We start from the raw sequence: 57,671 nt of genomic DNA on the forward strand, positions 1-57,671 counted from the left end.
CGATGCCGGCGGGCAGCAGGCCCAGCCGCACGGCAGGGGTGCGAACGTTCATCAATCTCTCCAAGGTACGTGTTAGTAGCGTGTTAAAACGCTCCAGCACGTTACGATTGCGTTGCGATGCTGTATTTGCGCGACCCAACCGTAGACTTTGCAGAGTGTGGCGGGAGCAAGCCGCCGTTTTCCCTGAACCGGGAAGCAGACTGCCCGTAACGGGCGCGGAAGGCCCGCGCGAAGCTGCAGCAGTTGTCGAATCCGCTGGCCGCGGCGACCTCGCCCACCATCATGTCGGTGTCGCGCAGCAGATCGGCGGCCCGCTCCAGGCGCAACCGTGCCGAAAGCGACTGGGGGCTCTCTTCATACAGGCTCTGGAAGGTCTTGGAGAGGTACCAGCTGGAGAAGTTGGTCAGCTCGGCCAGCTCGCCGATCCGCACCACGCGGTGGCTGTTGCCCTCCAGATAGAGACGGGCGCGCTGCATGCGGCCGAACACCTGGCGCTTGCGGCTGCGTGAGCGACCGGGGCAGCGCTGTACGTTGTTGGCCAGGTCACGCTGCAGGCCGGCCAGATGCAACAACAGCGGGCGCAGCGCCTGCGCTGGCAGGCCGCTGTCGAGCGCATCGCGCCACAGGCGCAGGGCAACGCGGGCGTCGCCGCGGCTCATGCGACCACGACCGGCATACAGGCCGCAGTCGGCCATCTCGGACAGCACCCGCATCGCCTCCGCAGTCAGGCTGAGGCCCACGCACAGTCCGTTACGGCCGGCCTGCACCAACGGGCGCGACTCCTTCTCGAAGGCAATCCACTCGCCATGGCGCAGGCGGAAACGCCCTTCCTTGGCTTCCACCCAGGAACTGCCCCGCACCTGCAGCCAGACAGTGAAGCTTGACCCTGCCGTTTGCAGGCTGCCGAGCCGGGCCACGCCCATGCAGGTCGGCGCGAGATCGTCGAGCGCCTTGTCGAGGGAGACGGTTTGGCCACGATCGGCCAGCGAGAGTTGACGCATGGGGCACCACGGGTTTGCCTGATACAGGCTTCCGTTTTGCCTAATCAGGCGTCAGCCCGTCAGGAAAATCCGCCGAGATCGCCACGAATTCGCGGCGAGAACTCCACGAAAAAATCACGAAGAGATATTTTTCTTCAGGATCAATGACTTGAGAAAGGCCGGGAACAGTGCTGGCGTCGACTGGGGCAGCTGCATGACGCCGATGTCGGCACCATCGCTGACCGCCAGGGCGACGTACAGGTCCCGGCCATCGGCGCTGGCACTGATGCCGTTGCCCGCGCTGAGCCGCTGCCGGTCCAGGCAGCGCTCGGGGGCTTCGGTGCCGGCCTGGATATGGATCAAGGTCGTACCGCATTCGGTCGAGTTGCCGAGATAGCCGATGCCACCGGTGCCCGCCACCGTCCAGGTGCGATAGCGCCATCGGCTGGGCCGGTCTTCACTGACCTGCTGCACGCTGGCCGGGGACAGTGCCGCATCCACCGACCACAAGCCGCCGGACGCCAGGCGTGTGAACAGCACGCGGCCATCGCCGCGATCGAAACGCGCCTGGGAGACGCCGTCGATACTGGCCAGGCGGCGCCAGGGGGTCACGCTGCGATCGAACAGGCTCAACCGGGTGCGTTGCTCTGCATCGCGCTCGACTACCAGCAGCTGCTCCGGGGTTGCCCCGTACAGGGCCTGCAGCGGCTGATCCACCGGAACCGGCAGCGGTTGCAGGTGCTCGTCGCGCGGGGCGATCTCGTAGACAACGGTACGCCCATGCTCGTCACGCCCGACCACCAGCAGCTGGCGGCTGTCGGCCGACCAGTCCGGCGCCTGCCGCCCCTCCGGACGCAGGCCCTCGATCGGCCGCAGTGAGTCGGGCCGCTGCATGTCCGCCCACCACAGCGCGAAACTGCCGGAACGATCGGAGGTGAAGACCAGCTGGCGACCGTCGGGCGCCGCCATCGGCTGCCCGTCGCGCCCGCTGGACGCGAACAGCCGCTCGGCGCTGCCGCCGGCCATCGGCACCTTGAACACGCCGAACTGGGCACGGCGGTGAACGAAGGCCAGCACGTCGCCGTGGCGCGACACCGCAGGCCACTGTGCGTCGTCGAGGCCGGCATCACGCAAGGTGCGGCGCTCCACGTCCAGGTAGTACAACCGCACCTCGCTGTCCACGCGCCGGCCGAACACGATGCTGCGCCCATCGCCCAGCCAGGCCCAGCCACGCTGTTCGGCGGATTCGTTGGTCAACTGCTCCAGCTCACCGCCTCCGGCCGGCATCCGCCACAGGTCGCCCATCTGTGGATTGCGCACGAACACCAGCCACTTGCCGTCGGGCGAGTAGCGTGGCGCGTAGTCAAAATCATCCTGATCGACCGCGTAGTCCAACGCCCGCCACTGGCCGCTGGCCAGGTCGAGCACACGGATACCGCGATGGGCATAGCGGCCCACCATGCTGCCAAAGACCAGGCCGCGGCCATCCGGTGTCCAGTCGAAGCTGAGCAGCTCGGTTCCATCGCAACGGGTCGCCTGGCGCACGCCGCCGCCAGTGGCACTGGCGATCAGCACCTGGCAACCGCCGTCGGCTCCAAAGCGGGCAAAAGCGATCTCGCGCCCGTCCGGTGACCAGCTCGGGAAACGGTCACTGGCCCCCTTTGGCGGTAGTGCCAGCTGCCGGGCCGGCGCATTGCCCGAGGTCTGCACCTTGATCACACCACCTCCGGCGCCATCCTCGTTGGCGCCTTCGTAGGCAACCTGGGAGCCGTCCGGCGAAAGTGTGGGATAGGTTTCAAAACCACTGGTAGCGGTGATCAGGCGATAGGGACGCTGCGGGCTGCCGATCACCCGCACGCCGTTCTCGACCGCTGCATCCACCGGTGAACTCGGCTCCGGCCCGCGCCGCAGCAACAATGTGGCCATGACCAGCAGCGCGGCCAGCATCATCACGCCCAGCACCCACAACAGCTGGCGGCGCAGCTGGCGCCAGCCACGCCGGCGTGAAGGCGCTGCCGGCACGGCCAGCGCCGGAATCGTGCCGGCACCGTCCGGCGACGGCATCACATCCGCAACGGCCAGCGCGTCCACTTCCGCCACCGGCTCGAAGTCGTCCAGCGCCTGCACCGGTACCAGCAGCCGATAGCCGCTCTTGGCGATGGTCTCGATGTAGGCCTGGCCATTGTCATCGTCGTTGGCGAACGCCTTGCGCAGCTGGGTGACGGCCTGGGTCAGCACGTCATTGGTCGGCAACGTATCGGGCCAGACCTCGGCAAACAGCTCTTCACGGGTGACCACGCGCCCAGGCTGCCGCATCAACACGCGAAGTACGCCCAGCGCTTTCGGCGTCAGCCGCCGCGGACGGCGCGCGCCTTCAACCTCGACCTCACGCGAGGACAAGGTGATGACACAGTCGCCGACCTGCACGCGGTCGGCGTCAATGGGCGTGAGTTCGCTGCTGTTCATTTTCCGCTATACAGTAGGGACGGGACCTGGGCAGGGCTCACCAGCAATACCGTCCCCACCGTCCCTGGACAGGGCCATCGAAAAGCCAGATTCCGCACAAAGCATCGGCGCATACCGCAAAAACAATAACGCCCCCGGATATTAGCCTAAGCCGGTTACCCCGCCTATGACGGGGTCGACACTCAGGCTCTCTCTCGCCGACGCATTCACATAATCTGCATCACCATTCGCGCCCTTATGGGCGCGAAATTTTTATCTGGCGTTCATTTTCACATGCGCCGAAGCATGGTCAATCCGACCAGACGCGACACCACAAGGCCGATATACATGACGCCTGCGAACTGTTCGAGCATCACCAAGGCCCGTGCCTGCGGGTGCAACGGCACGACGTCACTCAATCCAACTCCGGACAACAAGCTGAAGCTCAGATAAAGCAGCTCCATCCAGCTGCGTTCGGGGCCAGCCGTCGCGCCCTGGAAACTGCCTGGATACCACTGTTGGCACACCGCGAATGCAAAGGCGAACCCCCAGGCCAGCAGGGTGAAGGTTGCCCCGGCCGCGAACAGTTCGTCGCGTGTTACTCGATGGTCCTGCAGCATGTAGGCGATCAATGCCCCGGCCGTATAGAAGTACAGCAGGCTTTCCAGCAGCTGCGCGGTGGTCAGCAGCGCGCTGCGGTCAAGCAGGGCGCCAGCCAGCGAGAACACCACCGATGGAATGGCCAGCAGCAATGCCAGCCAGGTTCCCAGCGGACTGCGCTGGACCACCCACAGCGCCAGGCCGAGTACCGCCATGCCGAACATGCCCAGCGCCGCCCGGCCAGCGGCGGTGTCATCGAGGGCGGGATACAGCAGCACCGCGATCAACTGGGCGGCCAGGAGCCAGGCCGAAGGATGGCGGCGGGCGATGGCCAGCCAGCGGGTGGTCGTGGCAACGGGCATGGCGTCCTTTCCCCTGGGCGATGCGCGGAGGATAGCCGGGCGCGGCGTGATGAACGGTAGTGCCGGCCATTGGCCAGCACTCTCCCCGGTCCCGTGCACGACGGAATGCCGGCCGGCGGCCGGCACTACCCGTTACCCGTCACCCCTGGCGGTAGACCTCGGCCCCGCCAGCACGGAACTCCTGCGACTTCTCCTTCATGCCGGCCTCGGCGTAGTCGCGCACGTCCTGGGTGATCTTCATCGAACAGAAGTGCGGTCCGCACATCGAGCAGAAGTGGGCCAGCTTGTGCGCGTCCTTCGGCAGCGTCTCGTCGTGGAATTCCTTGGCCTTTTCCGGATCCAGGCCCAGGTGGAACTGGTCCTCCCAGCGGAACTCGAAGCGCGCCTTGCTCAGCGCGTTGTCGCGTACCTGTGCGCCCGGATGCCCCTTGGCCAGGTCGGCCGCGTGCGCGGCAATGCGGTAAGCCATGATGCCGTCGCGCACGTCCTGGCGGTTGGGCAGGCCCAGGTGTTCCTTCGGCGTCACGTAGCAGAGCATGGCCGTGCCAAACCAGCCGATCATCGCCGCGCCGATCGCACTGGTGATGTGGTCGTAGCCCGGCGCGATGTCGGTCGTCAGCGGGCCCAGCGTGTAGAACGGCGCTTCGCCGCATTCGCGCAGCTGCTTGTCCATGTTTTCCTTGATCAGCTGCATCGGCACGTGGCCGGGGCCTTCGATCATGGTCTGCACATCGTGTTTCCAGGCGATCTTCGTCAGTTCACCCAGCGTTTCTAGTTCGCCGAACTGCGCCGCGTCGTTGGCATCGGCGATGCAACCCGGGCGCAGGCCATCGCCCAGCGAGAAGGTCACGTCGTAGGCCTTCATGATTTCGCAGATCTCTTCGAAATGCGTGTAGAGGAAATTCTCCTTGTGGTGCGCCAGGCACCACTTGGCCATGATCGAGCCGCCGCGGCTGACGATGCCGGTCACCCGCTTGGCGGTGAGCGGCACGTAGCGCAGCAGTACGCCGGCGTGGATGGTGAAGTAGTCCACGCCCTGCTCGGCCTGCTCGATCAGGGTGTCGCGGAAGATTTCCCAGGTAAGCGCCTCGGCACGACCATCAACCTTTTCCAGCGCCTGGTAGATCGGCACGGTACCAATGGCCACCGGCGAGTTGCGGATGATCCATTCACGGGTCTCATGGATGTGCTTGCCGGTGGACAGATCCATCACCGTGTCGCCGCCCCAGCGGATCGCCCACACCAGCTTTTCCACTTCCTCGGCGATGCCGGAAGATACGGCGCTGTTGCCGATGTTGGCGTTGATCTTGGTGAGGAAGTTGCGCCCGATGATCATCGGCTCGCTTTCCGGATGGTTGATGTTGTTGGGCAGCACCGCGCGGCCACGTGCAATCTCGTCGCGCACGAACTCAGGGGTGATGACCTTCTGGATCGACGCGCCGAAGGCCTCGCCCGGGTGCTGCTGCAGCAGGCCGGCATCCCGGATCGCGTCCAGGCGCTGGTTCTCGCGGATGGCGACGAATTCCATTTCCGGCGTGATGATGCCGCGGCGCGCGTAATGCATCTGGGTGACGTTGGCACCGGCACGTGCGCGGCGTGGCAGGCTGCGCGCGGGGAAACGCACCGCGTCAAGCTTCGGGTCATGCTCGCGATCGCGACCGAACGAAGAACTCAGTCCTTCAAGCTGCTCGGTATCACCGCGCTCTTCCACCCAGCCGCGACGCAGTGCCGGCAAACCGGCGGACAGATCGATGCGCACCTCCGGGTCGGTGTACGGGCCCGACGTATCGTAAACGGTCACCGGCGCATTCTCTTCGCCGCCGAACAGCGTCGGCGTACGGGTCAGCGCGATCTCGCGCATCGGCACCTGCAGATCCGGGCGTGAACCGGGCACGTGGATCTTGCGCGAGCCGGGAATGGGCCGGGTCACGGATGCGGAGAGTTGCTGGGCCTGTTGCTGCAGGGCGGAGAGCTGTGCGTTCATCGGGCATCGTCCAGGAAGGTCAGGGACGAAGCGGCGGCGCACGGCACCCGCGCACGGACGGTCCTTGGGCGGAGTCCGGGCACAGCTGCATTGCAAAGCTTCCCTACGCCGGTATGAGCCGGATCAGGTTCCAAGGGACTGTCTCAACCGTGGCCACATGGCCCGGTACCCCCGCTTCTTGGTGCGCATTAGAGCATAGACCGCCCGCCTCCGGGATCAGATCGCCATTCGTTAACGGAACCATGACGTCGCGTTCAGTAACGTGCACGCCATCGCGTTGCTGAGATCGATGCGTTCCCCGCCGCCTTCGCGGCCCCTGCCCGGTCCGTGCTGCATGCCGCCGGCCCTTCGCCGCAAGCTCTGCTCGCTCCCCTCAATCCCCCTTGATCGGAGAAGCTCCTTCATGGTGTTTCGCGTTTCCATCGCATTGGTTCTGCTGCTGGTGCTGCTCGCCGGTATCGCCCCCGGCCCCTTCAACACCGTGGTCCAGTCGATGCTGGCGGAAGTCATCCGCAGTGTCGGCTGGCTGTACCTGCTGGTGGTGTTCCTGGCGCTGGTGTTCCTGATGTACCTGGCGTTCGGCCGCTTCGGCAATCTGCGCATCGGCGGCGAGGACGCCGAACCCGAGTTCTCGCGTGCCAGCTGGATGTCGATGCTGTTCGCCGCCGGCATGGGCATCGGCCTGGTGTTCTGGGGTGCGGCCGAGCCCATCTCGCATTTCAGCAAGCCGCCGGAAGGCCTGGCGCCGCAAAGCCTGGATGCGGCGCGCGCATCGATGCGCTATGCGTTCTTCCACTGGGGCCTGCACCCGTGGGCGATCTACGCACTGATCGGTCTGGCGATGGCCTGGTTCCAGTTCAACCGCAATGGACGCGGCCTGGTCAGCGACATGCTGCAGCCGATCATCGGCCGCCACCATCGCGGCTGGATCGGTCGGGTGGTCAACATCGCCGCCGTAGTTGCCACCGCGATCGGTGTCGCCACCACGCTCGGCTTCGGCACCATCCAGATTGCTGCCGGTATCGAACGCGTCTTCAGCGTGCAGGCTACCGTCGCCGTGCAGATGACCATCATTGCCGTCGCCTTCGTGTTGTACATGGCCTCCACCGCCAGTGGCGTGGAGCGAGGTGTGAAGTGGCTGTCCAACTTCAACCTGGCGTTGGCTGCCCTGCTGGCAGCCATCCTGCTGGTGCTGGGGCCGACCGGCTTCATCTTCGATACGTTCACCACCACGCTGGGCTCCTACCTCAACCAGCTGGTGACGATGAGCCTGCGCATGTCACCGTTCTCCGGCAGCACCTGGGTGGCGGACTGGACGATCTTCTACTGGGCCTGGTGGATCTCGTGGGCGCCGTTCGTGGGATCGTTCATCGCGCGCATCTCGCGCGGCCGCAGCGTGCGCGAGTTCGTGATCGGCGTCGTGCTCGCACCGACGCTGCTGGGCTTCTTCTGGTTCGCGGTGTTCGGCGGCACTGCGTTGTGGGCACAGATCTTCGGCCACGCCGATCTGGTGCAGGCGCTTGGCAATGGCTACGAGACGGTGTTGTTCACACTGTTCGACAGCATGCCGCTACCGTTGTTGCTGTCGTGCATCGCGCTGGTGCTGCTGATGATCTTCTTCGTGACCTCGGCCGATTCGGCGGTCCTGGTGCTGGCCAGCATGTCCACCGACGAGGCTGGCGACCCACCGTTGAAGCGCAAGCTGGCCTGGGGCATTGCGGTGGCACTGATTGCAGCGGCGTTGCTGCTGGCCGGAGGCCTGGACGCGCTGCAGGGCATGATCACGATCGCGGCATTGCCATTCGCGCTGCTGATGGTGCTGGTGATGGTGTCGCTGTACCGGGTGCTGGACCAGGAGTACACGCGGGAGCGGCGGCAGGCGCAGCGCCAGCGGCACATGATCGATGCGTGGATTGCACGCGAGATGGCGGCGCAGGAGGAGACGCAGGCCGAGGCAGCGCGCGCGCACGATCAGGATTAAGGGTTGTTTTGCAGCCTGCGGCTGCACCGCTTTTTCAGGCAAGGGCCAAGGTCAAATTCAAAAGCAGCTCTGGGTTGCTGCTAGTTTGGCGGGGCGGTGTGGGCTGGCAGGACACGCCGTAAACCCATCCCTGGGGGCTCGATGGCGCCATCCATGGCGCCAACGGTCCTGCCAGCCCACGCCGCCCCACCCCCGACAGTTTCCGTGTGACGGTGGGTTTTCCACGCTAGGCGTGGATGAGGTGTATCGGAAAACAAGAAGGGGTCGGATCCGTTTTCCTTCGGAAAACGGATCCGACCCCAACCCACAGCGCGCGGCTGTTGCCGTTGCCGTTGCCGTTGCCTTTGCTCTTGCTCTTGCTCTTCCTTTTCTTTTCCTGCGGTGACGGCCACGGAAACTGTCCGTGGCCGGGCGGGTGGGTTGGCTGGGGGCGTGAGCCGCATGGATGCGGCGACCGAGCTACATGGACGTACTTGCAGCGCCCCCCAGACAACCCACCCGCCCGGCCAAGCCCCGTATCACTGCCACCACCGCAGAGGGGGCTCAGCCCGTTGGCCGGGAAACTCAGTACCCCGCCGCCTGCCCATCCTTGCGACTCTCCGAAGCTCCGTAATAAACCCCGCTCTCGGGATCGCGCATGATCGCCTGGTACCCGCCATAAGGCCCATCGGCGAACACGATGCGATGCCCCTTGCGCATCAGCGTACGCACCGTCTCGTAGGGGAAGCCGGTCTCCAGATTCACTTCGCCGCCGTCGGTCATCGCCGTGGCCTGGCCGGTCGGCTCGGTGGAACCTTCATGCTGGATGCGCGGCGCATCGCCGGCTTCCTGCAGGTTCATCCCGAAATCCACCAGGTTCATCACGATCTGCGCATGGCCCTGCGGCTGCATCGCGCCGCCCATCACGCCGAAGCTGGCATACGGCTTGCCGCCCTTGGTGATGAACCCCGGAATGATGGTCTGGAATGGACGCTTGCCCGGCGCGTAGCCGTTGGGATGGTTCTTCTGCAGCACGAACATCTCGCCACGGTCCTGCAGGATGAAACCCAGACCGGGCGGTGCCATGCCGCTGCCCATGCCACGGTAGTTGGACTGGATCAGCGAAACCATCATGCCGTCGGCGTCGGCCACGGTCATGTAGATCGTGTCGCCCTCCTCCAGCTGCTTCGGCGTGCCCGGCTGCACTTCCTTCAACGCCTTGTCCATCGAGATCAGCGCACGACGCTGCGCGGCGTACTCCTTGGAGATGAGCTTCTGCACCGGCGCCGGCTGGAACGCCATGTCGGCGTAGAAACGCGCACGGTCGGCAAAGGCCAGCTTCTTCGCTTCGACAAACAGGTGCACGTGTTCCGGTGAACCGAACGGGATCTTCGAGAAGTCGTAGCCTTCCAGCACGTTGAGGATCTGCAGTGCGGCGATACCCTGGCTGTTCGGTGGCAGTTCCCACACGTCGTAGCCACGGTAGTTGCTGCTGACCGGTTCGACCCACTCGCCATGATGGTCAGCCATGTCCTGGTAGCTCAGGTAGCCACCGTTGGCCTTGAAGTAGTCACCGATGGTGTGGGCGATCTCGCCCTTGTAGAAGGCGTCGCGGCCACCGTCGGCGATCTTCTGCAGGGTGCTGGCCAGGTTCGCGTTCTTCCACATCTCGCCCTTGCGCGGGGCGTGGCCGTTGATCGTGAACTGCTCCTTGAAGCCCGGGTACTGCGACAACTTGGGCACCGAGCGGTCCCAGTAGTAGGCGATCACCTCGGCCACCGGGTGACCCTCGCGGGCGTAGCGGATGGCCGGCGCCAGGTTGTCGGCCATCGGCTTGCGACCGAAGCGGTCGTGCAGCGCGAACCAGCCATCGACGGCACCCGGCACCGACACCGGCAGTGGACCGGTGGCCGGGATGTCCTTCAGGCCACGGCGCTGGAACTCGGCCAGGGTGAGCGACTTCGGCGAGCGGCCCGAGCCGTTGTAGCCGTAGAGCTTCTGGGTCTTCGGGTCCCACACGATGGCGAACAGGTCGCCGCCGATGCCGTTGCCGGTCGGCTCCATCAGGCCGAGCGCGGCGTTGGCGGCAATCGCCGCGTCCACTGCCGAACCGCCGCCCTTCATCACGTCCAGCGCGATCTGGGTGGCCAGTGGTTGCGAGGTCGCGGCCATCGCATGCGGGGCGATCACCTCCGAACGGGTGGCGAAGGTGTGGCCGGTGATGCGGTCGGCGGCGAAGGACAGCGCGGGTACGGCAGCCAGTACGGCGGCGGCGAGCAGGGAACGGGCAAGGCGTCGGGACACGGTCGGGTTCCGATGGACGGGTGGTTCCCCGATCTTCGCCGCTGCGGCCTTCACGCGGTATCGGACAGACGTCATGGACGTTGATCCTTGGGCGGAAAAATCCACCGGATTCCGCGCAAAAACCGCCCCGAAAGGAGTGAATTCGGGTTCACCGAAACACTTTCAGTAGCAACCATCCTTGTGCCGCAAGCGATTGCGCTGGATGCAGCGGAAACCGATAGAAAATCCGTCGCGAGGGTTGACACCGTCGAAATGGCTGTGTTTCTCTCGATCACATGTTGCATCACAACACGCCACCACGAACCCACATCGAAGCCGCCGACACCGGCGCCGCCTCGCTGCGTTCGATTCTTGTGCTCGTACTTATTACCCAACCAACAGGTGCGGGACGAGCCAGCGTGTAAGCAACACACACACACCGGAACTCTTCAAAAACCCGCACCCACCCCGGTGCGGGTTTTTTCATTTCAGAACCTGGTTTCAGACGCAACCACCATGACCAACGCTCATCGCACAACCCGGACCTGCACCACCACGCCTCGTGGTGGCTGTGCCTGTGCGATGCGCGGCGCCTCCTCCACCGCTTTCCCCTGACCGGCCGGCACGTCACCTCGACGACCGGCCGTTCTTTTTTCTTCCCACCGCAAGGAACCTCCCCCATGAGCACCAACGACCTGCCCCAGACCAAGATCGCCGTCATCGGCTACGGCAGCCAGGGCCGCGCCCACGCACTGAACCTGCGCGAATCCGGCTTCGACGTGGTGGTAGGCCTGCGTCCGGGCGGGCCGACCGAAGCCAAGGCGCAGGCCGATGGCTTCACCGTGATCGCGCCCGCCGAGGCCGTGAAGGACGCCGACCTGGTTGCCGTGCTGACCCCGGACATGGTGCAGAAGAAGCTCTACAACGACGTGCTGGCGCCGAACATGAAACAGGGTGCATGCCTGCTGTTCGCGCATGGCCTGAACGTGCATTACGGGATGATCGAGCCGCGTGCCGACCTGGACGTGGTGCTGGTCGCGCCGAAGGGCCCCGGCGCGCTGGTGCGCCGTGAGTACGAGATCGGCCGTGGCGTGCCGTGCATCTGGGCGGTCTACCAGGATGTCAGCGGCAAGGCCGCGCAGCATGCGCAGGCCTATGCGGCCGGCCTCGGCGGTGCGCGCGCCAACCTGATCCAGACCACCTTCAAGGAAGAAACCGAAACCGATCTGTTCGGTGAGCAGGCGGTGCTGTGCGGCGGTGCCTCAGCGCTGGTGCAGGCCGGTTTCGAGACCCTGGTCGAAGCCGGCTACCAGCCGGAGATCGCCTATTACGAAGTGCTGCACGAACTGAAGCTGATCGTGGACCTGTTCTATGAAGGCGGTATCTCGCGCATGTTGGAGTTCATCTCCGAGACCGCGCAGTACGGCGACTACGTCAGCGGCCCGCGCGTGATCGATGCCGGCACCAAGGAACGCATGAAGGAGGTGCTGAAGGACATCCAGGACGGCACCTTCACCAAGAACTGGGTGGCCGAGTACGAAGCGGGCCTGCCGAACTACAACAGGTTCAAGCAGGCCGACCTGGAGCACCCGATCGAGAAGGTGGGCAAGGAACTGCGCGCCAAGATGGTCTGGTTGCAAGGACAGGCCGCGTAACCACGCGGCCCTCCCCCACCCGCTTTGCAAGGTTCCCCCATGAACTCTTCGACACATCGCAGCGCGCCGCCCAACGGCGCGCGCTGGCTGACCCAGGCGCTGGAGGCCGAAGGCGTCCGCACGCTGTTCGGCTATCCCGGTGGCACCATCATGCCGTTCTACGACGCGCTGGTGGATTCGTCGCTGAAGCACATCCTGGTACGCCATGAGCAGGGCGCGGCGCTGGCCGCCAACGGCTTCGCCCGCGCCAGCAACCAGGTGGGCGTCTGCGTGGCCACCTCCGGCCCGGGCGCCTCGAACCTGGTGACCGGCATTGCCGATGCGATGCTGGATTCGGTACCGATGGTCTGCATCACCGGCCAGGTCGGCACGCCGCTGCTGGGCACCGACGCCTTCCAGGAACTGGATGTGTTCGGCATGACGATGCCGATCGTCAAGCACAGCTGGCTGGTGCGCAGCGTCGATGACCTGCCGCGCGTGGTGGCCGATGCGTTCCGCATTGCCCGTGAGGGTCGCCCAGGCCCGGTGCTGATCGACCTGCCCAAGGATGTGCAGCTGGCCGATGCCAGCCATCTGCCGGCGCACGTGCCCAGCAGCGTCGAACCGCCGCCGGCGCCGGCCGAGGCCGCCATCGCCGAGGCCATCGCCGCGCTGGCGGCGGCCGAGAAGCCGGTGGTCTACGCAGGTGGTGGCATCGCCCTGGGCGATGCCGTGCAGGACCTGCGCGACTTCGTCGAGGCCAGTGCCATCCCCACCGTGATGACCCTGCGCGGCCTCGGCGCGCTGCCGGCCCACCATCCGCAGTCGCTGGGCATGCTGGGCATGCATGGCACCCGCGCGGCCAACATGGCGGTGCAGGAAAGCGACCTGCTGCTGGTGCTGGGCGCGCGCTTCGACGACCGCGCGACCGGCAAGCTGGCCGAGTTCGCGCCATTCGCCCGCGTCGTCCACATCGATGCGGACGCCTATGAGATCTCCAAGCTGCGCAGTGCCGACGTCGCCGTGCCTGGCAATGTCGGTCACGCCATCCGCGCCCTGCGTGCGGCCTTCCCCTCCCCCAAGGCCCACCAGGATGCATGGCGCAAGCGCTGTGCGCAGCACCGCGATCGCTTCGCCGCCCGCTACGACGCACCGGGCCAGCACATCTACGCCCCGGCGCTGCTGAGGCGCCTGAGCGAGCTGGCCCCGGCCGATGCGGTGATCGCCTGCGATGTCGGCCAGCACCAGATGTGGGTGGCCCAGCACTGCCGCTTCAACCACCCCCGCAACCACCTGACCAGTGGCGCGCTGGGCACCATGGGCTTCGGCCTGCCAGCGGCGATGGGTGCACAGTTTGCCTGCCCCGATCGCACCGTGGTGCTGGTGTCCGGCGACGGCAGCTTCATGATGAACGTGCAGGAGCTGGCGACCATCGCCCGCTGCCGCCTGCCGGTGAAGATCGTGCTGCTGGACAACAGTTCGCTGGGCATGGTGCGGCAGTGGCAGGAACTGTTCTTCGCCGAGCGTTACAGCGAGATCGACCTGTCCGACAACCCGGACTTCGTAGCCCTGTCGCAGGTGTTCGGCATTGCCGCCACCCGCATCGACAACCGCGACGACGTGGAAGGCGGCCTGGCCGCGCTGCTGGCCGAGCCCGGCCCGGCGCTGCTGCACGTGGCCATCGATGCACGCGCCAACGTGTGGCCGCTTGTGCCGCCGAACACCGCCAACAGCACGATGCTGGAAAGCAATCCCGCCCACGCCCGCCAGGAGATCCCCAATGCAATACCGGCTTGACCTGGTGCTGCACCCGGCCGAAGGCGCGCTGCTGCGCGTGATCGGCATGGCCGAACGCCGCGGCTTTGCGCCGCGTGCGATCAGCGGTGCGCCGGTGGCCGCCGACGATGGCCGCTGGCACCTGCAGCTGGTCGTCGATGGCCAGCGCCCGGCGGAAACGCTGTGCCGGCAGATCGAGAAGATCTACGACTGCGTGTCCGTGCAGGTCACCGCCGTGGAAGGAGTATCGCCATGAACACCCGTACCGTAGCGACCACGGTGCCGGTACGGAGGCGTCTTCTTCGCCGCCCGTGCCCGCATGCGGCGGTCTTCCGCACCGCGCTGGTGGCCCATGCCGGCCGCTGACACCAGCCAGGAAAGCGATGTCGGCGACGTAAGCGTCGCCGACGTCCTGGCAGCGCAGGCCCGCCTGCGCCGCTTCCTGCCGCCCACCCCGCTGCACCACGCCGAACGCTTCGGTACCTGGCTGAAGCTGGAGAACCTGCAGCGCACCGGTTCCTACAAGGTGCGCGGCGCATTGAATGCACTGCTGGCCGGCCGCGAACGCGGCGACACCCGGCCGGTGATCTGCGCCTCGGCCGGCAACCACGCCCAGGGCGTGGCCTGGGCCGCCTATCGCCTGGATGTGCCGGCCATCACTGTGATGCCGCATGGTGCACCCGCCACCAAGATCGCCGGCGTCGCCCACTGGGGCGCGACCGTGCGCCAGCACGGCAACAGCTATGACGAAGCCTACGCCTTCGCGGTCGAACTGGCACAACGCCACGGCTACCGCTTCCTGTCCGCGTTCGACGATGCCGACGTGATCGCCGGCCAGGGCACGGTCGGCATCGAGCTGGCCGCGCATGCCCCGGACGTGGTGATCGTGCCGATCGGTGGCGGTGGCCTGGCTTCCGGCGTGGCCCTGGCGCTGAAATCACAGGGCGTGCGCGTGGTCGGCGCGCAGGTGGAAGGCGTTGATTCGATGGCACGCGCGATCCGCGGCGACGTGCGCGAGATCGCACCCGTCGCCTCGCTGGCCGACGGCGTGCGGGTGAAGATCCCCGGCTTCCTGACCCGTCGCCTGTGCACCTCGCTGCTGGACGATGTGGTGATCGTGCGCGAAGCCGAACTGCGCGAAACCCTGGTCCGGCTGGCACTGGAAGAACACATCATTGCCGAGGGTGCCGGCGCGCTGGCGCTGGCCGCTGGCCGCCGCGTCGCTGGCCGCCGCAAGTGCGCGGTGGTCTCCGGCGGGAACATCGATGCCGGCGTGCTGGCCGGCCTGCTTACCGACATCCGACCGCGCCCGCCGCGCAAGCCACGGCGACGGCGCAGCGAAACACCCCGCTCGCCCGCCAAGGCCAGCGCGCCGCCCTCCCCCATGCCTTCCCCTTCCCACCTGCAAGCCGCAACGCCCGCTGTCGAGGAGATTTCCCTGTGACCACCATCGAACGAATTACCACCCCGCGCATCCGCATCTTCGACACCACCCTGCGTGACGGCGAGCAGTCCCCCGGCTGCAGCATGAGCCCGCCGCAGAAGCTGGTGATGGCGCGTGCGCTGGACGAACTGGGCGTGGACATCATCGAGACCGGCTTCCCGGCCAGCTCGCAGTCCGACCGCGAAGCGATGGCACTGATCGGCCGCGAATTGCGCCGCCCGAGCCTGAGCCTGGCGGTGCTGTCGCGCTGCCTGCAGGCCGATATCGAAACCTCGGCACGTGCATTGGAAGCGGCCGCCAACCCGCGCCTGCACGTGTTCCTGTCCACCAGCCCGCTGCACCGTGAGCACAAGCTGCGGATGACCCGCGAGCAGGTCCTGGAGTCGGTACGCAAGCATGTATCGCTGGCCCGCTCCTACATCGACGATGTCGAATTCTCGGCCGAGGATGCCACCCGTACCGAGCTGGATTACCTGATCGAAGTCGCGTGCGTGGCGATCGCCGCCGGTGCCACCACCATCAACCTGCCCGACACCGTCGGCTTCACCACGCCGGAAGAAATCCGCGCGATGTTCCAGCAGGTCATCGCCGGCGTCGCCGACGTTCCGAACGCCGCCAATGTGATCTTCAGCGCGCACTGCCACAATGATCTGGGCCTGGCCGTGGCCAACTCGCTGGCCGCCATCGAAGGCGGCGCGCGCCAGGTCGAGTGCACCGTCAACGGCATCGGCGAGCGCGCCGGCAACTGTTCGCTGGAAGAGATCGCGATGGTGCTGAAGGTGCGCCAGGCCTTCTACGAGCAGGACAGTTCGATCAACACCCCGCGCATCGTCGGCACCTCGCAGTTGCTGCAGCGCCTGGTCGGCATGCCGGTACAGCGCAACAAGGCCATCGTCGGCGCCAACGCGTTCGCCCACGAATCGGGCATCCACCAGCACGGCATGCTGCGCCACCGCGGCACCTACGAAATCATGCGCCCGGAAGACGTGGGCTGGGAGGATTCGCAGATGGTGCTGGGCCGCCACAGTGGCCGTGCCGCTGTTGAAGCGCGCCTGCGTGCGCTGGGCTTCTGGCTGGACGAAGACGAACTGAAACTGGTGTTCGAGCAGTTCAAGGGCCTGTGCGAACAGCAGCGCGTGGTCACCGATGCCGACCTGCAGACGTTGATGCAGGGCGGCTCCAACGCGCAGGGCTACCGCCTGGCCTCGATGACCATCAGCGATGTCGGCAGCCGCGCCAACGCGCTGGTCGAACTGTCCGACCCGGACGGCAACCGCGTGGCCGAGACCGCGCAGGGCGATGGCCCGGTCGATGCGCTGTTCGGCGCGCTGTCGGCCGCTACCGGCGTGCAGCTGATGCTCGACAGCTACCACGTGCACAGCGTCGGCATCGGCGCCGATGCGCGCGGTGAGGCCAACCTGAGCGTGCGCCACGAAGGCGTGGAGTACGACGGCACCGGCACCAGCAAGGACATCATCGAAGCCTCCGCGCTGGCCTGGCTGGATGTGGCCAACCGCCTGCTGCGCCAGCGCCAGGCCACCGCCCACAACAGCACCGACGTTCCCACCCCTGCCACCGCCTGAGGAACCCGCCATGAGCGCCTTCGACACCTTCACCCCGGCCAGCGCCGCTGGCCAGCAGTGGAACGCCCAGGACTATGCGATCGACGCCGGCTTCGTCCCGCTGCTCGGCGGCGCGGTCTCGCGCCTGCTCGACCCGCGCGCCGGTGAGCGCATCCTCGACCTGGGCTGTGGCGATGGCGTACTCAGTACCGAACTGGCGCTGAGCGGCGCACGCATCCACGGCGTGGATGCTTCGCCGGAACTGGTGGTCGCCGCCCGCGCACGCGGTGTCGACGCGCAGGTGATGGACGGCCACGCGCTGTCGTTCGACAGCGAGTTCGATGCAGTGTTCAGCAATGCCGCACTGCATTGGATGACGACTCCGGACCGCGTGCTGGAAGGCGTGCGCCGCGCCCTGCGCCCCGGCGGCCGCTTTGTCGCCGAATTCGGTGGCCACGGCAACGTGGCCACGATCATCGCGGCGGTACAGGCCGCGCGCGTGGCCCACGGCCATGGCGCCAGCACCTTCCAGTGGTATTTCCCGACCGCCGATGCCTACGCCGACCGCCTGCGCCAGCATGGCTTCCAGGTGCAACTGATCGAGTGCACGCCGCGCCCGACCGCACTGCCGACCGGCGTGGCCGGCTGGCTGCGGGTCTTCGCCGCACCACTGCTGGACGACCTGCCGGCCGAGGCCCGCGCTACCGTGCGCGAGGCCGCCACCGCGTTGCTGGCCGAGCTGCCGCGCAATGCCGCCGGCCAGCCGCTGGCCGACTACGTGCGCCTGCGCGTGCTCGCCCGCCGTCGCTGACTTGACCGTTCCGTTTCCTTTACTGATGTTCGCTATTTCGTACTTCTGCCAGGCATACGCATGACTTCCGCACCCCGCACCCTGTACGACAAACTGTGGGACGCCCACGTGGTGGTTCCCGAAACCGACAGTGCCCCCGCCGTGCTGTACATCGACCTGCACCTGATCCACGAGGTGACCTCGCCGCAGGCGTTCACCGAACTGCGCGAGCGCGGCCTGTCGCCGCGCCGGCCGGACCGCACCAAGGCGACGATGGACCACTCCACGCCAACCCTGCCGCCTGCCGCCGACGGCACGTTGCCCTACGCCAGCGCTGCGTCCGAAGCGCAGGTCGCCACCCTGGCACGCAACTGCGCCGAACACGGCATCGAACTGTTCGACATGGCCTCGGACAACCGCGGCATCGTCCACGTGATCGCGCCGGAACAAGGCTTCACCCAGCCCGGCATGACCATCGTCTGCGGCGACAGCCACACCTCCACCCACGGTGCGTTCGGTTCACTGGCCTTCGGCATCGGCACCAGTGAAGTCGGCCACGTGCTGGCCACACAGTGCCTGCTGCAGCGCAAGGCGAAGACCTTCGCGATCACCGTCGATGGCCCGCTGGCGCCCGGCGTCGGCGCCAAGGACGTGGTCCTGCACATCATCGGCGTGATCGGCGTCAACGGCGGCACCGGCCACGTCATCGAGTTCCGTGGCAGCACCATCGAAGCGATGGACATGGAACAGCGCATGACCCTGTGCAACATGTCGATCGAAGCGGGTGCGCGTGCCGGCATGGTGGCGCCGGACCAGGTTACCTTTGACTTCGTCGCCGCTACGCCGCGCGGGCCGAAGGGCGCCGATTTCGACGCCGCCGTGGCGCGCTGGCAGCAGCTGCGCAGCGATGACGGCGCGCGCTTTGACAGCGAAGTGCACATCGACGCCGCCGACATCCGCCCGACCCTGACCTGGGGCACGCATCCGGGCACCGCCATCGCGGTGGATGCGCCGATTCCGGCGGCCAACGATGCCGCCGCACAGAAGGGCCTGGACTACATGCATTTCCAGGCCGGCAAGGCGCTGGCCGGAACGCCGGTGGACGTGGTGTTCGTCGGTTCGTGCACCAACGGCCGGCTGAGCGACATGCGCGAAGTGGCGCAGGTACTGCGCGGTCGTCGCGTCGCTGACCGGGTGCGCATGCTGGTGGTGCCGGGCTCGGAGATCGTCAAGCGCGAGGCCGAGGCCGAAGGCATCCACGAGATCGTGCGCGCGGCCGGTGCCGAGTGGCGCGAGCCGGGCTGCTCGATGTGCATCGCCATGAACGGCGATCTGGTCGCGCCCGGGCAGCTGGCCGTCAGCACCAGCAACCGCAATTTCGAAGGCCGCCAAGGACCCGGTTCGCGCACGCTGCTGGCCTCACCGATGAGCGCGGCGTGGGCCGCGGTGAACGGGCACGTCGCCGATACCCGCAAACTGTTCGCACAGGAGGTGGCGTGATGGCCGGTTTCCGTACCCTGACCTCGGCCAGCGTGGTGCTGCGCCAGACCAACATCGACACCGACCAGATCATTCCGGCGCGGTTCCTGTCCACCACCGAACGCGCCGGCCTGGGCCGCAACGCGTTCAATGACTGGCGCTGGCAGGCCGACGGCTCGCCGGTGGCCGACTTCGCCTTCAACCAGCCGCACAACGCCGGCCGCAGCATCCTGCTGGCGGGCCGCAACTTCGGCTGCGGCTCGTCGCGCGAGCATGCACCGTGGGCACTGACCGACCTGGGCCTGCGCGCCATCGTCAGCAGCGAGATCGCCGACATCTTCCGCGGCAACTCGCTGAAGAACGGCCTGCTGCCGATCGTACTGGACGAAGCCGACGTGCAGGCGCTGATGCAACGCCCGGACGACGAGCTGACCATCGACGTGGCCGCGCGTGAGCTGCGCACGCCCGATGGGCACGTCTATTCCTTCCCGCTGGATGGCTTCTCGCAGACCTGCCTGCTGGAAGGCGTCGACCAGTTGGGGTATCTGTTGGGCCGTGTCCCTGAAATCGAACGCTACGAGAGTGAGCATGCACGCTGAAATTGTTGTCCTGCCCGGTGATGGCATCGGCCCGGAAGTGGCCGCCGCGGCAGTCGCCGTCCTGAAGTCTGTCGCCACGCGCTTCAACCACACCTTCACCTTCAGCGAGCACGACATCGGTGGCATCGCCATCGACCGCCACGGCGAGCCGCTGCCGGCCTCGACGTTGACTGCCTGCCAGGCCGCCAACGCGGTGCTGCTGGGTGCGGTCGGCGGCCCGAAGTGGTCCGATCCCAACGCCAAGGTGCGCCCGGAACAGGGCCTGCTGGCGATCCGCAAGGCGCTGGGCCTGTATGCCAACCTGCGCCCGGTGCGCACCCACGAAGCCGCACTGCACGCCTCGCCGATCAAGGCCGAGCTGCTGCAGGGCGTGGACTTCGTCGTGGTACGCGAACTGACCGGTGGCATCTACTTCGGCGACAAGACCCGCGACGCCGATAGCGCCAGCGACCTGTGCCGCTACACCGTGGCCGAGATCGAACGCGTGCTGCGCAGTGCCTTCCGCCTGGCCCGGCAGCGCCGCGGCAAGGTCACCTCGGTGGACAAGGCCAACGTGCTGGAGACCTCGCGCCTGTGGCGTGACGTGGCCGCGCGCATCGGCCGCGAGGAATTCCCGGACGTTGCACTGGAGCACCAGCTGGTCGATTCCATGGCCATGCACCTGCTGGCCAAGCCGCGCGAGTACGACGTGATCGTGACCGAGAACATGTTCGGCGACATCCTCACCGACGAAGCCTCGATGCTGGCCGGCTCGCTCGGCCTGCTGCCGTCGGCCTCGCTGGGCGAACCCGGTGCAGTCGGCATCTACGAGCCCATCCATGGTTCGGCCCCGGACATCGCTGGCAAGGGCATCGCCAATCCGTACGCGACGATCTTCAGCGCCGCGATGCTGCTGCGCCATTCGCTGGGGTTGGAAACGGAAGCCGCTGCGGTGGAAGCCGCCGTGCACGCCGTGCTGGACGATGGCGTGTTCACCGCCGATCTGGCCGCCAAGGGCCAGGCGGTGAGCACGGCAGCCGCCACCGACGCGGTGCTGGCCAAACTCAACTGATCCGATAGCGCCACGCCACCTGTGGCGCCTCTCCCTTCGCACATTGCGGGCAGCCACCCATGGGGTGGCTCTACTGTAGAGCCACGCCATGCGTGGCTGCATTATTTGGTGGTGTACCCACCATTGACCAGGATGGTCTGCCCGGTCATCCACCAGCCGTCGGTGACCAGGAAGCGGATCCACGGCACGATGTCGGCGATGTCGGTCAGGCCGGTGCGGGTGAACGCCGAGAGCGCGGCCGCGGTCTTGTGGTACGCCTGCGCATCGGCACTCTCGGCCGGGTAAAAGAACGGCGTGTCCATCGGGCCCGGCCCGATCGCAGTCACCGAGATGCCGCGCTCACCGAACTCCTTCGACGCGGCGCGGGTGAAATGCTCGACCGGCGCCTTGGTGCCGGCATAGCTGGAATAGAACGGCGTGAACGCACCCAGCAGTGAGGTGACCAGAGTGCAGATGCGGCCACCGTCGTTGACGTGGCGTCCAGCCTCCTTGAGGAAGAAGAACGCGGCCTTGGCGTTGACCGCGCTCATCTCGTCGTACTCCGCTTCGCTGATCTCCAGCAGCGGCTTCTTCAGCACCTTGCCGACCGTATTGATGGCGATGTCGGGACGGCCGACTGCGGCCACGGCATCGGCGAACAAGCGCTCCATCGCTGCCGCCGACGTCAGGTCGCCCTGCAGGGCAACGGCCTTGCTGCCAGCGGCCTGCACGGCGGCGACGGTCGCCTCTGCATCGGCCTGGGTGGCGGCGCTGTTGTAGTGGATGACGATGGCTTTGGCGCCCTGGCTGGCGAAGTCGCGGGCGATCAGTCCGCCCAGGTTCTTGGCGCCACCGGCGATCAGCACGGTCTTGCCCTTGAGGGAATGGTCGGTCATGGCCTCGGTCTCGGAAGTGGGCTGTCCGGGGTGGCAACCCTGCCCTGACGACGATATCGTGCAGAAAATGCGGATAAAGCCCGCCGCATTGACTTAACCTTCCAGAGCCAGCGAACAATGGACCGGATCGATCGCTTCCGCATCTTCACCCGGGTGGTGGAGTGCGCCAGCTTCACCCGCGCCGCCAACCAGCTCGGCCTGCCCCGCTCCACCGTCTCGGCAGCCATTGCGGAGCTGGAGCAGCGGCTCGGTACCCGCCTGCTGCAGCGTTCGACCCGCAGGGTGTCGACCACCCACGACGGCGACGTGTTCCATGCCCGCTGCCTGCGCCTGATCGCCGAGGTTGAAGACGCCGAATCGCTGTTCCGGCAGGACGATGCGCAGCCGGTGGGTCTGCTGAAGATCGACGTGCCCAGTCGCATCGGCCGCCGCATCATCGCCCCGGCGCTGCCCGACTTCTTCGCGCGCCATCCGCAGGTGGAAGTCGACCTGGGCATGACCGACCGCGCGGTGAACCTGATCGAAGACGGCTGCGATGCCGTGCTGCGGGTCGGGCAGCTGGGCGATTCCAGCCTGGTGGCCCGCACGCTGGGCCAGCTCGACTTCGTCAACGTTGCCGCGCCGGCCTACCTGCGCGAGTACGGTGTGCCGCAGCAACCTGCCGACCTGCAGCAGCACCGGGCGGTGAACTACGCGTCGCCGACCACGGCGCGGGTGGAACCGTGGGAGTGGCAGGAGGGTACGCAGCTACGCACATTGCCGATGCCCGGCTGGGTGCGGGTGAACAGTGCAGAAGCGTCGATCGCGTGCTGTGTGGCCGGGTTGGGCTTGCTGCAGATTCCGCGCTACGACGTGCAGGCCGAACTGCAGTCAGGCGCATTGGTGGAGGTGATGCCGCAGTACGTGGCGCAGCCGTTACCGGTGACCCTGCTGCAGCCGCACCGGCAACACCGCGCGCAACGCGTGCAGGTGTTCATCGAATGGCTGCTGCCAGTGCTACGGAGCGGCCTGCAGCTACAGTAGATCCACGCCATGCGTGGATGCGTGCCGCAGTGCCAACCAAGGTTGGCACCTACCAGGGCAAAGACCAGCTGCTGTAGATCCACACCATGCGTGGATGCATGCGTCAGTGCCAACCAAGGTTGGCACCTACCAGGGCGGTGGCCGCAGAATCCGGGGCATTACGCCCCGGATTCGTCCGGCTTCACCCGGAACCATGCCGCGTACAACGCCGGCAGGAACACCAGGGTCAGCACCGTGCCCACGATCAGGCCACCCATGATCGAGATCGCCATCGAGCCATAGAACGCGCTGCGCGACAGCGGAATCATCGCCAGCACGGCCGCCAGCGCGGTCAGTACGATCGGGCGGAAGCGGCGCACCGTCGCATCGATGATCGAATGCCAGCGGTCATGCCCGGCATCGATGTCCTGCTGGATCTGGTCGATCAGGATCACCGAGTTGCGCATGATCATGCCGGCCAGCGCGATCGTGCCCAGCAGTGCCACGAAGCCGAACGGCGCGCGGAACAGCAGCAGGAACAACGTCGCGCCGATGATGCCCAGCGGCGCGGTCACCAGCACCATCGCCGCACGCGAGAAGCTGCGCAGCTGCAGCATCAGCAGCGTGGCCACCACCACCAGGAACAGCGGCATGCCGGCCTTGATCGAATTCTGGCCACGTGCCGAATCCTCCACGGTACCGCCGGTTTCCAGCAGGTAACCGTTCGGCAGCTCGGCACGGATGCCGTCCAGCGTCGGCAGGATCTGATGCACCACGTCCAGCGGCTGCATGCCATCGCTGATGTCGGCACGCACGGTCACCGTCGGCAGGCGGTTGCGGTGCCAGATGATGCCGTCCTCGAAGCCGTACTCCATCGTCGCCACCTGCGACAGCGTGATGCTGCCGCCGTTGGCGGTCGGCATCGACAGGCTCGACAGCAGCTCCAGCTGGTTGCGCTCATCGGCCGGGCCACGCAGCAGCATCTCGATCTGGCGGTTGCCTTCGCGGTACACGCTCACCGATTGCCCGGCCAGCGAACTGGACAGGAACTGGCTGACCTGGGCGCTGCTCACGCCCAGCGCGCGGGCGCGCTCCTGGTCGATCACCAGCCGCACCACCTTGCTCGGCTCGCTCCAGTCCAGGTTGACGTTCATCACGTGCGGGTTCTCGCGCACCTTGGCCTCGACCTGGCGCGCGATCGCCTGCACCTTCTCGATGTGCTCGCCGGAAATGCGCATCTGCACCGGGTAACCGACCGGCGGGCCGTTCTCCAGGCGGGTCACGCGCATCTGCACGTCCGGGAACTTCGGAATCACCTCGTGCAGCAGCCAGTCGCGGGTGCTTTCGCGCGATTTGATGTCCTTGGCCAGTACCACGAACTGGGCGAAGTTGGTGGCCGGCAGCTGCTGGTCCAGCGGCAGGTAGAAGCGCGGCGAACCGGTGCCCACGTAGGACACGTAGTTGGCGATGCCCTCGCGGCTGGACAGCAGCTTCTCCAGCTTCTCGGCCTGGGCCTGGGTCGAGCGCAGCGATGCGCCCTCGGCCAGCTCGATGTCCACCATCAGTTCCGGCCGGGTCGAATCCGGGAAGAACTGCTGCGGCACGAAGCGGAACATCATCAGCGAGAACACGAACAGGGCAATGGTCGCGGCAATCACCCACCAGCGGTGGCGCAGGCAGCCATCGAGGAAGCGACGGAAGCTGCGGTAGAACGGGCGCTGGTACGGATCGTGGTCGTGCCCGTGCTGCGGCGGCGCGATCAGGTTGGCCAGCGCCGGATAGCGGTCGGCCCACTGCTGGCGCTTGGCATGCCAGCGCGAGGACACGCTGCCCGGCTTCGGCGGCTGCGGATTGAACAGGTCCGGCAGCATCTTGTCGCCCAGGTACGGGATGAACAGCACCGCCGCGATCCACGACACCACCAGCGCGATGGTCACCACCTGGAACAGCGAACGCGTGTACTCACCGGTGCTCGAGGCCGCCGTAGCGATGGGCAGGAAGCCGGCCGCCGTGATCAGCGTGCCGGTCAGCATCGGGAACGCGGTCGACTCCCAGGCGAAACTGGCCGCGCGCAGGCGGTCGTAACCCTGCTCCATCTTGGTGGCCATCATCTCCACCGCGATGATCGCATCGTCCACCAGCAGGCCCAGCGCCAGCACCAGTGCACCCAGCGAAATCTTGTGCAGGCCGATGTCGAAGTAGTGCATGACGAAGAAGGTCATCGCCAGCACCAGTGGAATGGTCACGCCCACCACCAGGCCGGTGCGCAGGCCCAGCGAGAAGAAACTGACCAGCAGCACGATCACCACCGCTTCGGTCAGCACCTGCACGAACTCGCCGACCGACTCTTCCACCGACTGCGGCTGGTCGGACACCTTGCGCAGCTGCATGCCCGCCGGCAGGGTCTTCTGCAGGCGCTCGAACTCGGCATCGAGATTGGCGCCGAGCTTGAGGATGTCACCGCCATCCTTCATCGCCACCGCCAGGCCGATGGCCTCTTCACCCATGAAGCGCATCTTCGGCGACGCCGGATCGGCGAAGCCACGCTTGACCTCGGCGATGTCGCCCAGGTGCACGGTGCGGTCACCGGCGCGGATCGGGAACTGGCGGATCGCTTCGATGTCGTTGAACTGGCCGGTCACGCGCAGCTGCACGCGGTCGGTGGCGGTCTCGAAGAAGCTGGTGCCGGTGACCGCATTCTGGTCGGCCAGCGCCTGCTGTACCTGCTGCATCGACACACCCAGCGTGGCCAGGCGGGTGTTGGACAGCTCGATCCACACCTTCTCGTCCTGCAGGCCGACCAGGTCGATCTTGCCGACATCGGGCACGCGCTGCAGTTCCAGCTGGATGCGGTCGGCGTAGTCGCGCATCACCGCGTAGTCGAAGCCCTTGCCGGTCAACGCATAGATGTTGCCGTAGGTGTCGCCAAACTCATCGTTGAAGAACGGACCGACGATCTCGCGCGGCAGCGTCGCACGGATGTCGCCCACGCGCTTGCGCACCTGGTACCACAGGTCCGGGATCTGCCTGGAACGCAGGCTGTCGCGGGCCATGAAGATGACCTGCGATTCGCCGGGGCGCGAATAGGAGCGGATGAACTCGTACTCGCCGGTGTTCATCAGCGCCTTCTCGATCGGCTCGGTCACCTGCCGCGAGACCTGTTCGGCGGTGGCGCCCGGCCACAGCGTGCGCACCACCATCGCCTTGAAGGTGAATGGTGGATCCTCGGACTGGCCCAGGTGCTTGTACGACCACGCGCCGATCAGCGCGAAGGCCAGCATCGCGAACAGCACCAGCGGGCGGTTGGCCAGCGCCCACTCGGAAAGATTGAAGCGGCGCACCGGCTTACTCCTTGGCCTTGGCGGCAGCGGCCGGCGCGGCCGGCTTCAGCACCGGGCGGTTCTGCCGGTCCACGGCGATCACCGGCTGGCCCGCTCGCAGCAGGTGGCCACCGGCGGCAACCACCCAGTCACCCGCGTTCACGCCGGACAGCACCGGCACGGTCTCGCTGCCAAACGCACCGGTGGTGACCGGGGCGGCCTTCAGCGTGCTGTTGGCCGGATCGACCACCCACACGCTGGCGGCACCATTGGCACCGCGCTGCAGCGCGCCCAGCGGCAGCTGCAGGGTACCGTGGCGACCGGCGCTGCTGTAGACGCGTGCGCTCTGGCCCAGTTCGACATCGGCCAGCGCATCGGCGGCCAGGCTGACGCGGGTGGCATAGGTGCGTGCCTGCGGATCGGCAGCGGCGGCGATCTCGCGGATCGTACCGGGCAGGCGCTGGCCCGGGCGGTTCCACAGTTCCACCTCGACCGGCTGGCCGACCGCGTAGTCGCGGATGGTCGCCTCGGGCAGGTCGATCAGCACTTCGCGGCCGCCATCGGCGGCCAGGTTGAAGATGGTCTGGCCGGCGGACACCACCTGCCCGGCTTCGGCCTCGCGGCTGGCGATCACGCCATCGGCCGGCGCGCGCAGCTGCGCGTAGTCAGCCTGGTTGCGCAGCACATCGAGGTTGGCGCGGGCCGCATTGGCCTGGCCCTGCGCGGCCTTGAACGCCGCGGACTGCTGGTCCAGCTGCGAGCGGCTGACCAGTTGCTGGTCGGCCAGCACCTGGTAGCGCTTCAGGTCATCGCGGGCACGCACCAGGTCGGCCTCGGCCGCAGCCAGCTGCGCCTGTGAGGCACGGGCCTGCAGCGCGAAGTCAGCCACGTCCAGTTCGGCCAGCACGTCGCCCTTCTTCACCCGCTGGCCGGCATCGACGTGGCGCTTGACCAGGTTGCCTCCGACGCGGAACGACAGCGGGCTTTCCTGACGGGCACGCACCGTGCCCGGGAATGCCGCCGGCGCCTGTCCGGCCTGTTCGCCGGGGTGAACCACCAGTACCGGCACGGCCGCCTGCGGCGCCTGTTCCTGTCCCGAACAGGCTGCCAGCGCAGCCACCCACACCATACCGCCCATCCAGCGCACGATCTTCATCGGTCAACGTCCTGAAAACGCAGGGTTGCAACAAGGGGGAGCCGCGACTGCCGGCCCAATTTAATAAACCGGCCGGTATAGTATAAATATCGAACCGCTTGGTCTAGTATTGTTGCGATGAGTTCTTCCACTTCCCGCAAGCCGTCGGCCAAGCCCGCTGCCAAGGCCGCCGGACCCGGGCGCCCCAAGGATCTGGGCAAGCGCGCGGCGATCCTTGAAGCAGCCAAGGTACTGTTCATCGAACAGGGGTATACCGGCGTGAGCATGGACGCCATTGCCGCCCAGGCCGGCGTCTCGAAGCTGACCGTGTACAGCCACTTCGGCGACAAGGAGACCCTGTTCTCCGAGGCCGTGCAGTCAAAGTGCATTGAAATGCTGCCCGATGCCCTGTTCGTGGCCGACGCGGACGGCCCGCTGCGCGACCAGCTGATCGGCATCGGCCTGGCCTTCTTCGAACTGATCACTTCCGATGCGGCGATCTCGATCCAGCGCATGATGATGGCGCCGGAGACCGACGAACGCCTGCGCGAGCTGTTCTGGAAGGCAGGACCGGAACGTACCTGCGAGGCCCTGGCTGACTTCCTGCGGGCACGCGCCGAGCGCGGCGAGCTGGAAATCACCGACTATTCGCTGGCTGGCGAGCAGTTCCTGACCCTGGTCAAGGGCGAAGTGCACATGCATATGATGTGTGGCATGCCACTGTCACCGGTGGAGTGCGACCCTCTTGCCCACGTGACCGCCAGCATCGACTTCTTCCTGCGCGCCTATGCGCCGCGAGGGGCCGGGACGGCTGAATAACCAAAACTGAACGAACCGGAGGTCGCGATGACTTCCGGCACTGCGACCCCGGCCACCCGGCAGCTGATGCTCTGGGCGCGCCGCCGGCCTCCGGCACCGGTAAAATGGCCGGCCCACTGCGCTGGATTTGAACCTCATGACGATTGATTACGCCCACGCCCGCGAACTGATGGTGGAACAGCAGATCCGTCCCTGGGACGTGCTGGACATCAAGGTGCTCGACGTCCTGGCCCGCCTGCCGCGCGAGGCTTTTGTCGCCGATGCACACCGGGCGCTGGCCTACGCCGATGTCGAACTGCCGATCGGCCACGGCCAGAAGATGATGAAGCCGGTCATCGAGGGCCGTACCCTGCAGGCACTGGATCTGCAGCCGGGTGACGAAGTGCTGGAAATCGGCACCGGCAGCGGCTTCCTGTCCGCCTGCATCGGCGCGCTCGCGCGCGACGTGCTGAGCCTGGAGATCGACCCGGAGCTGGCCACCGCCGCGCGTGCCCGCCTGGACGCCTCCGGCCTGGGCACCAACGTCCGCGTGGAAGTGGCTGACGCCCTGTCTTGGCAGACCGAACGCCGCTTTGACGTGATCTGTGTCACTGGTGCGGTCGACGTGGTGCCGTCACAGTTCGCCTCGTGGCTGCGTCCGGGTGGTCGCCTGTTCGTGATCCACGGCCGCTCGCCGGCGATGGAGGCCCTGCTGGTCAAGGCCGACGGCAGCACCGAGTCCCTGTTCGAGACCGATATCGATTACCTGCGCGGTGCCGCCCCGGCACCCCAGTTCCACCTCTGAGTCCAAGGAAGCCGCAATGATCCGCCGATCCCTCGCTGTTGCGCTGGCCACTGCCCTGCTGCCGTTGTCTGCCCATGCCGCCGACCTGCTGCAGGTCTACGAAATGGCGCGCAACGGCGATCCGCAGCTGTCTGCCGCCGAATCGACCCGGCTGGTCGACAAGGAAGGCGCCGTGCAGGCACGCGCCGCCCTGCTGCCGCAGATCAACGGCCAGGCCACGCTGAACCGCACGCGCAGCGAGCCGAACGCCGACATCAACTCCGGCTCGTTCACCAACAAGCGCCGCAATTACACGATCGATGGCAGCCAGACGCTGTTCAACTGGACCCAGATCAACAACCTGCGTTCGCAGCGTGAGCTGAGCAAGGCGGCGGACTTCACCCTCGAATCCGCCAACGACAGCCTGATCGTGCGCACCTCGGCGGCCTACTTCAACGTGCTGGTGGCGATCGAATCGCTGAACGCCGCACAGACCAATGAAGCGGCTGCGAAGAAGCAGTTCGACTTCGCCGACAAGCGCCTGGAAGTGGGCCTGGCGCCGATCACCGACGTGCACGAAGCACGCGCCCAGTACGACCAGGCGCGCGCCAACACCATCGTTGCGCAGAACACCCTGGCCGATAACTACCAGGCCCTGACCGAACTGACCGGCCAGCCGGTGGTCAACCTGCGCGGCCTGCCGGCCGACTTCCGTCCGGAAGTGCCGGCCAACCGTGGCAACATCGATGAGCTGGTGCACCAGGCCACCACCCAGAATCCGGCGCTGAAGGCGCAGGAACTGAAGGTGAGCGCCGCCGAAGCCGGCGTGCAGGCCGCGCGTGGTGGCCACTACCCGACCCTGTCGCTGGGCGGCAGCTGGGGCAAGACCGCGACCTGGGGCGACAGCACCGGCTCCGGCTCGCTGTCCCCCGATGCCCGCACCAACAGCATCGGCCTGACCCTGAACGTGCCGATCTTCGCCGGCGGCGCTACCCAGTCCGGCGTGCGCCAGGCACTGGCCCAGCGTGACATTGCCCAGGACGGCTACGAGCAGCAGAAGCGTGCCCTGGACCGCAACACCCGCAATGCCTACCAGACCCTGGTACAGGGCATCAGCGAAGTGGAAGCCCGCCGCCTGGCGGTGGTCTCGGCACAGAGCGCCTATGACGCCTCGCAGGTCGGCCTGGAAGTCGGTACCCGTACCGTGCTGGACGTGATCCAGAACCAGCGCATCCTGTTCTCGGCGCAGCTGGACTACGCCCAGGCCCGTTACACCTTCCTGCAGAACCGCCTGCTGCTGAGCCAGTCGCTGGGTGCGCTGGACGTGGCCGAGCTGCAGGACGTCAACCGCCTGCTGACCCAGGACGCGGGCAACCCGGCAACCACCACGCACTGAGTCGTCAGCCTGCCGGTCACGAAGAAGCCACCCGCGAGGGTGGCTTTTTTGTTGGTCGCGCGGACGGAAGCATGCACCCACCGACCGTCAGCCGGGCCAGACCCGCATCCGTTCGACTGCGGCCAGCAGACACAGTGCGATGGCGACGGGAGCCAGCACCGGCAGGGCGCGTGACCGCGGTGCCCGTCCGCGCAGCACGGCCACGCACACGGCCCCCATCACCAACAGGGTTGCCGGACCAGGCAGTACCGGCAGGCTGCCCATGGGCGCCCACAACGCCAGCAATGCCGCCGACAGGACGACGGCGACCGGCACCAGTCTCTCCCGGAACTCCAGGGATCGGTCACCTGCCGTCGGCCACAGCTGCATCGCCACCCGCGCAGCCAACATCAGCAGCACCAGGATGAGCGCCACCAACCCTGCCACTCCCGCCAGCGGCAGCAAGGGCATCACCCAGTACAACTGCGGGTGATGCTGCAGGGCGACCGACAAAGGCCGCGTGCTGGCCAGGGCCGGAAATTCGACCAGGCCAGCCTGCAACGCGGCCAGTACGATCAGCAGTACCATGGCCAGCAGCACGCACGCCGGCAGCAGCGGCCGCCGTGCCCCCGCCTGCCTGCCGACGCCAGGAAATCCCAGCGCCAGGCCAACGGTGGCGAACACACCGTACAGCGGCACGCTCGCCGCCAGTACACCGCCGATCCCGAAGCGATAGGGTGCCGTTGCCGGCGGCAGCCATGGAATCCAGTACGCGTAGTGCACATGGCGGGCTGCCAGCACCAGCAACAGCAGGCCGGCGCCGACCTTCACCGTCAGCAGCACGCAGGCAACCAGCACCACACGGTGTGGCCGCAGCAATCCGACCACTGCAAGCAACAGCAGGCTGGCAGCAGCCATCAGTTGACCCGGCATCCCGTTGCTGGCCTCGATTCCACAACCAGCCAGCAGTACATGCAGATGGTTGGCGACGGACTGCGCAACGCCAGCGGCAGTCACCACCAGTTCCAGCAGCAGCGCGCCACCGAGCAGAACGGCCGGCACGCCTCCCCAGCAGTCCCGCACCACGCCATGCAGGCCATCGGCAGCGGGCCTTTGCTGGTTCAGAACGTGCAGGCAGTACAGCAGCGGCCCTGTGCCCAGCGCGGCCAGCAGCAGGCTCAGGACGATGGCCGGGCCTGCCTGGGCTGCGGTGTGCTGGCCGACCAGCGCGACCACGCCGCCTCCCAGCAGCAAGGTCAGTGCCACCACCACAAGGCGATCGCCGTACCCGGGCTCATCGATGCCGGGGCTGCTGTCGCTGTCCATCGCAAGTTCCCTTGATATCCGCCCAAGCGCGGTCGACAGCAGACTGACAGCCTGTGCCGGGAGGCGGTATCGGAATACGCGCCATGCGCATCACGATGTGACGGCAGGCACGTTGGCAAGGAAGCTCACGGTCCCGCTACGACAGATTCCAGGTCGCTAAGCAGAATTGACGCGGTCTTTCACGACAGTCACGTCGCGTGCGCCGGCCCTTCGGACTCAGCGGCAAGGCGGCGGCAGGTGCGGTCCGACCAGCGCCAGCGTACGCTGCAGGGCACCGCGTCCGTTGCTGATCAGCGTGCAGCCTGCCCGCGCCATGTCCTCGCGTGCCTGTGGATCTTCGAGCAGGTGCTGCAGCAGTTCGCCGACCGCCTGCACGTCTTCGCCGATCAACAGCGCGCCCGCCTCGCGCATGCGGCGGGAAATCTCCGAGAAGTTGTGCAGGTGCGGGCCCGTCACCGCAGCGGTGCCCATCGCCGCCGGCTCCAGCAGGTTGTGGCCACCGATCGGCTGCAGGCTTCCACCGACAAACGCCACCTGCGCGCAGGCATAGAACGGCATCAGCTCGCCCAGGGTATCGATGACGAACACATCGGTTCCAGCCTCCGGCCACTGCTTCGCGCGCCGGGTTGCCACGTTCCAGCCCTGCTCCCGCGCCAGCGCCTCCACCTTCGGGAAGCGCTCGGGATGCCGGGGCGCCCACAGCAGCAACAGGTCGGGGTGCTGCCGGCGCAGGCGCCGATGCAGATCGATCACCGCCTGTTCTTCACCATCATGGGTACTGGCGGCGATCCACACCGGACGCCGGGCCGGCACGCGGGCATGGAACTGCTCGACGAAGCCCTGCACGTCCGGCGTAGTGATGTCGAACTTCAGGTTGCCCAGCGCCTGCACCTGCTCCGGCGCGGCACCCAGCTGCACGAAACGCTCGGCATCGTCCTGCGACTGCGCGGCCACGCAGGTGACCGTGCGCAGCGCGCGGCGGATCAACGCCGCCAGCAGCCGGTAGCCCCGCAGCGAACGTGCCGAGAGGCGCGCGTTGAGGATGTAGACCGGAATGCCACGGTCACGGCAGCCGAACAGCATGTTCGGCCACAGTTCGGTTTCCAGGATCAGCGCCAGGCTGGGCTGGAAGTGGCCGAGGAAGCGGTTGACGCTGCCGGGCACGTCATACGGCAGGTAGACGTGGTCCAGGGCGTCGCCCCACAGCGCACGCACGCGCTCGGAGCCGGTCGGGGTGATGGTGGTGATGACCCAGCGGATGTCCGGGCGCTCCTTGCGCAGCGCGTTCACCAGCGGCGCAGCGGCATTGACTTCGCCCACCGAGACCGCGTGCAGCCAGACCCGCGGTTGGCCGGTGGGCTGCGGATAGGAGGCATAGCGCTCATCCCAGCGCCGGAAGTATTCACGGACCCGGAAGCCGCGCCAGACCAGGTGGTACACGGTGATCGGCAGCAGGATGTAGAGCACGACCGAGTACAGGCCGCGCAGGATCCATTCGACAGGGTCTTTACGCATGCGGCAAGGATACGGGAGCCCCCCGGGAAAGACACGCGGCCGCCTTGGTAGAATGGGCCAATGTCCGATGCCACCACCGCCGTCCGCCCGTCGCTGCGCGATCCCCGCAACTGGCCGATGTTCGCCGCCATGCTGGGCGCCTTCGCCATCGCCCGCCTGCCGTGGATGCTGCAGCGTGCGCTGGGCCGGGGCGTCGGCTGGATCACCTGGCGCCTGCTGGGCAGCCGTCGCCGCGCCGCCGAGGTCAACCTGCAGCTGTGCTTCCCCGAGAAGGACGAGGCCTGGCGCCAGCGCCTGGTGCGCGACAGCTTCGATGCCCTGGGGGTGGGCGTGTTCGAGTGCATCCGCGCCTGGTGGGGCAGCATCGACAGCATCCGCCCGCAGGTGCAGATCGAAGGACTGGAACATCTGCGGCAGATGCAGGCGGAAGGTCGTGGCGTGCTGCTGGTGTCCGGCCATTTCATGACCTTGGAAATGTGCGGGCGCCTGCTGTGCGACTACGTTGATCTTTCAGGCATGTACCGCAAGCACAAGAACCCGGTGTACGAGTGGGCGGTGAAGTTTGGCCGCCTGCGCTACGCCAAGGCAATGTTCGCCAATGAGGACATCCGCGCTACCGTGCGCCACCTGAAGAAGGGCGGCTTCCTCTGGTACGCGCCCGACCAGGACATGCGCGGCAAGGACACCGTGTTCGTGCCGTTCTTCGGCCACACCGCTTCGACCATCACCGCCACCCACCAGCTGGCGCGGATGACCGGCTGTGCGGTGATCCCGTATTTCCATCGCCGCGAAGGCGGGAAGTACTTCCTGAAGATCGGCGCGCCACTGGAGAATTTCCCCAGCGACGACGTGGAAGCCGATACCACGCGGGTCAACCAGGCCATCGAAGAGATGGTGCGTGAGGCACCCGACCAGTACCTGTGGATCCACCGCCGCTTCAAGCGCCAGCCGGGTGGGCGGAGTGATTTCTACAAGTAGATCCACGCCATGCGTGGATGCTTTTCGATTCCGTGCCGGGATTCACAACGGCCAGCGGCACCAGGCGTACGGGTACTCCCCCACCACGCACGCCAAGCCCGCACGGACCGGATTGGCCAGGATGTACATCGCCTTCTCGTGAAGTGATTCGTCGGTCCGCACTGCATGGTCGTGATAGCCGCGCTGCCACTGCGCAGTTCCATCAGCCAGTGCAGATGGTCGGGCATCACCACCCAGGCGAGATTGTGGCGGAAGCCCCTACGCTCGACGAAGCGCAGGGTGTCGATCAGGATCGCCATGTTCGCCGCATCGGCGAACAACGGTTCACGGCCAAGGGTTGCCGTGGTCAATGAGTACAGGTTGCCGGATCGGGAATATCGACCGTAGCGGAGTCCTGGGCTGGCCATGCCTCAAGCGTGCGATACGCATGGAAACACCGGTAGTGGTGGGTTACCTGTGTTTGCGTCGGGAAAGCTCCATCCACGCATGGCGTGGATCCACCACAGCAATCTCCGTTCGGTACGCGCAGTAGAGCCACGCCAGGCTGGATGGACGATCACACCGCCGTCGGCGTGTCGTCCGCGTCGCGCGCCAGCAGGCTGCCGGCGAACAGCGCGGCCAGCAATACGGTCAGGCCACCCCAGAAGGCCGAATAGAACGCCAGATGGGTGTTCAGCGGGAACACGGTCACCGCCAGCGCCAGCATCGCCGGACGCGCGCGTTCGCGGGCCATTGCCGGCGCGAAGCGCCATGCGCGCCAGGCCTGGGCCACGGCCGCCAGCCACAGCAACAGACCAATCACTCCAGTCTCTGCGAGGATTTCCAGCACGATCTGATGGGCATGAAGCGCCGGGGCATTGCCCCACACGGCCGGCCCTTCCTCCGCCACGCAAGCGGGATAGGCATCGCGGAAACCACGTGCACCCACGCCATTGATCGGGTGCTCTTCAATCATGCAGGCGGCGGCTTCCCAGATCCGCGCGCGCCCTGACAGGGCCTCGTCGACACCACGCTCGCCCCCCTCCAGGGCCATGGCCGTACGCGCGAAGCGCTCGCGCAGCTGCGGCACGCTGGCGGTCAGCGCACCGGCGCCGAGCACCGCCACCAGCGCCAGCGCGGCCAGCCGTTTCCAGCCGAACTGGCGCACGCCGCTGTAGGCCAGCACCAGCGCGAAGGTGATCCACGAGGCGCGCGAACCGGCCAACAGCAGCACACTGCCCAGCGCTGCCGCAGCCAGCAGCCAGCCCGTATTGCCAAAGCGCCGCGCGGCGGGCAGCAGCAGGAACGGCGACAGGCTGGCCAGCACCTGGCCGAACTTCAGGTTGCACGGTCCCAGTGCGCCACTGAGGCGATCTGCCAGTGCGGCCTCGTCGGCCGGGCACAGTGCGTGGCCACTGACCGCCAGCTTCAGGTGTTCCAGCGACCAGAACCAGGGGCTGGTGCCGGCCACCGCCTGCACCAGTGCATCCAGCGTCCATGCGCCGGTGATCAGTGCCAGCCCCGCGAAGGTCAGCCGCCGCCGCTCCGGCATAGCCACCGCGATCGCCACCAGCCACATGAAGGGCAGATAGCGCAGGCCCGCAGCAGCCTTGGTCCACGAGGCCGCCGGATCGATCGCATCGAATGCGGAGAATGCCTGCGGCAGCCAGTAACCAAGGAACAGGATCGAAGTCAGTGCCCAGGCCGCCGTGCTCAACAGATGCGGGCGGCGCTGCAGGCGTCGCGTCACCATGCGCGCCGCCGCGTACAGCGCGCCCAGGCCCAACACGGTTTCGGCGATGCCTGGCAACGGCCACATCGCCACGTACGCCAGCACCCACCAGGGCGCCCAGCGCCCGGCGCGGTCGTCGCGCACGATGACGGCGGGGTCAGCCGGCGAGGTCGGCATAGAGGCGGAGGGTATCGCGCTGCATGGCCTGCAGGGTAAACGGGATGCGGGTCGGCAAGGACGGGGGCTGGGCCAGCAGGGCCAGCGCACGTTCACCCAATGCCCGCGCATCGCCGAGCGGCACGGCACCTGCGGGTTGCAGCTGCCGAAGCAGCTCACCGACGCCACCATGGTCCCAACCCAGCACCGGCCGGCCCACCGACAGCGCCTCGACCACGGTGCGGCCGAACGCTTCGGGCTTGTCCGACAGCTGCAGTACCAGGTCGCTGGCCGCGTAGGCCTGGGCGATGCGTGCGGTCGGCGTGCTGATGTGCACGGCCTCGGCCACGCCGAGCGCGGCCGCCTGCCGGCGCAGGTCGGCCACGTAGGCTTCACGGCCGGGTTCATCGGTGCCCAGCATCCACAACTGTGCCGGCACGCCGGCGGCGCGCACATCCGCCAGCAGCTGCAATGCGTGTGCGTGGCCCTTCAGGCGGGTGCCACGCCCCGGCAACAGCAGCAAGGGGCCTTCAACCTGCACCAGCCATGGGTGCTCTGCCGCAAGCGCCATCCGCGGACGGCGATCGCCACGCGCCACGCGCGGGAACTGGGCCACATCGACGCCACGCGGAATCACCTGCAATGCCTGTTCGGGCACGGTCGGGTAGTGCCGCTGCACGTAATCACGCACGGTGTTGGACACGCAGATCACGCGTTCGCCGCTGGTCATCACCGCGCTGTAGCGGCTGGGCGAATTCAGCCCATGCACGGTGGTCACCCAGTGCGGGCGTTGCGCGGCAGGCAGGGCACGGATTGCGTACAGGCCCAGCCAGGCCGGCAGCCGCGAGCGGGCATGCACGATGTCCGCACCAACCTCGGCAAACAAGCGACGCAGGGTCGGCAAGTGGCGCAGGGTCAGCAGCGACTTGCGGCCGATGTCCAGGGTGAGGTGCTCGGCACCGCTGTCGAGCAGCGGCTGCACCAGGCGGCCACCGGCGGAAACCACCAGCGCGCGATGGCCGGCGGCGACCAGGGCCGCAGCGATTTCCAGGGTCGAGCGCTCGACGCCGCCGGAGTGCAGCGCCGGCAGCAACTGCACCACGGTCAATCGGCGCATCGAAGGGGCGGCCGCTTAGTCGGCCAGCACGAACACGGAACCGCAGTACGGGCACTGCGCTTCGCCATTGGGCTCGTCTTCGATCGGCAGGTACACGCGCGGATGCGAGTTCCACAGCGCCATTTCCGGGGTCGGGCAGCTCAGCGGCAGATCGCTGCGGTGCACGGTGTAGCGCTTCTCGGCGTTGGCGGGCGCAGTGGCGGTATGGCTCATGGCGGATGTCGATGAACGGGTTGCGAGGCCTGTGATTCTAGCATCCAGGCCGCCCCGACATTGCGCCGCAACGGGTCTTTGCGCGTACCGGGCCGATTCCCTCCGACCTTGCATGCCACTTCGGGATGAGGTGCCGGTGGGAATTCCCGACCGATCCTGCAGATTCACCCCGGGAAACCACCGACAACGATATTTACCGCATTTGGATCGAACTAAATGGCACTTGTCAGGTTGCCACGGCTGTTGCAGGATCGGGCCAGGTCGTGAACCGGCCTGCCCCAATCCGACCCGATCGCATGGCCCGCCCCCACCGGACCGGCATCGCCTCTTCCACTGCCATCGCGGCGGGCGGAGCGATGCTGTCCGTGGTGTCCGCCGATGCGGGTTCTGCCCGCCGCCAGCCCTTCCGGGAGACCCCTGCATGACCCTGTCCGATCCACGCCGCGCCCTGCTTCCGCTCGCCCTGGCCCTGGCCTGTGCGACTACCGCGATGCCGGTGCTGGCACAGGGACTGCAGAGCTCGTTCGAGCCGGGCCAGCCGGCTCCGGAACCGGCCGCAGGCGCATTGCAGGTCACGATCGGCAATGGCCCCGCGGCGCCCTACGCCGCCAAGCGCAATGTCGGCTACAGCGGCCTGCACGCACTGCGCTACAGCAGTGAAGGTGGCAATGCGCGGCGCGAACTGTTCAAGGCGGACGTGACCATCGAGGCGGATACCACCCTGTCGTGGTTGGTGCTGCCGGAGATCGTCGGCAAGGACACCGTGGCTTCGACCTATGTGTCTCTGGACCTGCTGCTGGACGATGGCAGTCGGGTTTCGGCCGGCACTGCACGCGACCAGCACGGCGTAGCGATCGGCGCCCGCGCGCAGGGCGACTCGAAGACGCTGTACCCGCAGCAATGGGCGCGCAAGGCGGTGCGGCTGGGCGATGTGCCCGCGCTGAAGGGCCGCCGCGTGGTGGCGATCGAACTGGAGGTGGCCAGTGCCGACGGCGCACTGGTCTCCGGCTGGATTGATGACGTTCGCCTGGACACCGTGCCACGGCAGCAGCCAGCGCGCGTCTCCGACTGGGTACTGACCACCCGCGGTACCCAGGCCAACGGCACCTTCTCGCGTGGCAACAATTTCCCGGCCACGGCGGTGCCGCACGGGTTCAACTTCTGGACCCCGGTCACCGATGCCGGTGCGCTGAACTGGCTGTACCGCTGGAACGAGCAGAACGACGCGCAGAACCGTCCGCAGCTGCAGGCGCTTGCGCTGAGCCACCAACCCAGCCCGTGGATGGGCGACCGCCAGACCTTCCAGGTGATGCCATCGGCCAGTCGTGGCGTGCCGGAGGCTGACCGCCGCAAGCGTGCCCTGTCGTTCGACCGCAGCCATGAAAGCGCCCGCCCTTACCGCTACGACGTGCGCTTCGACAACGGCGTCGCGGCATCGATCGCGCCGACCGACCATGCCGCGCTGTTCCGCTTTGACTTCCCGGAGGACGGCGACGCCAACCTGCTGTTCGACAACGTCGATGCCCGCGGTGGCCTGACTCTGGACGCCGCCACGCAGACGCTGTCCGGCTACACCGACACGCGCAGCGGCCTGTCCAACGGTGCCAGCCGCATGTACGTGGTGGCCAGCTTCGACAAGCCGTGGCGCAGCAGTGGGCGCCTCAGCACCGGCCGCCCGACCGGCTACATCAAGTTCGATGCCGGCAGCGACCGGCGGGTGACCATGCGCATCGCCACTTCGCTGATCTCGGTGGAGCAGGCACGACACAACCTGGCGCTGGAAATCGCCGCCACCGATACGCTGGAGAGCGTGGCCGGCCGTGCGCAGGATGCATGGGACGCACGCCTGGCCCGCTTCGACATCGGCGATGCCAGCGACGACCAGAAGACCACGCTGTATTCCAGCCTGTACCGGCTGTTCCTGTACCCGAATTCCGGCCATGAAAACGCGGGCAGCGCCGCCGCACCGGAGTGGCGCTACGCCAACCAGGCCAGCGCCAGCGATGACAACACCGAGGGCAGCGCGACCCGCACCTTTGCCGCCGTGCGCGATGGCAAGGTGTTCGTCAACAATGGCTTCTGGGACACCTTCCGCACCACCTGGCCGGCCTACGCGCTGTTCACGCCCGACGATGCCGGGCAGATGGTGCAGGGTTTCATCGAGCAGTACCGCGCTGGCGGCTGGATCGCGCGCTGGTCGTCGCCGGGCTACGCGGACCTGATGGTCGGCACCAGCTCGGACGTGGCCTTCGCCGATGCGTGGCTGAAGGGCGTCGGCGGCTTCGATCCGGGCGAGGCCTACGCCGCCGCGCTGAAGAACGCGACCGTGGTACCACCCGACCGCCATGTCGGCCGCAAGGGCATGGACCGTTCGACCTTCCGGGGCTACGCCAGCGCCGACGTGCATGAGGGCATGTCGTGGACGATGGAAGGCGCACTCAATGACTTCGGCATCGCCAACATGGCCGATGCGCTGGCCAAGCGCGCGGCCACGCCGGCCGCACGCGAGCGCTACAGCACCGAAGCCGACTACTTCCGCCACCGCGCTGCCAGCTACGCGACGATGTTCGACCCTGCCGCCGGCTTCTTCCAGGGCCGCAGGGCCGATGGCCGCTGGCGCGTGGACGCCAAGGACTACGACCCGCGCGTGTGGGGCCACGATTACACCGAATCCAACGGCTGGACCTTCGCCTTAACTGCCGCCCATGACGGCGAAGGCCTGGCCGCGCTGTACGGTGGCCGCGACAAGCTGGCGGCGAAGCTGGATACCTTCTTCGCCACGCCGGAAACCGCAGACCCGGCACTGGCCGGCTCCTACGGCGGCACCATCCACGAGATGACCGAAGCGCGCGACGTACGCATGGGCATGTACGCGCACAGCAACCAGCCGGCGCACCACATCCCGTGGATGTACCTGTATGCCGGGCAGCCGTGGAAGACCCAGCAGCACGTGCGCGAAATCCTGTCGCGGCTGTACGTCGGCAGCGAGATCGGCCAGGGCTATCCGGGCGATGAGGACAACGGCGAAACTTCGGCATGGTACGTGCTGGCCTCGCTGGGCCTGTACCCGCTGCGCATGGGCGCCCCGGAGTACGTGATCGGCTCGCCGGCCTTCGAGCATGCACGCGTGGAGCTGCAGGGTGGCGCGGTGCTGACCGTGAACGCGGCCAACAACTCGCGCGAGAACGTCTACGTGCAGTCGCTGAAGATCAACGGCAAGCCGTGGACGAAGACCTGGGTGCCACACGACCTGATCGCCAAGGGCGCGACCCTCGACTTCGTGATGGGACCCCGTCCCTCGCGCTGGGGCAGCGGCGTGGACGATGTGCCGCGCTCGTTGACCGCGCGCGGCCAGCGCCCGCAGCTGCTGCACGACCTGCTCGGCAGCGGCGCGAAGGCGACGCTGGCCGATGGCCGCGCCCTGCCCGCACTGGTCGATGACGATGCGAGCACCACCGTGGGCCTGGGCGGCGGCGCAACCATCGCGCTGACCGGACTGAGCGACGGCACGCCGACGATGTACACGCTCACCAGCGGCGACGGCCGCATCCAGGGCGGTGAGTGGACGCTGGAGGCGCGCAACGGCGGCGGCAGCTGGACCGTGCTCGACCAGCGCAGCGGCGAAGACTTCGAATCCGCCCGCCAGACCCGTCCGTTCCGCATCGCCAGACCCGGCCGCTACAGCGAATACCGCCTGCGCCTGGCGGCACCGGCACGGCTGCCACTGGCGGAGATCGAACTGCTGGCGGCCGGCACCGTACAATGAGCGGCATGCGCTACCGTCTTCTGCCTCTGGCCCTTGTTGCCCTGTCCTTCTCAAGTTTCGGCCAGACCCAGGCGTTCGATACGCAGCTGACCCGCGACGGCGTGACGCTGAACTACCAGGACGCCCGTGGCGCCCTGGCCGCGCCGCAGCGCAAGCGGGTGATCGATACGTTCTTCTTCGCCTACCTGCGCGAACGTGCGGACTTCCACCCGCCCGCGCCGGCGATGGTGCGCATCGTGATCGATCCGGCCTACACCGGCATCGCCTTCGTCGGCGACAAGGACCAGGCAGCGACGATCACCATCAACCCAGGCTGGTTGGCGCAGCACCCGAACGACATCGACCTGGTCACCCATGAGGCGATGCACATCGTGCAGGGCTATCCAGGTTACGGCGATGCACGGGTGCCGGGCTGGCTGGTGGAAGGCATCGCCGACTACGCACGCGACCGCTACGGCATGGACAATGCCGCCGCAGGCTGGGTACTGCCGGGCAAGGTCGAGAAGGGGCAGAATTTCGACAGCGGCTACCGGGTGACCGGTGCGTTCCTGAAATGGGCCGAGGCCGAGTATCCCGGCCTGGTGCTGGCGCTGGACAAGGCCCTGCGCGACGGCCGCTATACGCCGGCGCTGTGGCAGAAGCACACCGGCAAGGCACTGCCGGCGCTGTGGACGCAGTATGCCAAGCCGCGTTCGGATGCACCGCCGCCGGCACCAGCGCGCCGCGGCAAGCGGCGCTGACTGGGCGATCAACTGGGTATTGCGGCGACTGGGTAGAGCCGACTGGGTAGAGCCGACTGGGTAGAGTCGACTGGGTAGAGTCGACTGTTAGTCGACTGCCTTTCGTACAGCCCCCTAAAACCCCGCGCTTCGCGCGATAGTCGACCAACGGTCGACTCTACCTCGCTGCGTCTACGCCTCAGCGCGACTGCACGAAGCCGGCGTACAGCGCGAACAGCTGCTGGAAGTACCGCCGCGTCACTCGATTGCGCATGACACCCTCGCCCATGGAAAGTTGGTCGGGCCCAGGGTGGGAAGGCCGGTCCCGTCCCTTCCCACGGCCGGGCCGCGTGGACGTATTGGGCCGCAACGGCGTTGCAGGGACATGACCGGGTTGCGTAGCGCGTGTGGCAGCGGTGGGACCGGCATCGGGACCGGTATCGGGACCGGTAGAGTCGACTGTTAGTCGACTATCGCGCGATCGCGCGGGATTTTCGGCGTCCGAATCAAGAGCAGTCGACTAACAGTCGACTCTACCCGTTTCCGCTTTGCGGAAACAAAAACGCGCCCCGGAGGGCGCGTTTCTGCAGCTGTCGCTGAAAAGAAGGCTTACGCCTTCTTTTCCGCTTCCAGCTGCTTCCTGATCTGCGCATCCACCGCCGCAATGGCGGTCATGTTCAGGATCCTGCGCGAGGTCGCGCTGGTGGTCAGGATGTGCACCGGCTTGTTCACGCCCATCAGGATCGGGCCGATCGCCACGCCGTCGGTGAACACACGCACCAGGTTGTAGGCGATGTTGGCCGCTTCCAGGTTCGGCAGCACGAACAGGTTGGCGCGGCCCTGCAGGGTCGAGCCCGGCAGCAGCTTCTGGCGCAGCGCTTCATCCCACGCGGTGTCGCCCTGCATTTCACCGTCCACGTTCAGACGCGGGTTGCGCTTGAGCAGCAGCTCGCGCACCTGGCGCATCTTCAGCGCGTCCTTGGAATCGTGGCTGCCGAAGTTGGAGTGCGACAGCAGCGCCACCTTCGGCTCGATGCCGAACAGCTTCATGCGGTAGGCCGCCTGCAGGGTCGCTTCGCACAGCTGCTCGGCGGTCGGGTCTTCCTGCACGTGGGTATCGACGAAGAAGAACACGCCCTGCTGGTTGATCACGCCGGTCATCGCAGAGGTCGAGGTGACCTTCGGCTCCAGCGGCAGCACGCTGCGCACGTAGCCCAGCTTCTTGTGGAAGCGGCCGACGATGCCGGTCAGCATCGCATCGGCTTCGCCACGGGCCACCATCACCGCTGCGATCAGGGTCGGGCGCGAACGCATCAGGTTCTTCGCCGCGGCCACGGTCACGCCACGGCGGCCGGTCAGGCCGTGGTAGTACTGCCAGTACTCGTTGAAGCGCGGGTCGTCGTTGATGTTGGTGACTTCAACGTTCTCGCCGATCTTCAGGCGCAGGCCGAGGCGCTCGATGCGCGATTCGATCACTTCCGGGCGGCCGATCAGGATCGGGTGCGCCAGGCCGTCATCGACCACGTTCTGCACCGCCTGCAGCACCACTTCCTCTTCGCCTTCGGCGTACACCACGCGCTGCTTGTCGCTGCGCGCGCGGTCGTAGACCGGCTTCATCATCAGGCTGGTGCGGTAGACGAACTGGGCCAGCTTGTCGCGGTAGGCGCCCATGTCGTCGATCGGGCGCGAGGCCACGCCCGAGTCCATCGCGGCCTGGGCCACGGCGGCCGACAGCTCCACCAGCAGGCGACGGTCGAACGGGCGCGGGATCAGGTATTCACGGCCGAAGCTCGGCGTCTCGCCACCATAGGCCGAGCCCATGTCGGTGGCGGCACGGCGTGCCAGCGCGGCGATGGCGCGCACGCAGGCGATCTTCATTTCCTCGTTGATCGCGGTCGCGCCCACGTCCAGCGCACCACGGAACAGGTACGGGAAGCACAGCACGTTGTTGACCTGGTTCGGGTAGTCCGAACGGCCGGTGCCGATGATCGCGTCCGGACGCGCGGCGCGCGCCACCTCCGGCATGATTTCCGGAGTCGGGTTGGCCAGCGCGAAGATCACCGGATCCGGCGCCATGGTCTTGACCATGTCGGCGGTCAGGATGCCCGGTGCCGACAGGCCCAGGAAGATGTCCGCGCCGTCGACGATCTCGGCCAGGGTGCGCTTGTCGGTGTCGCGCGCATAGCGCTGCTTTTCCGGGTCCAGGTCGGTACGACCGGTATGGATCACGCCCTCGCGGTCGAAGGCCAGGATGTTTTCCGGCTTCAGACCCAGCTGCACCAGCATGTTCACGCAGGAAATGCCAGCCGCGCCCATGCCCGTGGTCGCCAGCTTCACTTCCTCGATCTTCTTGCCGGTGATCGCCATGGCATTGAGCACCGCTGCGCCGACGATGATCGCCGTGCCGTGCTGGTCGTCATGGAACACCGGGATCTTCATGCGCTCGCGCAGCTTGCGCTCGACCACGAAGCACTCCGGCGCCTTGATGTCTTCCAGGTTGATGCCGCCGAAGGTCGGCTCCAGCGAGGCGATGATGTCGACCAGCTTGTCCGGGTCCGTCTCATCCACTTCGATGTCGAACACATCGATGCCGGCGAACTTCTGGAACAGCACGCCCTTGCCTTCCATCACCGGCTTGCCGGCCAGTGCGCCGATGTTGCCCAGGCCCAGCACGGCGGTGCCGTTGGAGATCACCGCCACCAGGTTGCCGCGCGCGGTCAGCTCGCTGGCCTGCTGCGGGTCGGCCTTGATCGCTTCACAGGCGTACGCCACGCCCGGCGAATACGCCAGCGACAGGTCGCGCTGGGTCAGCATGGGCTTGGTAGCGGAAACCTTGATCTTTCCCGGCGGGGACATCCGGTGGTAATCGAGGGCGGCCTGTTTGAAATCTTCGTTGGACATCGATGTGGGTTACATGAATGGGCAGAAGGGACAGGGGATGATACCCCCGTTGGAGCGTCTGGACCTGTCGCTATCCTGTCGCAGGCATGCTGCGACTGCACAATTCCGTGCCGTATGCGACGGTACCGGGATGCCAAGCATCGGCGCCCCCGATGACAGCCATGGGACGCCCTGAAACGCCGCGGGGCCGTACCACTGTCGTGATCGGCCCCGCGGTACCACACACCTGGGTCAGCCCTTGGCCGGCAGCGCCTCGGGCAGTGCGTCCACCGGCGGCGGCAGCTCGCTTTCGCGGCCATCCAGCGCCAGCTGCAGGCGGTTGCGGTCCAGCGCGCCTTCCCAGCGCGAAACCACCACGGTGGCCACCGCATTGCCGATGAAGTTGGTCAGCGAGCGGCATTCGCTCATGAAACGGTCCACGCCCAGGATCAGCGCCATGCCGGCCACCGGTACCTCCGGCACCACGGCAAGGGTGGCGGCCAGGGTGATGAAGCCGGCACCGGTGACGCCGGCCGCACCCTTGGAGCTGAGCATGGCAACCAGCAGCAGGGCGATCTGGTGGCCCAGGGTCAGTTCGGTGTTGGTGGCCTGGGCAATGAACAGTGCCGCCAGGGTCATGTAGATGTTGGTGCCGTCCAGGTTGAACGAGTAGCCGGTCGGGACCACCAGGCCCACCACCGACTTGCTGCAACCGGCGCGTTCCATCTTCTCCATCAGCGACGGCAGCGCCGACTCCGACGAGGAAGTGCCCAGCACCAGCAGCAGCTCGGCCTTCAGGTAGCGCGCCAGCTTGAACACCGAGAAGCCGCACAGTCGGCAGACCACACCGAGGATCACCGCCACGAACAGGAACGCGGTGAGGTAGAACGAGCCCACCAGCCACGCCAGGTTGACCAGCGAACCGACGCCGTACTTGCCGATGGTGAAGGCGATGGCGCCGAAGGCACCGATCGGGGCGGCCTTCATCAGGATGTGCACCAGCTTGAACACCGGGGCGACCAGCGCCTCCAGGAAGTTCAGGATCGGCTTGCCCTTCTCGCCCACCGAGGCCAGCGCGATGCCGAACAGCACCGCGATGAACAGCACCTGCAGGATGTTGCCGTCGACGAAGGCGCTCACCAGCGTCTTCGGAATGATGTCCATCAGGAAACCGACCAGGGTCAGGTCGTGCGACTTCTCGACGTAGCTGTGCACCGCGGTCTGGTCCAGCTCGGCCGGGTTGATGTTCATGCCGGCGCCGGGCTGCACCACGTGCGCCACGATCATGCCCACGATCAGTGCCAGCGTGGAGAAGAACAGGAAGTACGCCATCGCCTTGGCGAACACCCGGCCCACCGTGCGCAGGTGGGTCATGCTGGCGATGCCGGTGACGATGGTGAGGAAGATCACCGGCGCGATGATCATCTTCACCAGGTTGATGAAGGCATCGCCGAGCGGCTTCATCTTCTCGCCGATCAGCGGTTCGTAGTGGCCGAGGATGGCGCCCAGGACGATAGCCACGATCACCTGGAAATACAGCTGGCGATAGATCGGCAACGGCTTTGCAGGCGCCGGGGCTGCGGTCGGGATGTGCATGGCGGACTCCGGAAGTGGCGTTTTCAGGCACGTACGGCCCCGGGACAGCACGGGAACCGTTACCGTGGAAACTGATCGCAGGCCCTGTGCTGCATGCGCAGGAGGTGCGACCAATGGACGCCTTTGTACGCGCCGGGCACGCCGGCGCAGATAACCTATTGGTACTAGCCCCCCGGTTCAGGTGGCGGCGATGCCTACACTGGCGCCGCACCGCCCGATCCTGGGGAGGCCGGTGGCCCGTGCTGAACGGCCGGGCGCGTCATTGCGAAAGTTTCGGCCCCTGCGGCCGTTGTTGTCCTGTCCACACGCAATCTGAGAGAGCCGCACCCAACATGCGCCCGATTCCCACCTTGCTGGCCCTGTCGCTGGCCGCGCTTCCCGCCTTCGCTTCGGCTGCCGATTTCGACAACTGGCCGACCAAGTACGCCTTCGGCGACGGCACCGAGTTGGCCGCTACCGCCAACATCGCCTACGACTACAACGATTTCTCCTCGGGCAGCGGCCTGGAGGACGACGACGCCGTGCGCCGCAAGGAGTTCGGTGCGACGCTGAAGAAGAAGGGCGTCTACGACGCGATGGTCTACTACGACTTCCAGTCCGATACCTGGCTGGACGTGTTCGTGCGCTTCGAGAGCAAGGCCTTCTTCGGCCGCGACATCGGTCGCTTCCGCTTCGGCTACATGAAGACGCCGGTCGGCCTGGATGCGAACACCTCTTCGCGCGCCGGCAGCTTCCTGGAAACCGCACTGCCCGTGCAGGCCTTCTACGAAGGCCGCCGCACCGGCGTGGAATGGGTGCTGGAGCGTCCGCAGTACCTGCTGCAGGCCGGCGCCTATGGCGGCAAGGACCTGCAGGGTGACAACCCCGGGACCACCCAGGCAGTACGTGCGGTGTGGACCCCGGTGAAGGCGCCCGGTGACGTGATCCACCTGGGACTGGCCTACTCGCAGGAAAATCCGCGCGGTTACAGCGATGGCCGTGACGTGCACCACGAGGCCAGCGCGCGCCTTCGCGCACGCCCGGAAGCCGGCCTGACCGACATCCGCTACGTCGATTCCGGCGCCCTGGTCACCGCCGACCAGATCCGCCGCACCGGCCTGGAAGGCATCTGGATCCGCGGCCCGTTCTCGCTGCAGGCCGAAGCCCTGCGCGCCACGGTCACCCGCCATGACGGCAAGCCCGACTACACCGGCAGCGGCCAGTACGCGATGGCCAGCTGGGTGCTGACCGGCGAGTCGCGCCCGTACAACGCAGGTGCCGTGGCCAACATCAAGCCGGCGCACGACTACGGCGCGGTGGAACTGGTGGCCCGTTACAGCCGCATGGACCTGGACGATGGCAGCATCCTGGGTGGCCGCCAGCACGACCTGACCCTGGGCGCGAACTGGTACCTGACCAGCCACTTCAAGTTCCAGGCCAACTACGTGAAGGTCGACGCCAGCCGTCGCGGTGTGCACAGCACGCCGGAGATCTTCGAGCTGCGCGCGCAGATGCACTTCTGACCCCTTCCACGTCAGATCCCGGCGGGCGTGCACGTCACGCCCGCCGGCCCTGCGTAGACTGCCGCCATGTACTGGCTCAGCCGCCACCGGATGCTGTTGCTGACCATCCTGGTGATGGTCGGAGGCACCGTGCTTTGTGCGGTCGCCGCCGGCCACTACGCCTGGCGGCGCGCCCTCGGCGAGGAAAGCAGCCAGGTGCAACGCCAGCTGCAGCTGTACGGCCAGGGCCTGCAGCAGCGCATCGACCGCTTCGGCACGTTGCCGCAGGTACTGGCGCTGGATCCGGATCTGCTGCACGCCCTGCGTGTGCCGCCCTCGCCCACCGAACAGCAGCGGCTGAACCTCAAGCTGCAACGCGCCAATGAAGTCACCCGTGCCTCGACCCTGACCCTGGTCGGCCACGACGGCGTGGCAGTGGCGGCCAGCAACTGGGACCAGCCGACCAGCAACGTCGGCGAGAACTACAGCTACCGCCCCTACTACCGGCAGGCACTGGCGCAGGGCCGCGGCCGCTTCTACGGCATCGGCATGACCACCGGCGTACCCGGCTACTACCTGTCGCAGGCCATCGAGGAAGATGGCAAGCGGCTCGGCGTGGTGGTGATCAAGGTCGAGCTGTCGGCGCTGGAACAGGAATGGTTGAGCAGCCCGGACGTGGTGCTGGCCAGCGACGACCATGACGTGGTGTTCCTGGCCAACCGTGACAGCTGGCGCTACCGCCTGCTGCGCCCGCTGGGCGCCGATGAGCGCCGCGAAATGCTGGACGCCCGCCAATACGCCGACCGCGCATTGCAGCCATTGCGCGCGCGTACTGAAGACGTGCTTGCCGATGGTGGCCGCATGGTGCGCCTGCTCGATCCCGCACTGCCGCAGCCGATGCTGTGGCAAAGCCTACCGCTGCCCGCCGAAGGCTGGAACCTGCATCTGCTGCACGACGCCAGCGCCGCCACCGCCGCCGGTCGCGCAGCCGCCCTCACCGGCGGTGCCGCGTGGCTGGCGCTGGGCTTCCTGGTGCTGTTCGTGCAGCAGCGCCGACGCCTGGCCAAGCATCGCCTGCGCAGCCGCCGCGAACTGGAAACCCTGCTCAAGCAGCACGCACAGGAACTGCGCACCGCACAGGATGGCCTGCTGCAGGCGGCCACCGACGCCGACAGCGGACTCAGCCGCAGCCTCGAACACCTGCCGCAGGGCGTGGTGGTGATCGACCGCGAACTGCGCCTGGTCGCGTGGAACTCGCGCTACCTGGAACTGTTCCGTTTCCCACAGGACCTGGTTCGCGTCGGCCGGCCGATCGAGGAACTGTTCCGCTTCAACGCACGCCGTGGCCTGCTTGGTCCGGGCCCCGTCGATGAAGCAATCGAGCGCCGCCTGAACCACCTGCGCAGCGGCCGCCCGCACATGCGCGAGAGCGAGAAGGACGACGGCACGGTGCTGGAGATCCGTGGCAATCCGCTGCCTGACGGCGGCTTCGTCACCAGCTATGCCGACATCACCAGCTACAAGAACGCCGCGCGCGAACTGCGCTCGCTGGCCGATGCGCTGGAGCACCGCATCGCCGAGCGCACCCATGATCTGGAAGAAGCACGCCGCGAAGCCGAGCAGGCCAACCGCTACAAGACCCGTTTCGTTGCCTCGGCCGTGCACGACCTGCTGCAGCCCCTCAACGCGGCGCGCATGTTCGTCTCGGTGCTGCGCGGCAAGCTGAGTGACCCGGCGCAGCAACAGACCAGCGACCACATCGATGCTGCATTGGCCGCGCAGGATGCGATCCTCAACAGCCTGCTGGATATCGCGCGCCTGGAATCGGGCAGCCTGCCCACGCGCGTACAGGCGTTCCGGCTCGGGCCTTTGCTGCAGACGCTGGCACGCGAGTTCGGCATCGCCGCGCAGTCACGTGGGCTGGTGGTCGACTGGGTCGATACCGCTGCGGTGGTGGTCAGCGATGAAGCGCTGCTGCGCCGCATCCTGCAGAACTTCCTGTCCAACGCACTGCGCTACAGCGAACGTGGCCGCGTGCTGCTCGGCTGCCGTCGCCGCGAAGGCCTGCTGTGGATCGAAGTTCACGACCAGGGCCCCGGCATTCCCGATGCGCTGCAGGGCGAGATCTTCGAGGAGTTCCGCCGCCTGCACGACGGCCAGCAGCGCGGCGCCGGCCTTGGCCTGGCAATCGTCGACCGCATCGGTCGGCTGCTCGGCCACCCGATCCGCCTGCGCTCGCAGCTGGGCCAGGGCAGCGTGTTCGCGGTGGGCGTGCCGTTCGGCGAAGCCAGCGCGATTCCCGCTACTGCTCCTGTGCCGGTGCTGGTGCAGGAACCGGCCGCGGACAACCCGCTGCGCGGTCGCCGGGTGTGGGTGATCGACGACGATCCGCACGTCTGCGCCGCCAGCCGCGCGCTGCTGGAGCGCTGGGGCTGCGAGGTGGCGCTGGCCGACGGCCCGCAGGCGGCGCTGCAGCTGGCGGCAACAGGCGCGGTGCCGGAACTGGTGCTGCTGGATGTGCGCATGGGCGATCACCACGGGCCGGTGCTGTACGAGACGCTGGCCGAGTTGTGGCAGGCCCGTCCGCCGGTGGTGCTGGTCACCGCCGAGCGCGATGCGGGATTGCGTGAGATGGCCGCCGAGCGCGGCTGGGGAATGATGGCCAAGCCGGTGAAGCCGCCGGCGCTGCGGGCGTTGATGAGCCAGCTGTTGATCCGCCATCGCGGGTAGTTTCCAGCCAACGGCGCAGCCCCTCGTGGGTGGTCGCACAAAGCAGTTCATCGGTGGGGCCGGGCAGATGGGCTGCACAGGGGCCGCTGCAAGTACGTCCCTGTAAGCTCGGTCGCCGCATCCATGCGGCTCACGCCCCTGTGCAGCCCATCTGCCCGGCCACGGACACGTTCCGTGCGCGTCCACCCTAGGAGAAGAAAAAAGATCAAAAGCGGGTCGCGCGCTGCGCTTGCTCGTGTAGAGCCGAGCCCATGCTCGGCCTCACGGACGGGCCGGAAAGCAGCCGAGCGTGGGCTCGGCTCTACGAAAAATGGCCTGCCAGGCTGCCTTTGCTTTTGATCTTCTTTTCTCTTCCGTGGGTGACAGGCCACCGAAATCTGTCAGAGGTCGGTCGGGTTGGGTGCGCGGGGGTGTCAGCCGCATGGGCCCGAGGCATGCCTCGGGCGGGTTGGGCAGGACGCCCAACCCGGGTCTTGCCGTGTGCGCAGGACAGCGCACACGAGCAAGCGGCTGCCAAGCCTCCAGGGACGGATTCACGGCGTCCCCCGCGCACCCAACCCGACTGGCCCGCTCGCAGCTTCTGCTTTCAGCGACCAACCCAAACCCACCCACGAGGGGCTGCGCCGTTGGCTGGAAACTACAACCCGATGCCGGCGTCGCCCTCAGGCTCCAGCGCCTTCACCAGTACCGCTGCCTGTGTGCGGCTGTGGCATTCGAGCTTCTTCAGGATCGCAGTGACATGTACCTTCACCGTGTTCTCGGCCAACCCCAGCGTATAGGCGATCTGCTTGTTGAGCAGGCCATCGGCCAGGCACAGCAGCACGCGGAACTGCTGCGGGGTCAGCTGGGCCAGGCGGCTGGCCAGCAGTGCATCGGCCTCCGAACGCTCGGCGGCCATCGCCGGGAACCACAGGCCACCATCGAGCACCGCCTGCACCGCCTCGCCGATGGTCTCGGCCGGGGCGGACTTCGGGATGAAGCCAGCGGCGCCAAACTGCTGAGCACGACGGATCACCCGCGGGTGGTCGTTGGACGAGAGGATGACCACCGGAATGTCCGGATGCGAGCCGCGCACGTGCAGCAGCGCGGAGAAACCGTGCGCGCCGGGCATGGTCAGGTCCAGCAGCACCAGGTCCACATCCGGGTGGGCATCCAGCGCTTCGGCCAGGGCATCGGCACTGGCCACCTCGCGCACCTGCGCCAGCGGCAGGCTCTGCCGCAATGACTGCACCACCGCCGAACGCAGCAGCGGGTGGTCATCGGCGATCAGGATGGTGTATTCGCTCATGCCGCCATTGTACGGGCAGGCCGGAGCCTCAGCGCCCCGCCGGCTCCACGCTGCTGCGCCAGGCATCCAGGAACTGGCGGCGCTTGAGCGCGTCCAGGTACACCAGCAGGCCCGGGCCGAGCTGGATCGGGCGGCGGCTGCGGCCGGGCGCATCGTCGCCACGTGCGTTGCCGGTCACGATCGGCATCAGGCGTGCCTCGCGCGACAGCACCTGCTGGCCACGCGGTGACAACAGGTAGTCGAGGAAGCGCCGGGCTTCTTCCGGGTGTGGGCCGGTACGTGGAATCACCGCGGTACGCAGCACCACCAGCGTGTAGTCCTCGGGCTCCACGATCGCCAGCGGCGCACCCGCGTCGATGCGCGCCTGCGCGTAGGAGCCGAGCACGTTGTAGACCAGCGACAGCTCTCCGCTGGCGACCTTGTCCAGCAGCACGCCGGTGCGCTCCTCGCGCACGACGTCGTTGTCGCCCAGCGCACCCAGCAACGCGCCGGCGATGCTGCCACGCTGTGCATCCTGGGTAGACAACAGGTAGCCGACACTGCTGCGCTCGATGTCATAGGTACCGACCCTGCCGCGCAGCGGTGCCCCCTCCGCGCGCAACCGGTCCAGCAGTTGCCGACGCGTGTGCGGCACCTTCGCAGCCGGCAGTGCGCGGGTGTTGTAGACCATTACCACCGGCTCGTAGCTGATGCCGAAGGCCTCGTTGCGCCACTGCGCCCAGGCCGGTAGCGCAGCGGTCTGCGCCGAACGATGCGGCAGCGCGTGGCCGTCGTTGACCAGCTTGGTCTGCAGGTCCATGCCGCTGGAGATCAGCAGGTCCGGCGATGCCGGCCCGCCGCGGTCGTGCAGGTAACGCGCGTACAGGTCCTGGGTGATGATGTCCTCGTACACCACCTCAGTGCCGGGGTGCAGCCGCTGGTAGTCGGCAATCACTACCGCGAACACTTCGATGTCGGTGGTGCCGTGGATGCGCAGCTGCGCAGTGGCCTTTGCCTGGGCCGGGAAGCGGCGCACGTCGCCCGGTGCTGCAAGCACCGGCAGGGCCAGCAGCAAGGCAACGGCAGCAGCGAACAGGCGGATCATGGACTGCTCCGGGGCAGGCGGATGGTGGCAACCAGCCCACCCTGTGGGCGATTGCTGAGGTCGATGCGACCGCCATGGCTGTCGACCACGCGCTTGACGATGGCCAGGCCCAGCCCGGCGCCGCCGGACGGTGCACCTTCGCCACGGGCGAAGCGCTCGAACACGCGTTCGGCATCGGCGGCGGCAATGCCGGCGCCGTGGTCGGCGATGGTCAGCACGGCCTGCCCGCCTTCCACGGTCAACGCGATCTGCAACGGACCGTCACCGCCGTACTTGAGGGCGTTGTCGACCAGGTTCTTGATCGCCTCGCGCAGCAGCAGCGCATCGCCATGTACCTGTACCGGCTCGGCGGTCATCGCCAGTTGTACGCGCGGTGCCGGGCCGGCCTGCGGCAGTGCTTCATGCAGGGCCTGGTGCACGGTCTCGGCCAGGTCCACCGCTGCAAAGCGCTGCAGATGCGAGCGATGGATCACGCTGGCATCGCTGAGCAGCTGGTTCAGCAACCGGCTCATGTGGGTGGCATTGCGTTCAATCGCCTGCAGGCTGCGCCGCATGTCCTCGGGGTCGTCGTCATCGAGCGCCAGCTGTGCCTGCGCGCGCAGGGCAGCCAACGGCGTACGCATCTGGTGCGCGGCCTCGGCCATGAACGCGCGCAAGGTCTCGTTGCTGCTGGACAGTCGTTCCATGAAGCGGTTCAACGCCGCCACCATCTGGTCCATCTCGCGCGGCACGCGCGCATCCAGCGGTTTCAGATCGGACGGCTCGCGGCGCGACAGCTCGCGTTCCACCCGCACCAATGGCCGGAACGCGCGATGCACGCCAAAGGCCACCAGCGCCAGCAGCAGCCCGGACAGCACACCGATCGCCAGCAATGCACGGTTGACCATGTCCTGCGCAACCGCTTCACGTGCACGCCGGGTCTGGCCGACCTGCACCTGCACCTCGCCCTGCGCCGACGCGGCGGCGAAACTGCGGCCGACCACCACGAAGCGCACGGTCTCGCCGCTGTATGCCGCATCAAACAGCTGCGGTTGCGTGCCGGGCCGACGCGGTGGCGCCGGCAGGTCGCCGTAGCCGGTGATCAGGTTGCCGCGACTGTCGGCGACCCGATAGAACACACGGTCTTCCGGGGCCATCGCCAGCAGGTCCAGCGCGGCATAGGGCAGATCGACCTGCCACTGGCCATCGACCAGGGCCACCGAATCGGCGATGGACAGTGCCGAGGACACCAGCAGATGGTCGTAGGAACGGTTGGCGGCGCGCTGGCCATAGCCGCGCGCGGCAAACAGCAGGGCCACCGCGAACACCGCCAGCAACGCGCCGAGGTAGACCAGCAGCGTGCGCCGCAGCGAGCCCGGTGCGGCATTCGCGGTACGCGCGTCAGCCATCGGCGTCGGCGCTGCCGTCACTGGCTTCCAGCAGGTAGCCAACGCCGCGCACCGTGGTGATGCGCAGCGGTGCGCCTGCCAGCTTCTTTCTCAGGCGACCGACATACAGCTCGATGGCATTCGGGCCGGCTTCGTCGTCGAAGCCGAACAGGCCGTTGCCGATTTCGTCCTTGCCGACTACCTGGCCGAGGCGGCCGACCAGGATCTCCAGCAGCCGGTACTCGCGGTTGGGCAGTTCGATCGGTTCACCGTCGAGACTGACCCGGTGCGCCGCGTTGTCGAACTGGAAGCCACCGATCTGCACCACTTCGCTGGCCTGCCCACGCGCACGCCGCAGCAGCACGCGGCAGCGTGCTTCGAACTCGCGGAAATCGAACGGTTTGCCCAGGTAGTCGTCGGCGCCGACATCCAGCGCCTGCACGCGGTCTTCGATGCCATCGCGCGCGGTCAGCATCAGCACTGGCGTGCTGTCGCCGCGCTCGCGCATGCCGGCCAGCACGCGCAGGCCATCGAGCTTGGGCAGGCCGATATCCAGCACCACCAGGTCGAAGCTCTGGTAGCGCAGCACGCTGGCCGCCGCCAGGCCATCGGCCTGCCAGTCCACGGCATGCCCACTGCGGCGCATGCGGCGGATGATCGCATCGGCCAGATCCGGGTTGTCTTCGACCAGCAGCAGGCGCATGGGCACGGGGGTGGGAGGGGAAACGAATGCTACCGCATGCCGCTGCCGCGCTCGCCGGGCCCCGCCCGGAGGCAGCAGCGGGCCGCTTTACGCTGCACCGCACAATCCGTTGACAGGACGATGACAGCTTGCCCGACCCAGACTGCGGCCGCGCACCGTCCGGTGCCCACGATTGCCGCGCGCCTGGCGCGCACCTGGGAGGGTTTGTGGAATTCACGTTTGCCTGGCGGCGCCCTGCCGCCATGATGGCGCTGGCTGCCCTGTCGGCGCCGGCCTTCGCCGCCGAAGACGACCGTCCGGTCACCGCCACCCTGGGTGGCCGCCTGCACCTGGACTTCGCCACCTTCGACAACGACAACCGGGGCACCCCGAACAAGGACGACACCGAAATCCGCCGTGCGTGGGTTGACGTGTCCGGCAAGTTCTTCGTGGTCGACTACAAGCTGGAAGCCGATTTCTCCGGCGACCGCGTCGAGGCCAAGGACGTGTACCTGGCACGCAGCTTCGGCAAGGCCGGCAAGCTGACCGTGGGCCAGTTCAAGCAGTACTTCTCGCTGGATGACCGTACCAGCTCCAACTACGGCAGCTTCCTGGAGCGCGGCAACGCCGGCACCACGCTGGCGCCGCTGTACCGCCTGGGTGCGTCCTGGCAGGCCAACCCCGGTGACTTCACCTGGGCGGCCAGCCTCTACAGCCTGGAGAGCATCGACGCCTGGCAGGTGAAGGGTCGCGCTGCCGGTGGCCGCGTCACCTGGGCGCCCTCGCCCAGCGATGGCGACGTGCTGCACCTGGGCCTGTCGCTGGCCCGCGAGGCCTACGACAACCCCGGCGCCAACGGCGTGCCCGGCCTCCGCATCCGCCCGCGCCCGGCCGGCCATCTGTCCGACAACAGCCGCCTGACCCTGGTCGACTTCTCCGCCGGCCGCGATACCGACGTCAACAAGTGGTCGCTGGAATACGCGCAGGTGCGCGGCCCGCTGTCGTGGCAGGGCGAGTTCAGTGGCGCCACCTTCGACGACGGCGCACAGCGCGGCGATGTAATGGCGGCCTACGGCATGCTCAGCTGGTTCGTCACCGGCGAAAGCCGTGCCTACGACCGCAAGACCGGTCGATTCGCGCGGGTGAAGGACATCCGGCACAAGGCCGGTGCCTTCGAAGTGGCGCTGCGCTACGACCAGATGTGGGGCGCGCAGCATCTCGACGGTGCGCCGGACCTGCGTCGCGGCAGTACCGAAGCCTGGACGCTGGGTGGCAACTGGTACCTGCGCGACAACCTGCGCTTCATGCTCAACGTGATCGAAAGCCGCAACCGTGATCGCCTGGCCGGGGTGACGGTGGACCGCACGCGCGCGGTCACCGGCCGCCTGCAGTACGACTTCTAGGCCCGACATTCCGGGCATTCCGCCCGGGCCCCTTCCACTCCCCACGTCCTGTTTTCGCAAGGAGTCCGCAGATGATGCTGAGCATCCTCGGCTTTGGCATGGTCATTACGTTCATGTACTTGATCATGAGCAAGCGCCTGTCGCCGCTCGTCGCCCTGATCACCATTCCCATCCTGTTCGCGCTGATCGGTGGCTTCGGTGCCGGCATCGACGAGATGATGCTGGAGGGCATCAAGAAGATCGCGCCCACCGGCGTGATGCTGATGTTCGCCATCCTCTACTTCGGGGTGATGATCGACGCCGGCCTGTTCGATCCGCTGGTGCGGGTGATCCTGCGTTTCGTCAAGGGCGACCCGATGAAGATCGTGCTTGGCACTGCAGTGCTGGCGATGCTGATCTCGCTCGATGGCGATGGCTCGACCACCTACATGATCACCGTCTCGGCGATGCTGCCGCTGTACCAGCGGCTGGGCATGAACGCGCTGAACATGACGTGCGTGACCATCCTCGCCGGCGGCGTGATGAACCTGACCCCGTGGGGCGGCCCGACCGCACGCGCGGCCACCGCGCTGCACGTGGATCCGGCCGACGTGTTCGTGCCGCTGATCCCGTCGATGGTGATCGCCTGTGCCGGCGTGCTGCTGCTGGCCTGGTACCTGGGCCTGAAGGAACGCCGTCGCCTCGGCGTGGTGACCCTGCCCAAGGGCGGCAGCTGGATGGACAACAGCGTGTCCGATGACAGCAATCCGCTGCCGACCGTGGAAGACGCCGAAGACATCAAGCGCCCGAAGCTGCTGTGGGTGAACCTGGCGCTGACCGTGGCGCTGATGACCGCGCTGATCATCGGCGTGCTGCCGATGCCGGTGCTGTTCATGGTCGGCTTCGCCATCGCCCTGGTGATCAACTACCCGAACCTGGCCGAGCAGCGCCGTCGCGTGGTCAACCATGCCGGCAACGTGCTGTCGGTGGTGTCGCTGATCTTCGCCGCGGGCATCTTCACCGGCATCCTCAACAACACAGGCATGGTCGAAGCGATGTCGCACAGCTTCCTGGCCGTCATTCCGGAATCGTGGGGCCCGTACCTGGCGGTGATCACCGCGGTGGCATCGATGCCGTTCACCTTCTTCATGTCCAACGACGCGTTCTACTTCGGCGTGCTGCCGATCCTGTCCGAGGCCGCTGGCAACTACGGCATCACCCCGGTGGAAATGGCGCGCGCCTCGCTGGCCGGCCAGCCGGTGCACCTGCTCAGCCCGCTGGTGCCGTCCACCTACCTGCTGGTGGGCCTGGCCAAGGTCGAATTCGCCGACCACCAGAAGTTCACCCTGAAGTGGGCCATCGCCATCTCGATGCTGCTGATGGTCGGCAGCCTGCTGTTCGGCCTGTATCCCCTCGCCGCCTGACCCTTTGCCAAGGAGCCT

General features: G+C 67.2%; 41 protein-coding genes, 1 pseudogene and 1 riboswitch (1 of these 43 cut by a window edge). Of the genes and pseudogenes, 21 read left to right on the forward strand and 21 right to left on the reverse strand.

The annotated features are described in order from the left end of the window. The 5 genes from AC5P7E_RS11330 to thiC all read right to left on the reverse strand — a co-directional run. On the reverse strand, positions 1–52 hold the beginning of the coding sequence (locus AC5P7E_RS11330; RefSeq protein ID WP_005410938.1) for a TonB-dependent receptor plug domain-containing protein. Its footprint begins 2,912 nt before the window's first position; 52 of the gene's 2,964 nt are visible here — the first part of the coding sequence; it begins with the start codon at positions 50–52; its stop codon lies off the left edge, out of view. 49 nt (positions 53–101) lie between these two features. Next, positions 102–1,001 (reverse strand): helix-turn-helix transcriptional regulator, encoded by a 900-nt coding sequence (locus AC5P7E_RS11335; protein WP_062605686.1) that lies wholly within the window; start codon positions 999–1,001, stop codon positions 102–104. 114 nt (positions 1,002–1,115) lie between these two features. Then, entirely contained in the window at positions 1,116–3,446 is a 2,331-nt protein-coding gene (locus AC5P7E_RS11340) for a winged helix-turn-helix domain-containing protein (protein WP_114618197.1), read from the reverse strand. Between the two features lie 269 nt (positions 3,447–3,715). Then, positions 3,716–4,387: an ion channel gene (locus AC5P7E_RS11345; RefSeq protein ID WP_005410941.1), complete on the reverse strand. Its 672-nt coding sequence runs from the start codon at positions 4,385–4,387 to the stop codon at positions 3,716–3,718. A 139-nt stretch (positions 4,388–4,526) separates the two neighbouring features. Beyond that, the gene (thiC, locus tag AC5P7E_RS11350) at positions 4,527–6,371 is read right to left on the reverse strand and encodes a phosphomethylpyrimidine synthase ThiC (protein WP_043034059.1); all 1,845 of its coding nucleotides are present in this window, start codon (positions 6,369–6,371) and stop codon (positions 4,527–4,529) included. Positions 6,372–6,453: 82 nt separating this feature from the next. Beyond that, positions 6,454–6,554, reverse strand: a riboswitch (TPP riboswitch). 220 nt (positions 6,555–6,774) lie between these two features. Here thiC and AC5P7E_RS11355 point away from each other — a divergent pair. Then, positions 6,775–8,352 carry a BCCT family transporter gene (locus tag AC5P7E_RS11355; RefSeq protein WP_005410943.1) on the forward strand — a complete coding sequence of 526 codons (1,578 nt, stop codon included), beginning with the start codon at positions 6,775–6,777 and terminating at the stop codon, positions 8,350–8,352. A gap of 564 nt (positions 8,353–8,916) precedes the next feature. Here the strand turns inward: AC5P7E_RS11355 and ggt are convergent. After that, on the reverse strand, positions 8,917–10,635 hold the full coding sequence (ggt, locus tag AC5P7E_RS11360) for a gamma-glutamyltransferase (RefSeq protein ID WP_099484851.1): 1,719 nt from the start codon (positions 10,633–10,635) through the stop codon (positions 8,917–8,919). Between the two features lie 659 nt (positions 10,636–11,294). Between ggt and ilvC the strand changes: the two genes are divergently transcribed. The 9 genes from ilvC (at position 11,295) to leuB (ending at position 20,949) form a co-directional block, all read left to right on the forward strand. Then, on the forward strand, positions 11,295–12,269 hold the full coding sequence (gene ilvC / locus AC5P7E_RS11365; protein WP_049450533.1) for a ketol-acid reductoisomerase: 975 nt from the start codon (positions 11,295–11,297) through the stop codon (positions 12,267–12,269). Positions 12,270–12,308: 39 nt separating this feature from the next. Beyond that, entirely contained in the window at positions 12,309–14,045 is a 1,737-nt protein-coding gene (gene ilvG / locus AC5P7E_RS11370; protein ID WP_114618198.1) for an acetolactate synthase 2 catalytic subunit, read from the forward strand. After that, positions 14,029–14,280, forward strand: coding sequence for an ACT domain-containing protein (locus AC5P7E_RS11375; RefSeq protein WP_005410947.1), 252 nt, complete (start codon positions 14,029–14,031; stop codon positions 14,278–14,280). The genes ilvG and AC5P7E_RS11375 overlap by 17 nt, the downstream gene beginning before the upstream one ends. Before the next feature lie 96 nt (positions 14,281–14,376). Beyond that, positions 14,377–15,468: a threonine dehydratase gene (locus AC5P7E_RS11380; RefSeq protein ID WP_033835631.1), complete on the forward strand. Its 1,092-nt coding sequence runs from the start codon at positions 14,377–14,379 to the stop codon at positions 15,466–15,468. Next, positions 15,465–17,051 (forward strand): 2-isopropylmalate synthase, encoded by a 1,587-nt coding sequence (locus AC5P7E_RS11385; protein ID WP_114618199.1) that lies wholly within the window; start codon positions 15,465–15,467, stop codon positions 17,049–17,051. Before AC5P7E_RS11380 ends, AC5P7E_RS11385 begins: the two co-directional genes overlap by 4 nt. A 10-nt stretch (positions 17,052–17,061) precedes the next feature. After that, a complete protein-coding gene (locus AC5P7E_RS11390) occupies positions 17,062–17,841 on the forward strand; it encodes a class I SAM-dependent methyltransferase (RefSeq protein ID WP_005410951.1) in 780 nt (259 codons plus the stop codon). Between the two features lie 60 nt (positions 17,842–17,901). Further along, the gene (gene leuC, locus AC5P7E_RS11395) at positions 17,902–19,320 is read left to right on the forward strand and encodes a 3-isopropylmalate dehydratase large subunit (RefSeq protein ID WP_099483928.1); all 1,419 of its coding nucleotides are present in this window, start codon (positions 17,902–17,904) and stop codon (positions 19,318–19,320) included. Further along, positions 19,320–19,898: a 3-isopropylmalate dehydratase small subunit gene (gene leuD / locus AC5P7E_RS11400; protein ID WP_100438093.1), complete on the forward strand. Its 579-nt coding sequence runs from the start codon at positions 19,320–19,322 to the stop codon at positions 19,896–19,898. Before leuC ends, leuD begins: the two co-directional genes overlap by 1 nt. After that, positions 19,888–20,949 carry a 3-isopropylmalate dehydrogenase gene (gene leuB / locus AC5P7E_RS11405; protein WP_005410954.1) on the forward strand — a complete coding sequence of 354 codons (1,062 nt, stop codon included), beginning with the start codon at positions 19,888–19,890 and terminating at the stop codon, positions 20,947–20,949. The genes leuD and leuB overlap by 11 nt, the downstream gene beginning before the upstream one ends. A 101-nt stretch (positions 20,950–21,050) precedes the next feature. On the opposite strand, the gene AC5P7E_RS11410 is transcribed toward leuB, so the two are convergent. After that, positions 21,051–21,824, reverse strand: a complete 774-nt coding sequence (locus AC5P7E_RS11410) for an SDR family oxidoreductase (RefSeq protein ID WP_005414410.1) — start codon at positions 21,822–21,824, stop codon at positions 21,051–21,053. Between the two features lie 117 nt (positions 21,825–21,941). Here AC5P7E_RS11410 and AC5P7E_RS11415 point away from each other — a divergent pair, with 117 nt between their 5' ends. After that, positions 21,942–22,847, forward strand: coding sequence for a LysR family transcriptional regulator (locus AC5P7E_RS11415; protein WP_049396205.1), 906 nt, complete (start codon positions 21,942–21,944; stop codon positions 22,845–22,847). 158 nt (positions 22,848–23,005) lie between these two features. On the opposite strand, the gene AC5P7E_RS11420 is transcribed toward AC5P7E_RS11415, so the two are convergent. Together AC5P7E_RS11420 and AC5P7E_RS11425 are read right to left on the reverse strand one after the other, a co-directional pair. Continuing rightward, a complete protein-coding gene (locus AC5P7E_RS11420; RefSeq protein ID WP_114618200.1) occupies positions 23,006–26,167 on the reverse strand; it encodes an efflux RND transporter permease subunit in 3,162 nt (1,053 codons plus the stop codon). 4 nt (positions 26,168–26,171) lie between these two features. Continuing rightward, positions 26,172–27,302, reverse strand: a complete 1,131-nt coding sequence (locus AC5P7E_RS11425; RefSeq protein WP_012481207.1) for an efflux RND transporter periplasmic adaptor subunit — start codon at positions 27,300–27,302, stop codon at positions 26,172–26,174. A gap of 117 nt (positions 27,303–27,419) precedes the next feature. Here AC5P7E_RS11425 and AC5P7E_RS11430 point away from each other — a divergent pair, with 117 nt between their 5' ends. The 3 genes from AC5P7E_RS11430 (at position 27,420) to AC5P7E_RS11440 (ending at position 30,259) form a co-directional block, all read left to right on the forward strand. Continuing rightward, a complete protein-coding gene (locus AC5P7E_RS11430) occupies positions 27,420–28,100 on the forward strand; it encodes a TetR/AcrR family transcriptional regulator (RefSeq protein ID WP_005410959.1) in 681 nt (226 codons plus the stop codon). 136 nt (positions 28,101–28,236) lie between these two features. Beyond that, the gene (locus AC5P7E_RS11435) at positions 28,237–28,884 is read left to right on the forward strand and encodes a protein-L-isoaspartate O-methyltransferase family protein (RefSeq protein ID WP_005410960.1); all 648 of its coding nucleotides are present in this window, start codon (positions 28,237–28,239) and stop codon (positions 28,882–28,884) included. A 16-nt stretch (positions 28,885–28,900) separates the two neighbouring features. Further along, positions 28,901–30,259 (forward strand): TolC family outer membrane protein, encoded by a 1,359-nt coding sequence (locus AC5P7E_RS11440; protein WP_005410961.1) that lies wholly within the window; start codon positions 28,901–28,903, stop codon positions 30,257–30,259. A gap of 87 nt (positions 30,260–30,346) precedes the next feature. Here AC5P7E_RS11440 and AC5P7E_RS11445 read toward each other — a convergent pair whose 3' ends face one another. Both AC5P7E_RS11445 and waaA read right to left on the reverse strand, forming a co-directional pair. Beyond that, a complete protein-coding gene (locus AC5P7E_RS11445) occupies positions 30,347–31,564 on the reverse strand; it encodes an amino acid transporter (protein WP_114618201.1) in 1,218 nt (405 codons plus the stop codon). Positions 31,565–31,780: 216 nt separating this feature from the next. Beyond that, positions 31,781–33,079, reverse strand: coding sequence for a lipid IV(A) 3-deoxy-D-manno-octulosonic acid transferase (gene waaA, locus AC5P7E_RS11450; RefSeq protein WP_024958465.1), 1,299 nt, complete (start codon positions 33,077–33,079; stop codon positions 31,781–31,783). A 60-nt stretch (positions 33,080–33,139) separates the two neighbouring features. On the opposite strand from waaA, the gene AC5P7E_RS11455 reads away from it, so the two are divergent. Then, positions 33,140–34,057 (forward strand): LpxL/LpxP family Kdo(2)-lipid IV(A) lauroyl/palmitoleoyl acyltransferase, encoded by a 918-nt coding sequence (locus AC5P7E_RS11455; RefSeq protein ID WP_005410964.1) that lies wholly within the window; start codon positions 33,140–33,142, stop codon positions 34,055–34,057. 42 nt (positions 34,058–34,099) lie between these two features. On the opposite strand, the pseudogene AC5P7E_RS11460 reads toward AC5P7E_RS11455, so the two are convergent. From AC5P7E_RS11460 to AC5P7E_RS11475, 4 genes and pseudogenes are all read right to left on the reverse strand, one after another. Beyond that, positions 34,100–34,464 (reverse strand): annotated as a pseudogene (locus tag AC5P7E_RS11460) (transposase). 149 nt (positions 34,465–34,613) lie between these two features. Continuing rightward, a complete protein-coding gene (locus tag AC5P7E_RS11465; RefSeq protein ID WP_114618202.1) occupies positions 34,614–35,945 on the reverse strand; it encodes an O-antigen ligase family protein in 1,332 nt (443 codons plus the stop codon). Beyond that, the gene (locus tag AC5P7E_RS11470) at positions 35,926–37,041 is read right to left on the reverse strand and encodes a glycosyltransferase (RefSeq protein WP_114618203.1); all 1,116 of its coding nucleotides are present in this window, start codon (positions 37,039–37,041) and stop codon (positions 35,926–35,928) included. The genes AC5P7E_RS11465 and AC5P7E_RS11470 overlap by 20 nt, the downstream gene beginning before the upstream one ends. 15 nt (positions 37,042–37,056) lie before the next feature. Further along, positions 37,057–37,254: a zinc-finger domain-containing protein gene (locus tag AC5P7E_RS11475; RefSeq protein WP_005410967.1), complete on the reverse strand. Its 198-nt coding sequence runs from the start codon at positions 37,252–37,254 to the stop codon at positions 37,057–37,059. 421 nt (positions 37,255–37,675) lie between these two features. Between AC5P7E_RS11475 and AC5P7E_RS11480 the strand changes: the two genes are divergently transcribed. Then, the gene (locus AC5P7E_RS11480) at positions 37,676–41,020 is read left to right on the forward strand and encodes a GH92 family glycosyl hydrolase (protein WP_329761721.1); all 3,345 of its coding nucleotides are present in this window, start codon (positions 37,676–37,678) and stop codon (positions 41,018–41,020) included. After that, a complete protein-coding gene (locus AC5P7E_RS11485; protein ID WP_076739901.1) occupies positions 41,017–41,760 on the forward strand; it encodes a basic secretory protein-like protein in 744 nt (247 codons plus the stop codon). The genes AC5P7E_RS11480 and AC5P7E_RS11485 overlap by 4 nt, the downstream gene beginning before the upstream one ends. Positions 41,761–42,348: 588 nt before the next feature. Here the strand turns inward: AC5P7E_RS11485 and AC5P7E_RS11490 are convergent. Beyond that, complete coding sequence (locus AC5P7E_RS11490; protein WP_053461346.1) at positions 42,349–44,640, reverse strand: NADP-dependent malic enzyme; 2,292 nt, start codon at positions 44,638–44,640, stop codon at positions 42,349–42,351. A 231-nt stretch (positions 44,641–44,871) separates the two neighbouring features. Further along, a complete protein-coding gene (locus tag AC5P7E_RS11495; RefSeq protein ID WP_005410972.1) occupies positions 44,872–46,215 on the reverse strand; it encodes a dicarboxylate/amino acid:cation symporter in 1,344 nt (447 codons plus the stop codon). A 332-nt stretch (positions 46,216–46,547) separates the two neighbouring features. Here AC5P7E_RS11495 and AC5P7E_RS11500 point away from each other — a divergent pair, with 332 nt between their 5' ends. Beyond that, positions 46,548–47,717, forward strand: coding sequence for an OprO/OprP family phosphate-selective porin (locus AC5P7E_RS11500; RefSeq protein ID WP_005414426.1), 1,170 nt, complete (start codon positions 46,548–46,550; stop codon positions 47,715–47,717). Between the two features lie 66 nt (positions 47,718–47,783). Further along, positions 47,784–50,426 (forward strand): hybrid sensor histidine kinase/response regulator, encoded by a 2,643-nt coding sequence (locus AC5P7E_RS11505; protein ID WP_062605676.1) that lies wholly within the window; start codon positions 47,784–47,786, stop codon positions 50,424–50,426. A 637-nt stretch (positions 50,427–51,063) separates the two neighbouring features. Here the strand turns inward: AC5P7E_RS11505 and AC5P7E_RS11510 are convergent. Genes AC5P7E_RS11510 through AC5P7E_RS11525 form a run of 4 tightly spaced genes read right to left on the reverse strand, consistent with a single transcriptional unit; the run spans position 51,064 to position 54,868 of the window. After that, entirely contained in the window at positions 51,064–51,714 is a 651-nt protein-coding gene (locus tag AC5P7E_RS11510) for a response regulator (RefSeq protein WP_005410976.1), read from the reverse strand. 28 nt (positions 51,715–51,742) lie between these two features. After that, positions 51,743–52,798 carry an ABC transporter substrate-binding protein gene (locus AC5P7E_RS11515; RefSeq protein WP_114618204.1) on the reverse strand — a complete coding sequence of 352 codons (1,056 nt, stop codon included), beginning with the start codon at positions 52,796–52,798 and terminating at the stop codon, positions 51,743–51,745. Beyond that, the gene (locus AC5P7E_RS11520; RefSeq protein ID WP_099523995.1) at positions 52,795–54,186 is read right to left on the reverse strand and encodes a sensor histidine kinase; all 1,392 of its coding nucleotides are present in this window, start codon (positions 54,184–54,186) and stop codon (positions 52,795–52,797) included. Before AC5P7E_RS11520 ends, AC5P7E_RS11515 begins: the two co-directional genes overlap by 4 nt. Then, entirely contained in the window at positions 54,179–54,868 is a 690-nt protein-coding gene (locus tag AC5P7E_RS11525) for a response regulator transcription factor (RefSeq protein WP_019662067.1), read from the reverse strand. Before AC5P7E_RS11525 ends, AC5P7E_RS11520 begins: the two co-directional genes overlap by 8 nt. Before the next feature lie 242 nt (positions 54,869–55,110). On the opposite strand from AC5P7E_RS11525, the gene AC5P7E_RS11530 reads away from it, so the two are divergent. Then, a complete protein-coding gene (locus AC5P7E_RS11530) occupies positions 55,111–56,250 on the forward strand; it encodes an OprO/OprP family phosphate-selective porin (protein WP_005410980.1) in 1,140 nt (379 codons plus the stop codon). 74 nt (positions 56,251–56,324) lie between these two features. Beyond that, complete coding sequence (locus AC5P7E_RS11535) at positions 56,325–57,653, forward strand: CitMHS family transporter (protein ID WP_012481220.1); 1,329 nt, start codon at positions 56,325–56,327, stop codon at positions 57,651–57,653. Positions 57,654–57,671: the final 18 nt, after the last annotated feature.

This window comes from Stenotrophomonas sp. YJH_SMC_25, assembly GCF_059369595.1.

Bases quoted from the DNA above. Each gene is read 5' to 3' on its own strand.
- thiC (WP_043034059.1), bottom strand. From the start codon at position 6,371: ATGAACGCACAGCTCTCCGCCCTGCAGCAACAGGCCCAGCAACTCTCC.
- AC5P7E_RS11345 (WP_005410941.1), bottom strand. From the start codon at position 4,387: ATGCCCGTTGCCACGACCACCCGCTGGCTGGCCATCGCCCGCCGCCAT.
- AC5P7E_RS11500 (WP_005414426.1), top strand. From the start codon at position 46,548: ATGCGCCCGATTCCCACCTTGCTGGCCCTGTCGCTGGCCGCGCTTCCC.
- AC5P7E_RS11340 (WP_114618197.1), bottom strand. From the start codon at position 3,446: ATGAACAGCAGCGAACTCACGCCCATTGACGCCGACCGCGTGCAGGTC.
- AC5P7E_RS11415 (WP_049396205.1), top strand. From the start codon at position 21,942: ATGGACCGGATCGATCGCTTCCGCATCTTCACCCGGGTGGTGGAGTGC.
- waaA (WP_024958465.1), bottom strand. From the start codon at position 33,079: ATGCGTAAAGACCCTGTCGAATGGATCCTGCGCGGCCTGTACTCGGTC.
- AC5P7E_RS11375 (WP_005410947.1), top strand. From the start codon at position 14,029: ATGCAATACCGGCTTGACCTGGTGCTGCACCCGGCCGAAGGCGCGCTG.
- ilvG (WP_114618198.1), top strand. From the start codon at position 12,309: ATGAACTCTTCGACACATCGCAGCGCGCCGCCCAACGGCGCGCGCTGG.
- AC5P7E_RS11390 (WP_005410951.1), top strand. From the start codon at position 17,062: ATGAGCGCCTTCGACACCTTCACCCCGGCCAGCGCCGCTGGCCAGCAG.
- AC5P7E_RS11485 (WP_076739901.1), top strand. From the start codon at position 41,017: ATGAGCGGCATGCGCTACCGTCTTCTGCCTCTGGCCCTTGTTGCCCTG.
- AC5P7E_RS11465 (WP_114618202.1), bottom strand. From the start codon at position 35,945: ATGCCGACCTCGCCGGCTGACCCCGCCGTCATCGTGCGCGACGACCGC.
- AC5P7E_RS11480 (WP_329761721.1), top strand. From the start codon at position 37,676: ATGACCCTGTCCGATCCACGCCGCGCCCTGCTTCCGCTCGCCCTGGCC.
- AC5P7E_RS11445 (WP_114618201.1), bottom strand. From the start codon at position 31,564: ATGGACAGCGACAGCAGCCCCGGCATCGATGAGCCCGGGTACGGCGAT.
- AC5P7E_RS11410 (WP_005414410.1), bottom strand. From the start codon at position 21,824: ATGACCGACCATTCCCTCAAGGGCAAGACCGTGCTGATCGCCGGTGGC.
- AC5P7E_RS11510 (WP_005410976.1), bottom strand. From the start codon at position 51,714: ATGAGCGAATACACCATCCTGATCGCCGATGACCACCCGCTGCTGCGT.
- AC5P7E_RS11505 (WP_062605676.1), top strand. From the start codon at position 47,784: ATGTACTGGCTCAGCCGCCACCGGATGCTGTTGCTGACCATCCTGGTG.
- AC5P7E_RS11455 (WP_005410964.1), top strand. From the start codon at position 33,140: ATGTCCGATGCCACCACCGCCGTCCGCCCGTCGCTGCGCGATCCCCGC.
- ilvC (WP_049450533.1), top strand. From the start codon at position 11,295: ATGAGCACCAACGACCTGCCCCAGACCAAGATCGCCGTCATCGGCTAC.
- AC5P7E_RS11335 (WP_062605686.1), bottom strand. From the start codon at position 1,001: ATGCGTCAACTCTCGCTGGCCGATCGTGGCCAAACCGTCTCCCTCGAC.
- AC5P7E_RS11490 (WP_053461346.1), bottom strand. From the start codon at position 44,640: ATGTCCAACGAAGATTTCAAACAGGCCGCCCTCGATTACCACCGGATG.
- AC5P7E_RS11435 (WP_005410960.1), top strand. From the start codon at position 28,237: ATGACGATTGATTACGCCCACGCCCGCGAACTGATGGTGGAACAGCAG.
- AC5P7E_RS11520 (WP_099523995.1), bottom strand. From the start codon at position 54,186: ATGGCTGACGCGCGTACCGCGAATGCCGCACCGGGCTCGCTGCGGCGC.
- AC5P7E_RS11530 (WP_005410980.1), top strand. From the start codon at position 55,111: ATGATGGCGCTGGCTGCCCTGTCGGCGCCGGCCTTCGCCGCCGAAGAC.
- AC5P7E_RS11355 (WP_005410943.1), top strand. From the start codon at position 6,775: ATGGTGTTTCGCGTTTCCATCGCATTGGTTCTGCTGCTGGTGCTGCTC.
- AC5P7E_RS11380 (WP_033835631.1), top strand. From the start codon at position 14,377: ATGCCGGCCGCTGACACCAGCCAGGAAAGCGATGTCGGCGACGTAAGC.
- AC5P7E_RS11470 (WP_114618203.1), bottom strand. From the start codon at position 37,041: ATGCGCCGATTGACCGTGGTGCAGTTGCTGCCGGCGCTGCACTCCGGC.
- AC5P7E_RS11495 (WP_005410972.1), bottom strand. From the start codon at position 46,215: ATGCACATCCCGACCGCAGCCCCGGCGCCTGCAAAGCCGTTGCCGATC.
- AC5P7E_RS11525 (WP_019662067.1), bottom strand. From the start codon at position 54,868: ATGCGCCTGCTGCTGGTCGAAGACAACCCGGATCTGGCCGATGCGATC.
- AC5P7E_RS11515 (WP_114618204.1), bottom strand. From the start codon at position 52,798: ATGATCCGCCTGTTCGCTGCTGCCGTTGCCTTGCTGCTGGCCCTGCCG.
- AC5P7E_RS11440 (WP_005410961.1), top strand. From the start codon at position 28,901: ATGATCCGCCGATCCCTCGCTGTTGCGCTGGCCACTGCCCTGCTGCCG.
- leuC (WP_099483928.1), top strand. From the start codon at position 17,902: ATGACTTCCGCACCCCGCACCCTGTACGACAAACTGTGGGACGCCCAC.
- AC5P7E_RS11535 (WP_012481220.1), top strand. From the start codon at position 56,325: ATGCTGAGCATCCTCGGCTTTGGCATGGTCATTACGTTCATGTACTTG.
- AC5P7E_RS11475 (WP_005410967.1), bottom strand. From the start codon at position 37,254: ATGAGCCATACCGCCACTGCGCCCGCCAACGCCGAGAAGCGCTACACC.
- AC5P7E_RS11425 (WP_012481207.1), bottom strand. From the start codon at position 27,302: ATGAAGATCGTGCGCTGGATGGGCGGTATGGTGTGGGTGGCTGCGCTG.
- leuB (WP_005410954.1), top strand. From the start codon at position 19,888: ATGCACGCTGAAATTGTTGTCCTGCCCGGTGATGGCATCGGCCCGGAA.
- leuD (WP_100438093.1), top strand. From the start codon at position 19,320: ATGGCCGGTTTCCGTACCCTGACCTCGGCCAGCGTGGTGCTGCGCCAG.
- AC5P7E_RS11430 (WP_005410959.1), top strand. From the start codon at position 27,420: ATGAGTTCTTCCACTTCCCGCAAGCCGTCGGCCAAGCCCGCTGCCAAG.